General features: G+C 73.5%; 53 protein-coding genes (1 of these 53 running past the window's edge). 38 read left to right on the forward strand and 15 right to left on the reverse strand.

Annotation, left to right across the window (positions count from 1 at the left end; all coding sequences use genetic code 11):
- Positions 1–724 precede the first annotated feature (724 nt).
- The 14 genes from KZQ38_RS32995 (at position 725) to KZQ38_RS33060 (ending at position 15,099) form a co-directional block, all read left to right on the forward strand.
- The gene (locus tag KZQ38_RS32995; RefSeq protein ID WP_219447938.1) at positions 725–1,603 is read left to right on the forward strand and encodes a maleylpyruvate isomerase N-terminal domain-containing protein; all 879 of its coding nucleotides are present in this window, start codon (positions 725–727) and stop codon (positions 1,601–1,603) included.
- A 251-nt stretch (positions 1,604–1,854) separates the two neighbouring features.
- Positions 1,855–3,057 (forward strand): DUF6004 family protein, encoded by a 1,203-nt coding sequence (locus KZQ38_RS33000; RefSeq protein ID WP_219447939.1) that lies wholly within the window; start codon positions 1,855–1,857, stop codon positions 3,055–3,057.
- 115 nt (positions 3,058–3,172) lie between these two features.
- Positions 3,173–4,072 carry a class I SAM-dependent methyltransferase gene (locus KZQ38_RS33005; RefSeq protein WP_219447940.1) on the forward strand — a complete coding sequence of 300 codons (900 nt, stop codon included), beginning with the start codon at positions 3,173–3,175 and terminating at the stop codon, positions 4,070–4,072.
- The gene (locus KZQ38_RS33010) at positions 4,072–4,713 is read left to right on the forward strand and encodes an NHL repeat-containing protein (protein WP_219447941.1); all 642 of its coding nucleotides are present in this window, start codon (positions 4,072–4,074) and stop codon (positions 4,711–4,713) included. The genes KZQ38_RS33005 and KZQ38_RS33010 overlap by 1 nt, the downstream gene beginning before the upstream one ends.
- Positions 4,714–4,729: 16 nt before the next feature.
- Positions 4,730–6,034 carry an ABC1 kinase family protein gene (locus KZQ38_RS33015; RefSeq protein ID WP_219447942.1) on the forward strand — a complete coding sequence of 435 codons (1,305 nt, stop codon included), beginning with the start codon at positions 4,730–4,732 and terminating at the stop codon, positions 6,032–6,034.
- Positions 6,035–6,099: 65 nt separating this feature from the next.
- Positions 6,100–6,801, forward strand: coding sequence for a winged helix-turn-helix transcriptional regulator (locus KZQ38_RS33020; RefSeq protein WP_219447944.1), 702 nt, complete (start codon positions 6,100–6,102; stop codon positions 6,799–6,801).
- 40 nt (positions 6,802–6,841) lie between these two features.
- Positions 6,842–7,540, forward strand: a complete 699-nt coding sequence (locus tag KZQ38_RS33025; RefSeq protein WP_219447945.1) for a DUF899 family protein — start codon at positions 6,842–6,844, stop codon at positions 7,538–7,540.
- Between the two features lie 457 nt (positions 7,541–7,997).
- A complete protein-coding gene (locus KZQ38_RS33030) occupies positions 7,998–8,774 on the forward strand; it encodes a crotonobetainyl-CoA--carnitine CoA-transferase (RefSeq protein WP_219447946.1) in 777 nt (258 codons plus the stop codon).
- Entirely contained in the window at positions 8,771–10,024 is a 1,254-nt protein-coding gene (locus KZQ38_RS33035; RefSeq protein WP_219447947.1) for an aminotransferase class V-fold PLP-dependent enzyme, read from the forward strand. The genes KZQ38_RS33030 and KZQ38_RS33035 overlap by 4 nt, the downstream gene beginning before the upstream one ends.
- Positions 10,025–10,036: 12 nt before the next feature.
- Positions 10,037–10,882, forward strand: a complete 846-nt coding sequence (locus tag KZQ38_RS33040) for a class I SAM-dependent methyltransferase (protein ID WP_219447948.1) — start codon at positions 10,037–10,039, stop codon at positions 10,880–10,882.
- A complete protein-coding gene (locus KZQ38_RS33045; protein ID WP_219447949.1) occupies positions 10,879–12,024 on the forward strand; it encodes a trans-sulfuration enzyme family protein in 1,146 nt (381 codons plus the stop codon). Before KZQ38_RS33040 ends, KZQ38_RS33045 begins: the two co-directional genes overlap by 4 nt.
- Positions 12,012–12,902: a homocysteine S-methyltransferase family protein gene (locus KZQ38_RS33050; protein ID WP_219447950.1), complete on the forward strand. Its 891-nt coding sequence runs from the start codon at positions 12,012–12,014 to the stop codon at positions 12,900–12,902. The genes KZQ38_RS33045 and KZQ38_RS33050 overlap by 13 nt, the downstream gene beginning before the upstream one ends.
- A gap of 48 nt (positions 12,903–12,950) precedes the next feature.
- Positions 12,951–13,601: a winged helix-turn-helix transcriptional regulator gene (locus tag KZQ38_RS33055; protein ID WP_219447951.1), complete on the forward strand. Its 651-nt coding sequence runs from the start codon at positions 12,951–12,953 to the stop codon at positions 13,599–13,601.
- A gap of 22 nt (positions 13,602–13,623) precedes the next feature.
- Positions 13,624–15,099, forward strand: coding sequence for an NDP-hexose 2,3-dehydratase family protein (locus KZQ38_RS33060; protein ID WP_308258710.1), 1,476 nt, complete (start codon positions 13,624–13,626; stop codon positions 15,097–15,099).
- Here the strand turns inward: KZQ38_RS33060 and KZQ38_RS33065 are convergent.
- Positions 15,075–15,383 carry an ArsR/SmtB family transcription factor gene (locus tag KZQ38_RS33065; protein ID WP_219447952.1) on the reverse strand — a complete coding sequence of 103 codons (309 nt, stop codon included), beginning with the start codon at positions 15,381–15,383 and terminating at the stop codon, positions 15,075–15,077. The genes KZQ38_RS33060 and KZQ38_RS33065 overlap by 25 nt on opposite strands.
- A 151-nt stretch (positions 15,384–15,534) precedes the next feature.
- Between KZQ38_RS33065 and KZQ38_RS33070 the strand changes: the two genes are divergently transcribed.
- Together KZQ38_RS33070 and KZQ38_RS37365 are read left to right on the forward strand one after the other, a co-directional pair.
- Positions 15,535–17,292 carry a selenium-binding family protein gene (locus tag KZQ38_RS33070; RefSeq protein WP_257902838.1) on the forward strand — a complete coding sequence of 586 codons (1,758 nt, stop codon included), beginning with the start codon at positions 15,535–15,537 and terminating at the stop codon, positions 17,290–17,292.
- 27 nt (positions 17,293–17,319) lie between these two features.
- Complete coding sequence (locus tag KZQ38_RS37365) at positions 17,320–18,846, forward strand: DUF6239 family natural product biosynthesis protein (RefSeq protein WP_219447953.1); 1,527 nt, start codon at positions 17,320–17,322, stop codon at positions 18,844–18,846.
- On the opposite strand, the gene KZQ38_RS33080 is transcribed toward KZQ38_RS37365, so the two are convergent.
- Complete coding sequence (locus KZQ38_RS33080) at positions 18,821–20,209, reverse strand: aminotransferase class V-fold PLP-dependent enzyme (RefSeq protein WP_219447954.1); 1,389 nt, start codon at positions 20,207–20,209, stop codon at positions 18,821–18,823. The genes KZQ38_RS37365 and KZQ38_RS33080 overlap by 26 nt on opposite strands.
- A 206-nt stretch (positions 20,210–20,415) precedes the next feature.
- Between KZQ38_RS33080 and KZQ38_RS33085 the strand changes: the two genes are divergently transcribed.
- The gene (locus KZQ38_RS33085; RefSeq protein WP_219447955.1) at positions 20,416–22,137 is read left to right on the forward strand and encodes an ABC transporter substrate-binding protein; all 1,722 of its coding nucleotides are present in this window, start codon (positions 20,416–20,418) and stop codon (positions 22,135–22,137) included.
- A gap of 47 nt (positions 22,138–22,184) precedes the next feature.
- Here KZQ38_RS33085 and KZQ38_RS33090 read toward each other — a convergent pair whose 3' ends face one another.
- Complete coding sequence (locus KZQ38_RS33090; RefSeq protein ID WP_219447956.1) at positions 22,185–23,324, reverse strand: nucleotide disphospho-sugar-binding domain-containing protein; 1,140 nt, start codon at positions 23,322–23,324, stop codon at positions 22,185–22,187.
- Between the two features lie 69 nt (positions 23,325–23,393).
- Here KZQ38_RS33090 and KZQ38_RS33095 point away from each other — a divergent pair, with 69 nt between their 5' ends.
- The 4 genes from KZQ38_RS33095 to KZQ38_RS33110 all read left to right on the forward strand — a co-directional run bounded on the left by KZQ38_RS33095 (position 23,394) and on the right by KZQ38_RS33110 (position 27,332).
- Positions 23,394–24,542: a DegT/DnrJ/EryC1/StrS family aminotransferase gene (locus KZQ38_RS33095; RefSeq protein WP_219447957.1), complete on the forward strand. Its 1,149-nt coding sequence runs from the start codon at positions 23,394–23,396 to the stop codon at positions 24,540–24,542.
- A gap of 92 nt (positions 24,543–24,634) precedes the next feature.
- Positions 24,635–25,612, forward strand: a complete 978-nt coding sequence (locus KZQ38_RS33100) for an ATP-binding cassette domain-containing protein (RefSeq protein WP_308258711.1) — start codon at positions 24,635–24,637, stop codon at positions 25,610–25,612.
- Complete coding sequence (locus tag KZQ38_RS33105; protein WP_219447958.1) at positions 25,609–26,448, forward strand: ABC transporter permease; 840 nt, start codon at positions 25,609–25,611, stop codon at positions 26,446–26,448. The genes KZQ38_RS33100 and KZQ38_RS33105 overlap by 4 nt, the downstream gene beginning before the upstream one ends.
- The gene (locus tag KZQ38_RS33110) at positions 26,445–27,332 is read left to right on the forward strand and encodes an aminotransferase class IV (RefSeq protein WP_308258712.1); all 888 of its coding nucleotides are present in this window, start codon (positions 26,445–26,447) and stop codon (positions 27,330–27,332) included. The genes KZQ38_RS33105 and KZQ38_RS33110 overlap by 4 nt, the downstream gene beginning before the upstream one ends.
- On the opposite strand, the gene rfbH is transcribed toward KZQ38_RS33110, so the two are convergent.
- Positions 27,287–28,603, reverse strand: a complete 1,317-nt coding sequence (gene rfbH, locus KZQ38_RS33115; protein ID WP_219447959.1) for a lipopolysaccharide biosynthesis protein RfbH — start codon at positions 28,601–28,603, stop codon at positions 27,287–27,289. The two genes, KZQ38_RS33110 and rfbH, sit on opposite strands and share 46 nt — an antisense overlap.
- 324 nt (positions 28,604–28,927) lie before the next feature.
- On the opposite strand from rfbH, the gene KZQ38_RS33120 reads away from it, so the two are divergent.
- Positions 28,928–29,767: a class I SAM-dependent methyltransferase gene (locus tag KZQ38_RS33120; protein WP_219447960.1), complete on the forward strand. Its 840-nt coding sequence runs from the start codon at positions 28,928–28,930 to the stop codon at positions 29,765–29,767.
- Between the two features lie 18 nt (positions 29,768–29,785).
- Here KZQ38_RS33120 and KZQ38_RS33125 read toward each other — a convergent pair whose 3' ends face one another.
- On the reverse strand, positions 29,786–30,502 hold the full coding sequence (locus tag KZQ38_RS33125) for a class I SAM-dependent DNA methyltransferase (protein ID WP_308258713.1): 717 nt from the start codon (positions 30,500–30,502) through the stop codon (positions 29,786–29,788).
- A gap of 82 nt (positions 30,503–30,584) precedes the next feature.
- On the opposite strand from KZQ38_RS33125, the gene KZQ38_RS33130 reads away from it, so the two are divergent.
- From KZQ38_RS33130 to KZQ38_RS33140, 3 genes are read left to right on the forward strand one after another with little or no spacing between them, the layout of a single operon-like run.
- Positions 30,585–31,736, forward strand: a complete 1,152-nt coding sequence (locus KZQ38_RS33130) for a nucleotide disphospho-sugar-binding domain-containing protein (protein ID WP_219447961.1) — start codon at positions 30,585–30,587, stop codon at positions 31,734–31,736.
- 4 nt (positions 31,737–31,740) lie between these two features.
- The gene (locus tag KZQ38_RS33135; RefSeq protein WP_219447962.1) at positions 31,741–32,097 is read left to right on the forward strand and encodes a hypothetical protein; all 357 of its coding nucleotides are present in this window, start codon (positions 31,741–31,743) and stop codon (positions 32,095–32,097) included.
- An 11-nt stretch (positions 32,098–32,108) separates the two neighbouring features.
- Entirely contained in the window at positions 32,109–32,972 is an 864-nt protein-coding gene (locus KZQ38_RS33140; protein ID WP_219447963.1) for an SRPBCC family protein, read from the forward strand.
- A gap of 10 nt (positions 32,973–32,982) precedes the next feature.
- Here the strand turns inward: KZQ38_RS33140 and KZQ38_RS33145 are convergent, their stop codons facing one another.
- Positions 32,983–34,182, reverse strand: a complete 1,200-nt coding sequence (locus tag KZQ38_RS33145) for a DUF885 domain-containing protein (protein ID WP_308258714.1) — start codon at positions 34,180–34,182, stop codon at positions 32,983–32,985.
- Between the two features lie 41 nt (positions 34,183–34,223).
- Here KZQ38_RS33145 and KZQ38_RS33150 point away from each other — a divergent pair, with 41 nt between their 5' ends.
- Together KZQ38_RS33150 and KZQ38_RS33155 are read left to right on the forward strand one after the other, a co-directional pair.
- Entirely contained in the window at positions 34,224–34,937 is a 714-nt protein-coding gene (locus tag KZQ38_RS33150) for a class I SAM-dependent methyltransferase (RefSeq protein WP_308258715.1), read from the forward strand.
- A 9-nt stretch (positions 34,938–34,946) separates the two neighbouring features.
- The gene (locus KZQ38_RS33155) at positions 34,947–36,386 is read left to right on the forward strand and encodes an ABC transporter substrate-binding protein (protein ID WP_219447965.1); all 1,440 of its coding nucleotides are present in this window, start codon (positions 34,947–34,949) and stop codon (positions 36,384–36,386) included.
- Here KZQ38_RS33155 and KZQ38_RS33160 read toward each other — a convergent pair.
- Complete coding sequence (locus KZQ38_RS33160; protein WP_219447966.1) at positions 36,379–36,930, reverse strand: isochorismatase family protein; 552 nt, start codon at positions 36,928–36,930, stop codon at positions 36,379–36,381. The two genes, KZQ38_RS33155 and KZQ38_RS33160, sit on opposite strands and share 8 nt — an antisense overlap.
- An 84-nt stretch (positions 36,931–37,014) precedes the next feature.
- On the opposite strand from KZQ38_RS33160, the gene KZQ38_RS33165 reads away from it, so the two are divergent.
- On the forward strand, positions 37,015–37,161 hold the full coding sequence (locus tag KZQ38_RS33165; protein ID WP_219447967.1) for a hypothetical protein: 147 nt from the start codon (positions 37,015–37,017) through the stop codon (positions 37,159–37,161).
- Between the two features lie 58 nt (positions 37,162–37,219).
- Here KZQ38_RS33165 and KZQ38_RS33170 read toward each other — a convergent pair whose 3' ends face one another.
- A complete protein-coding gene (locus KZQ38_RS33170; RefSeq protein ID WP_308258716.1) occupies positions 37,220–38,767 on the reverse strand; it encodes a helix-turn-helix domain-containing protein in 1,548 nt (515 codons plus the stop codon).
- 258 nt (positions 38,768–39,025) lie between these two features.
- Between KZQ38_RS33170 and KZQ38_RS33175 the strand changes: the two genes are divergently transcribed.
- The 3 genes from KZQ38_RS33175 (at position 39,026) to KZQ38_RS33185 (ending at position 42,658) form a co-directional block, all read left to right on the forward strand.
- A complete protein-coding gene (locus tag KZQ38_RS33175; protein ID WP_219447968.1) occupies positions 39,026–39,442 on the forward strand; it encodes a hypothetical protein in 417 nt (138 codons plus the stop codon).
- Between the two features lie 41 nt (positions 39,443–39,483).
- A complete protein-coding gene (locus tag KZQ38_RS33180; protein WP_257902857.1) occupies positions 39,484–39,753 on the forward strand; it encodes a MafI family immunity protein in 270 nt (89 codons plus the stop codon).
- Positions 39,754–39,898: 145 nt separating this feature from the next.
- Positions 39,899–42,658 (forward strand): nSTAND1 domain-containing NTPase, encoded by a 2,760-nt coding sequence (locus tag KZQ38_RS33185; RefSeq protein ID WP_219447970.1) that lies wholly within the window; start codon positions 39,899–39,901, stop codon positions 42,656–42,658.
- Between the two features lie 69 nt (positions 42,659–42,727).
- Here KZQ38_RS33185 and KZQ38_RS33190 read toward each other — a convergent pair whose 3' ends face one another.
- Together KZQ38_RS33190 and KZQ38_RS33195 are read right to left on the reverse strand one after the other, a co-directional pair.
- A complete protein-coding gene (locus KZQ38_RS33190) occupies positions 42,728–43,048 on the reverse strand; it encodes a hypothetical protein (protein WP_219447971.1) in 321 nt (106 codons plus the stop codon).
- Positions 43,049–43,231: 183 nt separating this feature from the next.
- Complete coding sequence (locus tag KZQ38_RS33195) at positions 43,232–43,375, reverse strand: hypothetical protein (RefSeq protein ID WP_219447972.1); 144 nt, start codon at positions 43,373–43,375, stop codon at positions 43,232–43,234.
- Between the two features lie 90 nt (positions 43,376–43,465).
- Between KZQ38_RS33195 and KZQ38_RS33200 the strand changes: the two genes are divergently transcribed.
- From KZQ38_RS33200 to KZQ38_RS33215, 4 genes are all read left to right on the forward strand, one after another.
- Entirely contained in the window at positions 43,466–43,699 is a 234-nt protein-coding gene (locus tag KZQ38_RS33200) for a hypothetical protein (RefSeq protein ID WP_219447973.1), read from the forward strand.
- A 404-nt stretch (positions 43,700–44,103) separates the two neighbouring features.
- Positions 44,104–45,252, forward strand: a complete 1,149-nt coding sequence (locus KZQ38_RS33205; protein WP_219447974.1) for an FAD-binding protein — start codon at positions 44,104–44,106, stop codon at positions 45,250–45,252.
- A gap of 418 nt (positions 45,253–45,670) precedes the next feature.
- Entirely contained in the window at positions 45,671–46,183 is a 513-nt protein-coding gene (locus KZQ38_RS33210) for an RICIN domain-containing protein (protein ID WP_219447975.1), read from the forward strand.
- A 600-nt stretch (positions 46,184–46,783) separates the two neighbouring features.
- Positions 46,784–48,454: a CARDB domain-containing protein gene (locus tag KZQ38_RS33215; protein ID WP_219447976.1), complete on the forward strand. Its 1,671-nt coding sequence runs from the start codon at positions 46,784–46,786 to the stop codon at positions 48,452–48,454.
- Between the two features lie 312 nt (positions 48,455–48,766).
- Here KZQ38_RS33215 and KZQ38_RS33220 read toward each other — a convergent pair whose 3' ends face one another.
- From KZQ38_RS33220 to ligD, 5 genes are all read right to left on the reverse strand, one after another.
- Entirely contained in the window at positions 48,767–49,036 is a 270-nt protein-coding gene (locus KZQ38_RS33220; protein ID WP_219447977.1) for a hypothetical protein, read from the reverse strand.
- 119 nt (positions 49,037–49,155) lie between these two features.
- Positions 49,156–49,365 (reverse strand): helix-turn-helix domain-containing protein, encoded by a 210-nt coding sequence (locus KZQ38_RS33225; RefSeq protein ID WP_219447978.1) that lies wholly within the window; start codon positions 49,363–49,365, stop codon positions 49,156–49,158.
- A gap of 518 nt (positions 49,366–49,883) precedes the next feature.
- A complete protein-coding gene (locus KZQ38_RS33230; RefSeq protein WP_257902839.1) occupies positions 49,884–51,416 on the reverse strand; it encodes a HEAT repeat domain-containing protein in 1,533 nt (510 codons plus the stop codon).
- A gap of 48 nt (positions 51,417–51,464) precedes the next feature.
- Entirely contained in the window at positions 51,465–52,376 is a 912-nt protein-coding gene (locus tag KZQ38_RS33235) for an alpha/beta hydrolase family protein (RefSeq protein WP_219447979.1), read from the reverse strand.
- A 23-nt stretch (positions 52,377–52,399) separates the two neighbouring features.
- Positions 52,400–53,341 (reverse strand): non-homologous end-joining DNA ligase, encoded by a 942-nt coding sequence (gene ligD, locus KZQ38_RS33240; RefSeq protein ID WP_219447980.1) that lies wholly within the window; start codon positions 53,339–53,341, stop codon positions 52,400–52,402.
- Positions 53,342–53,498: 157 nt separating this feature from the next.
- On the opposite strand from ligD, the gene KZQ38_RS33245 reads away from it, so the two are divergent.
- The 3 genes in view from KZQ38_RS33245 to KZQ38_RS33255 are tightly spaced (each overlapping or abutting the next) and all read left to right on the forward strand, a layout consistent with a single transcriptional unit that may run on beyond the window.
- Positions 53,499–54,584 (forward strand): hypothetical protein, encoded by a 1,086-nt coding sequence (locus tag KZQ38_RS33245; RefSeq protein WP_219448056.1) that lies wholly within the window; start codon positions 53,499–53,501, stop codon positions 54,582–54,584.
- The gene (locus KZQ38_RS33250) at positions 54,584–55,738 is read left to right on the forward strand and encodes a toxic anion resistance protein (protein WP_219447981.1); all 1,155 of its coding nucleotides are present in this window, start codon (positions 54,584–54,586) and stop codon (positions 55,736–55,738) included. Before KZQ38_RS33245 ends, KZQ38_RS33250 begins: the two co-directional genes overlap by 1 nt.
- Positions 55,735–56,981, forward strand: the 5' portion of a protein-coding gene (locus KZQ38_RS33255) for a substrate-binding domain-containing protein (RefSeq protein ID WP_219447982.1). Its footprint extends 373 nt past the window's final position; 1,247 of the gene's 1,620 nt are visible here — the first part of the coding sequence; its start codon is at positions 55,735–55,737; its stop codon lies beyond the right edge, outside the window. Before KZQ38_RS33250 ends, KZQ38_RS33255 begins: the two co-directional genes overlap by 4 nt.

A 56,981-nucleotide genomic window follows, 5' to 3' on the forward strand; every position in this document is an offset into this window, starting at 1 on the left:
TGAGCTGGAACCCGGTCGCACCGCGGTCGTCGACACGACGGGGGAGGGGGACGAGGAGCGCTTCACCTTCCACGCCGGAACACCGGCACCCACGCCCTGACCCCGCCGCGTGCTTGGACCACGCTCACCGGCCCGCTCGGCCGTGCCGCGCTACCGCCCGCCCACGCCGCTGCCGCCCACGCCGCGCCACACCGCGCCGCCCACGCCACACCGCGCCGCCCACGCCACACCGCGCCGCCCACGCCACACCGCGCCGCCCACGCCACACCGCGCCGCCCACGCCACACCGCGCCGCCCACGCCACACCGCGCCATACCGCGCCGCCCGCCCGCGCCGCCCGCCCGCGCCGCCCGCCCGCGCCGCCCGCCGACGCCGCGCCGCCCGCCCGCGCCGCCCGCCGACGCCGCGCTGCCCTCCCGCGGCACGCGCCCGCGCTGCCGCCTGCTTGGGTTGGCGCGGTGTTCTCGCGCTTGGCCCCCGCGCTCGCCGGCTCGCCGGCACGCGTCGTGCCGCTTGCTCAAACTGCCGCTGGCTCGGGCTGCCGCGATGTCCCGCGCCCGGACCGCGCGGAGTCGTCCGCTCGGCCACCGGATCGGCCGTCCGCGTTGCCGGCACTCGACCCCGGGTTACGGAGCGCTCACCACCCGTGTCATCGTCGTGCGTCGACGGCACGTCGCGCGCGTGGTGTCGGAGCGATGCGGGACTACTTGTAGTTCAAGTAACTATGGCTCTCGGTGAGGTGGGCGTGCAGCTCGAACTCAGTGAACAGCGGTGGCAGGGGCTGCGTGCCGCGTTGCGGTCGGCGAGCGACCGGTTCGCCGACCTCGCGCGTTCCGCGCCACCGCCGACCCGGCTCGCGGTGGGCAGCTGGACCGCCGCCGAAACCCTCGCGCACACCGCGATCGTGGCCCACCTCAACGCGGGCGTGCTGCGCGACCCGACCGCGCCGCTGGGGGTCCCCGACGTCGACCGGCTGGTCCCGGGCACGACGCTCGGCGACATCGCGCACCTCAACGAGGTGGCGTTGCGCGTGTTCCCCGACCGGACGCCCGCCGCGCTGGCCGACCACCTGCGGGACGGTGTCGCGGAACTGCTCGACCGCAGCGCGACCCTCGACCCCCGCGGTCCCGCGACCTGGCTGGGCGGCGCGCGCCTGCCCGTCGCGGCGGTGCTGGCCCACCAGCTCAACGAAATCCTGATCCACGGGCACGACATCGCGCGGGCACGCGGGTCGCGCTGGCGGATCTCGTCGGTCGACGCGGCGCTCGCGTTCGAGTTGTTCCTGGTGCGCTTACTGGGCACCGACGAGCCCGGTCGGCTGTTCGGGGGCGCGCCGGCCGCCGGCGGTGGCCGCCGGGTCGCGATCGAGTTCCGGTCCCGGCACACCGCGCCGGTGGTGCTCGCCGCCGGCGGCGGCCGGGCGTCCGCGCAGCCGCCGGACGGCCACGCGGACGCCCGCGTCCGGTTCGAGCCGGCCGCGCTGATGCTCATCGTCTTCCGCCGCAGGCGACTGGCCCGCGCGCTCGCCACCGGCGAACTGGTCGCCACCGGCCGCCGCCCCTGGGCCGCCGTCTCCTACCTGCGGGGAATGCGCACGCCCTGACCGCCGAAGCCGTCGCCCGGGGTTCGGCCGCCCACCGCCGCGGGTCATCCGTGCTCCCCCCACCGGCAGGGCGGGGAAGTCGGGCCTGCCGCACCCGTCGCCGAGGGGTCCGCGCCTGCCGTCCCGACCGCTTGACAATACTTAAGAAAGATATAGCGTTATGGGAGGTAGCTGAGTTTGACCGCCTCGCGTGCCCCCGGGGCAGCGCGCCACTCGCGGTCCCAACTCGACAGACGCTGGAGGTGTCTGGATTGAGTCTTTCCAAGGAGACCTACGAGTCCCTGAACCTGGAGCCCAAGCCGATCCGTCCGCACATCCTCGCCGCCGCCACGGTGGTCTTCGGCGACGACTACTACGCGGGACGGCGGGAGACCATCAACCTCTCCGGCTTCGTGCAGCTCAACAAGTGGCCGATGCCCGGCTTCGAGCACACGGTGGACGAGAAGGGCTACGCGTCCTTCGAGACCGAGCTGATCAGCGCACCCGAGGTCGGCATCAAGGGCTTCAGCTACGAACTGGACGACCGGCTCCAGGTGCTGTCCAACCCGTTCCTGCCCAACTCGGGCCACGTCCGGCAGATCGTGCCGGGCAAGAACTTCCCGGCGGAGTTCTACATCCGCCGGTTCGGCATCCTGGAGAGCAGCACGTTGCGGCTGGCGCACCGCAACGTCATCGACATCCACGGCGTCGTGGACAGCGTGCCGCCGTTCAAGAAGCCGCTGACCGGCCCGTACCTGGGCAACCCGCGTGGTGACGGCCCGTTCGAGGTCGTGCAGGCGCCGAACGTCGTGCGCGGCACCACGCTGCCCGAGGCGTGGTACCCGGCCAACGACGAGAACGAGCCGATCGGCATCACGCCCGAGGTGTTCTTCGCCCCGAGCGCGGGCCCGTGCATGTCGATGCTGGTGGACCCGTCGCTCATCATGCAGGTGACCCTGGAGGGGCAGCTGGAGCTGGAGGTCGGCGGCAAGACCGTGCGGGTGGACCTCGCGGGTGACTACCGCAAGGCCGCGGGCGCGGAAGTCCTGCTGTTCGGCCCGGAGAAGCACAGCGACGGACCGGGTGTGCTGGCGCAGCTCTCGCGGGTCGCCGTCAGCGGCCACTGCGCCGAGCTGGGCGGCCGGGTCATGCTGCGCGCGTCGTGGCCGCGCGTGTCGGGCGGCACGCTGGGCGAGGGCACCGAGGACAGCCTGAGCCGCGTGAGCTTCCCGAGCGACCTGCACATCGACACCAACTTCGAGCTGTGCACGCCGCAGGGCACCCTCTACGCCGACAACTCCGTCCACGTGGCGGGCAAGCTGCGCGACGTCGAGGCGACCGGCACCGAACTGCGCATGGACGGCGCGGACGCACCGCTGGTGACCACGGGCAACGAGGTGCGGGCGCGCCTGACCGGCGTGTCGCTGGCCATGCGCGACGCGCACGTGGGCGAGACGGCCGCGGTCAACATCTGACGCCGGTCCGCCCGGTTGCGGTCTTGGTTTAAAACCAAATAGCATTATTCGGTGTCGTCCGGCTCGCCGGACGACACCCCACCGCGCACCCGGTCGAGAAGAGGGAGGCCGCCGCGTGGATGCCCGGCTCCTCGCCATGCACCAGGTGATGCTCGGCGACCGCGTGCGCATCGACGCCTACGACCGGGCCCTGGCACGTGCCGTCCGGCCGGGTGACGTGGTGGTGGACGTGGGCGCGGGCACGCTGGTGCTGTCCGTGCTGGCGCTCAAGCACGGTGCGGGTCACGTGTACGCGGTCGAAGCCGACCCCCGGATGGCCGCGCTCGCCGAGCGGATCGCCGCCGACAACGACTTCGGCGACCGGGTCACCGTCGTGCAGGGCGACGCGCGCGTGGTGCGCCTGCCCCGCAAGGCGGACGTAGTGGTCGCCGAGCTGATGGGCAACCTCGGCCCGGAGGAGGAGATGGTCGAGCTGGTCGCGGCCGTCGCGCGGCGCAACCTCGCGCCCGGCGGTCGGGTCGTGCCGCGCCGCCTCACCACCCACCTGACCGCCATCGAGTTCGACGGCGAGGGGTGGGGCGTGTGGCGGGACGACCACCTCGGCTACCGGCTCGACGCGGTGCGCGCCGGCGCGCCGCCCGGCCCCCAGCTGCACTTCTTCCAGCGCGCACCCCGGTTGCTCAGCGCGCACGTCCCGGTGGTGGACGCCGCCGTCGGCACGACCCGCGGCGGCCGGCCCACCCGCGCCGCGCCGCTGCCGATCGACCGGTCCGGCGAGCTGCACGCCGTGATGGGCCACTTCACCGCCGAGCTGGCCGACGGCGTCGCGCTGTCGAACTTCCCGTCCTACCCGGGCTGCAACTGGGCGGTGTGGACGTGGCCGGTCCGGCACACGCCCGTGCGGCCGGGTGACGACGTGGTCGCCGAGCTGCTGCCGCCGCCGCGCTCCGCCGCCGTGCGCGACGTCCTCGGGTGGCGGCTGGACTGCGCCATCTCCCGCCGAAGGAGCGCCTGATGCCCATGTCCGTCGGCACCGTCCGCGACATCCCGGTCCGCGCGCTGAAGCTGTGCGGCCTGACCTGGTCGGGCGAGTTCCTGTGGTTCTCCGAGGCGGTGTCCAATCAGATCATGGCCCTCGACCCGGTCAGCGGGGCCGTCGAGCGCCGCGTCGCGTGTCCCGGCGTGCGGACCGACCTGACCACCGTGGCCGGCAACCTGGTCCAGGTCGTCGGCGCGGAGCGGGCGCTGCGGCTGATCGACCCCGACACCGGCGCCACCGTCGTGGAGCTGCCCAACCCGCGCCCCGGCAACGTGCTGTGCGGATTGGAGGCCACCCACGAGGGGATCTGGTTCGGCTACGAGGACCTGCGCGTCCTCGACCTGCGCCGCCCCGACACCGGCGAGCTGGTCGACTCCATCCCGGTCGGCCGCCCGGTCGCGGGCCTCACCGCGTCGGACCGGTTCGTCGCCTACGCCGACCACCGGGCGGGCACCATCAACCTGGTCGACCTCGGCCTGCGGCGGGAGGTCGCCAGCTACGACGTCGCGGGCAACCCCACCGGCATCGCCTGGGACGGCAGCCGGATCTGGTACTGCGACCACACCACGCTGCAACTGCGGGCCATCGCCGTGCCCGGCATCAGCGGGGACGCCTGAACCGGGGGAGCGACCGATGCCCGACCGCGCCACCCCGTCACGCCTCGCGCTGGCCCTGCGTGCCGCGCGGGTGGCCGCCGTGCTGCTGGTCGTGCTCGCGCCCGCCCTCGTCGGCGGGTTGGTCAGGGGCGCGTTCTCCGGTCGGGAAGCCGCGCTGCGCCACCTGTGCCGGCGTGCCACGACCCTGCTGATCCGCCTCGGCCCGACGTTCGTCAAGGCCGGGCAGGTGCTCGGCACCCGCCGCGACGTGCTGCCGCCCGTGTTGTGCGACGAGCTGGCCGTGCTCCAGGACGACGTGCCGCCGATGGACCACGCCGAGACCGCGCGGGCGCTCGTCGAGGCGTTCGGCGACGACCTGGACGGCCTGTTCCGGGAGGTGGACCGGACACCGGTGGCGAGCGGCAGCGTGGCGTGCGTCTACCGCGCCCGGTTGCGGACCGGGCGGCGGGCGGCGTTGAAGCTGCGGCGGCCCGGCGTGGAGCGCGTGATGACGCTGGACCTGGTGCTGATGCGGCGGGGCGCGGCGCTCGTGGCGAAGCTGCCGGTGTTCCGGGGCGTGCCGGTGGTCGAGGTCGTGGCGCACGTGACCGGCGCGGTGTTCGACCAGCTCGACTTCGAGCGCGAGGCGGCGGCGCTGCGGCGGTTGCGGCGCAACCTCGCCGCCGTGCCGCGGGTGTGGGTGCCGGAGGTGTACGGCGAGGCGACCCGACCGCGCTGCATCGTCATGGAGTTCATCGGCGGCCTGGAGACCGGCGCCGCCGACCGGTGCTCGCCCGCCACCCGCCGGCGGTTCGCCGCGTCCGGGCTCGCCGCGATCTACCACATGCTGTTCGTGGACGGGTTCGTGCACTGCGACATGCACCCCGGCAACCTGTACTTCACCAGCTCGGCGCACGTGGTGGTGCTGGACGCGGGGTTCAGCGTGCAGCTCTCGGACGAGCTGCGCCGCCTGTTCGCGGAGTTCTTCATGAGCATGGCCACCGGGCGGGGCGACCGGGCCGCCGAGATCGTGGTGGAGAGCGCCACCGGGCTCTCGCCGGACGCCGACGTGGCGGGCTTCCTGCCGCGGATGGCGGAGCTGGTGGTGCGCAGCCACGGCCGGTCCGCCGAGGAGTTCAGCCTCGTCTCGTTCGCCGCGGAGATGTTCGACCTCCAGCGCGGCCACGGCGTGCACGCCGCGCCCGAGCTGATCTTCCCGTTGCTGTCGCTACTGGTCATCGAAGGAACCATCCGGGACCTCGACCCCGGCGCGGACTTCCAGGAGGCGGCGAAGCCCGTGCTGGTCAAGGGCCTGTTCGGGGCCCGCCCGGCGGGTCGCTGACGGAAACCACGAGCCGGCGATCCGCTTTAGGTCACAATAGTGGTGGAAGCGGAAAGGGGCGGGCCATGTCGACCAAGCGTACCTACCAGCAGTATTGCGGCCTCGCGTCGGGACTCGACGTCGTGGGCGAGCGGTGGACGTTGCTGATCGTGCGCGAGCTGCTGATGGGCCCGGCCCGTTACAGCGACATCCTGGCGAACCTGCCCGGTCTGGGCACGAACCTGCTGGCGGAGCGGCTGAAGTTCCTCGTGGAGCGCGGCGTGGTGGAGCAGGTCGACGTCCGCGGCACCGGCGCGCAGCTGGCGTACGCGTTGACGCCGGTCGGCGAGCAGCTGCGCCCGGTGGTCCTGGGCCTCGCCCGGTGGGGCATGGAGTTCGTCGGCGACCTGCGCCCGGAGGACGCCGTCCGCCCGCACTGGGGTTTCCTGGCGGTGGAGGCGATGCTCGACCCGGCGAAGGTGTCCGATGTGGACGAGCGGTACGAGTTCCGGGTGGACGACCAGGTGTTCCACATCGACGTGTCCGGCGGGCGGGCCCGCGCGGTGAAGGGCCCGGTCGAGGACCCCGCGATGGTGGCGAAGACCGACGCCGCCACGTTCGTGCAGATCGGCGCCGGCCGCCTGACGCCGCTGCTGGCCATGGTGACCGGCAGGCTGGCGCTGGAAGGCGACATGGACGCCGTGGTCCGGTGCTGCGAGGTGCTGGGGCTGGAGACCGGGATGGCGGCCCGGTCGCCGAAGCGGTCGACGCCCGTCGAGGCGGTCTGAACCCGACGAACACCCGACAACCGTTTGGAGGTGCGCCCCGGTGACGACACCCGAGGGCCTGTGGCCGGTGGACGCCGATGAGGAGTACCGACGGGCGCGGGCGGAGCTGTGGCACGCCGAACGGGACCTGCGCGACGCCGTGGAGGCCGTCGCCCGCGCCCGGCGTGCGCTGCCGTCCGGCGCCCGGCTGGGCGACTACGAGCTGGCGGAGGGCCCGGCGGACCCGGGACTGGACGAACCGGTGGTGACCCGCGGCCTGCCGGACCTGTTCGGCGACCACGCGACGCTGGTGGTGTACCACCTGATGTTCGGGCCGGGTCAGCGCGAAGCCTGCCGGATGTGCTCGATGTGGGTGGACGGCTTGCACGGCGTGTCCCACCACCTGGCTCGCCACACGGCCTTCGCGGTCGTGGCGGAGGCGTCCGTGCCGGAGTTGCGGGCGTGGGGCAGGCGGCGCGGCTGGGACGGGCTGCGGTTGGTGTCCGCGGGTGGGACGTCGTTCGGGCGGGACCTGGGCGCGGTCCGACCGGACGGGACGCTGCGGCCGGGCATCTCGGTGTTCCGCCGGGTGGACGGCGGTGTGCGGCACTTCTACACGATGTTCGCCGACTGGAGCGACGAGGAGCGCGAGCGCGGCATCGACCTGTACTCCCCGGTGTGGCAGGTGCTCGACCTGCTGCCGCAGGGGCGTGGCGACTGGTACGCGAGCAACCACTACGCGGGCCGGCTGCGCGGCTGACACCGGTTCGCGGCGGGGCCGCGCGGGTTGACGCCGGTTCCCGGTCGGCTGCGCGGGCCGGCAGCGGGTCGCGGCCGGCGCGCGGTTGGCAGCGTTCCCGGTCGGCTGCGCGGGCAGGCAGCGGTTCCCGGTCGGCTGCGCGGGGTTGGCACCGGTTCCCGGTCGGCCGCGCGGGTTGACACCGGTTCCGGGCGGGCCGTGCGGTCATCCGGGCGGCCGGCCCGGGGCGTTCCCGCGCTGCTGTGCGGTGGGGCCGCCCGCCTGAGCCGAGGTGGCCGGTCGTCGCGGGGTGAGCCGCCCGCGCGTCCGGTGGCGTCGACCGGTCCGCCGCGGGTTCCGCGGTCGGTCGGCGTCGACCGGTTGCCCCCGCACGGTTCCGGGCGGCTGGCCGGCGCACCGGATCGTGCTACGGTTTACTTGAAAAAAGAATCGTAACCCTGGTGCGCGGGGAGGGAACGTGGGGCGTGCGCGCGGTACCGCCGCGGACTTCGTCGCCGTGGCCCGGTCGTACGTGGACGCCCACCCCGACCTGTCGTCCGGGTCGGTGGACGAGGTGCCGGGGCTGGAACTCGACCTGGACGAGCGGTTCTGCCTGGAGGTCGCCGACGTGTACGACCGCGCGCCGCGGCTCTACTGGGACGACGAGATCGCCGGTCGCTATGCGTTATTCAAGCAGGCCAACCTGGTGCAGTACCAGGCGATCCGCGCGGCTGGCCTGGACGTGCGGCCGTGGGCCGACCGGCGCAACCCGTACCGCGACTCCCGCGACCTGGCGCGGCGGGTGCGGGAGTCCGGCGTGCTGCACGTGTTCCTCACCGCCGTCGGCCACGGGCCCGGGGAACCGGTCGGCTTCCACCCGCTGCGCGAACCCTCCGGGGTGGTGGAGCACGGGGTCGCGCTGACCCACAACGACGTCTTCCGCGTGGTCCACGACGTGTTCGGCCACGTCATGCACGGCCACTCCTTCGGCCCGAGCGGCGAGTTCCGGGCGACCCGCACCCACCTGCCGATGTACCCGGTGGAGGTGCACCCGGTGCTGCTCACCGAACAGGTAGGCCAGGTCTGCTGGTTCTTCTTCGGCCCGCACCTGCGCACCGCGGGCCGCGTGCCGAACCGCGGCGAACCCGGCCACACGCCGCCCGACCGGCGGCCCTACCCGGAGCAGAAGGTCTTCCCGCTGTCGCCGGACCACGTGGCCCGGTTCACGAGCCTGTTCAAGGAGGGGCACGGATGACGCGCGCCGCCGCCCTGCCCGCCGCGGTGCGGGCGGACTTCCCGATCCTCGCCCACCGCGGCGGCACGTACCTGGACAACGCCGCCACCACCCACAAGCCGCGAGCCGTCCTGGACGCCCTCACGTCCTACTACACCACCACCAACAGCAACGTCGGCCGCGGCTACCACGAACTCGGCAGGCTCTCCACCGACGCGTACGAGCAGGCCCGCGGCGACGTGCGGGCCGCCCTGGGCGCGCGGCACCCGGACGAGGTGGTGTTCACCGCCGGCACCACCGACGCGGTGAACACCGTGGCCGACGGGCTCGGCCGCCGCCTGGTCGGGCCGGGTGACGCGGTGCTGGTGAGCGGGCTGGAGCACAACTCGAACCTGCTGCCGTGGCGCAGGCTCGCCGAGGAGACCGGGGCCGACCTGCTCGTCGCGCCGGTCGACGAGCGCGGCCGGATCGACGTCGCCGGGTTCGCCGCCCTGCTCGGCCCGCGCGTGCGCCTGGTCGCGATCTCGCACGTGTCCAACGTGCTGGGCACCGTCAACCCGGTCGCCGAACTCGTCGCGCTGGCGCACCGGCACGGCGCGGTGGTCCTGGTGGACGGCGCGCAGGCCGTGCCGCACCGGCCCGTCGACGTGCGTGCCCTGGACGCCGACTTCTACTGCTTCTCCGCGCACAAGGTGTACGGCCCGATGGGCGTCGGCGTGCTGTACGGCAAGCGGGAGCTGCTGGCCGAGCTGCGCCCGGTGCGGGTCGGCGGCGGCACGGTCAAGGGTGTCAGCGCGACCGAGCCGGTGCGGTACGTGCCGGTCCCCGCGCGGCTGGAGGCGGGCACGCCGGACGTGGCGGGCGCCGTGGCGCTGGCCGCCGCGCTGGCCTACCTCGGCGGGCTGGGCCACGACGCGGTGCGCGTCCACGACGAGCACCTGGTCCGGTACGCCGTGCGGCGGCTGTCCGAACTGCCCGGCGTGCGCGTGGTGGGCGCGCCGGAGGAGACGCCGAGCGGCATCGTGTCGTTCGTCGTGGACGGCATCCACCCCTACGACGTGGGTTCGCACCTGGACGGGCGGGGCATCGCGGTGCGCTGCGGCGTGCACTGCGCCAGCACGTTCCTGGACCGGCTCGGCCTCGTCGGCACGGTCCGCGCGTCCTTCGCCGTCTACAACACCGAGTCCGATGTGGACGCCGCGGTGGACGCGCTCGGCTCGGTGCGCCCGGGTTTCTGGACCACCGAGCACCCCGACACCCGTTTCCTGTGACCGGGAGGCCCCGTGACCGCGACGAGTGACGCGGACCCGATCCGCGCCGAGCAGACCGCCACCTGGGACGCGGTCAGCGCCGGCTGGCTGGCGTGGACCGGGGAGTTCGAACGGGCGGCGGGTGCGGTGTCCGCCGAGCTGGTCCGGCTCGGCGGGGTGCGGCCGGGGCAGTCGGTGCTGGACTTCGGCACCGGCCTCGGCGAACCCGCGCTGACCGCCGCCGACGTCGTCGGCCCGACCGGTGAGGTGGTGGGCGTCGACCTGTCGCCGCGGATGGTGGCGCGGGCGCGGGAGCGCGCGGCCGGCCGGGCGAACACGCGGTTCCTGGTGGGCGGTGCGGAGGCCGCGCCCGGCGGGCACGACGTGGTGCTCAGCCGCTGGGCGCTGCCGTTCGCGGGCGACGTCCCGGCGACGTTGCGCGCGTTGCGGTCGGCGCTGCGGCCCGGCGGTGTCCTGGCGGCGGCCGTGTGGGGTCCGCCGGCCGAGGTGCCGATGATCGCGCTGGGCTTCGGCGCGCTGTCCCGGCTGCTCGCCCTGGACCCGCCGCCGCACGGGCCGGGGCCGTTCGCGCTGGCCGACCCGGAGCGCGTGCGCGCCGGGTTCGCCGCCGCCGGGTTCCGGGACGTCGTGGTGACCGGGATGGTGGTGGACTTCCGGCTGGCCGGGCCGGAGGCGTTCGCCGGGTTCACCCTCGACGTGCTGCCGCCGCGGCTGCGCGGCCTGCTGCGCGACCGGTTCGGCGACGAGCGGCACCCGAGCGTGCGGCAGGCGCTCGCCGAGGCGGCCGACGGGTTCCGCGTCGACGGCGGGGTGCGGCTGCCCTCGCGGTGCCTGCTGGTCCGCGGTGCCCGCCCATGAGGTTCGACACGAAGCTGGTGCACGTCGGCCAGGAGCCGCCCGCCGGGACCGGCGACCTGGTGCCGCCGCTGCACCTGGCGTCGACCTACGAGCGGGACGTGCAGGACCCCGTGCGCTGGTTCTACGCCAGGGGCGAGAACCCGACCCGGGAGGACCTGGAACGGGTGCTCGCGGCGCTGGAGGACGTGCGGTTCGCGACCGCGTTCGCCTCCGGGCAGGCCGCCGGCGCGACCGCGCTGGCCGTCCTCGCCCGGCGGCTGGTCATCGTGTCGGACGACGTGTACGGCGGCACGCACGCGTTGATGGGCACCGTCGCCGACCGCGGCGTGGAGGTCCGGTACGCGGACCTGGCCGACCCCGGGGTGGCGGACCGCGTCCTGGCCGCCGCGCCGCCGGGCGCGCTGGTGTGGGTGGAGACCCCGACCAACCCGCTGCTCAAGGTGGTGGACGTGGCGCGGGTGGCGCGGCAGGCCCACGAGGCGGGCGCGGTCGTGCTGGTGGACAACACGGTGGCCGGGCCGGCCCTCCAACGCCCGCTCGCGCTCGGCGCGGACGTGTCGCTCTACAGCACCACGAAGTCCGTCGCCGGGCACCTCGACGTGCTGGGCGGCGCGTTGGTGCACGACCGGGAAGACCTGCACGAGGCGTTCACCGCGCACCGCACCGCGGTGGGCAGCGTGCCGGGCCCGTTCGACTGCTTCCTGGTGCACCGGGGCCTGAAGACGTTGTCGTTGCGCGCGGAGCGCCAGGTGGCCACCACCGGGAAGCTGGTGGCGGAGCTGTGCGCCTCGCCCGCCGTGGCCGAGGTGCGCTACCCGGGCCTGCCGGGGCACCCCGGCCACGAGGTCGCGGCGCGGCAGATGTCCGGCGGCGGTTCGCTGGTGTCGTTCCGGTACCGGGGCGACGTCGGCGCGTTCCTGCGCCGCCTGCGCCTGTTCGGCAACGCCGTGAGCCTCGGTGGCGTGCGCTCGCTCGCGAGCCGCCCCGCCACCACCACGCACCGGCCGGTGCCGCCGGACCTGCGTGCCCGGCTGGGCATCACCGAGGACCTGGTGCGGATGTCGATCGGCATCGAGGACCCCGAGGACCTGCTCGACGACCTGAGGAACGCGCTGGGCGGAGGAGCGGCATGGCGGAGCTGACCCTGCTCGACGGCGCGGTGGCGACCGAACTCCAGCGGCGCGGCGTGCCCGTGGCCGCCCCGTGGTGGACGACCCGGGCCGTGCTCAACGGGCGGAACCGGGACGTGCTGCGCGCGGTGCACGAGGAGTACGCGACCGCCGGGGCCCGCGTGATCACGGCGAACACGTTCCGCTGCAACCTGCGTGCCTTGGCGCGCAACGGGTTGGCCGACGCCGGTCTCGCCTGGATGGTGCACGCGGCGGTGGGTGTCGCGGAAGCCGCGCGCGACTCGGCAGGCGGCCGGGTCCGGGTGGCCGGCTCGGTCGCGCCCGTGGAGGACTGCTACCGCCCGGACCTGGTGCCGCCGGACGACGAGCTGCGTGCCGAGCACCGCTGGCTGGTGGTGGAGCTGCTGCGGGCGGGTGTGGACCTGGTGCTGGTGGAGACCATGAACACGGTGCGGGAGGCGCGGATCGCGGTGGGCGAGGCGGTCGCGGCGGGTGCGCCGACGTGGGTCTCGTTCGCGTGCGGGCCGGGCGCGCGGCTGCTGTCCGGCGAGCCCCTGGCCGGGGCGGCGCGTGCGGCGGAGGCCGCGGGCGCGTCGGCCGTGCTGGTGAACTGCACGCGCCCGGAGCACGTCGAGGCGTGCCTGGTCGCGCTCGGCGACGCGTGTGCCGGACCGTTCGGCGCCTACCCCAACGTGGAGGACCGCGCGGGCCTGCCCGAGCGCGGGCACGTGGACCGGCACGTGCCGGCCGACGTCGGGCCGGCGGAGTTCGGGTCGCTCGTCGCGCGTTGGCACGCGGATCTCGGCGCGTCCCTGCTCGGCGGGTGTTGCGGCACCACACCGGAGCACATCGCGGCGGCGCGGGCGGCGACCGCCGTGCCGGCACCGTGATCACGGGCGCGACTACCATGGGCCACCCGGGAGCGAGGTGGGTCTGTGGTGTCGTCGAAACGCGACTACGGCCAGTTCTGCGGCCTGGCGGGCGCGCTGAACGTGATCGGCGAGCGGTGGACGCTGCTGGTCGTCCGCGAGCTGCTGATCGGGCCGGCGCGGTTCACCGAGCTGATCGACGACCTGCCCGGTATCGGGCCGAACCTGCTCACCGAGCGGCTGCGCGGCCTGGTGGAGCGCGGTGTGGTGACGCAGCAGCCGGTGCCGGGCGACGGCCGCGCGCGGCAGTACGCGCTGACCCCGGTGGGGGAGGAGCTGGCCGGGCCGGTGCTGGCCCTGGCCCGCTGGGGCCTGCGGTTCCTGGACGAGGAGGACTCGACCGGCGCGACCCGCGCGAAGTGGGGTTTCCTCGCCGTGCAGGCGATGGTGCGCGAGGACCGCGTGCCGGACGTGGACGAGGTCTACGAGTTCCGGGTGGCGGGGCAGGTGTTCACCATCGCCGTGACGGCGGGCGCGGTGGCGTTCGGGCGTGGACCGCGGACCGCGCCGGACCTGGCGGTGGAGTGCGACGCGGACACCTTCGTGCGGATCGGCGCGCGGATGCTCTCGCCGCTGCGGGCGATCGCGACCGGCGCGGTGAAGATCAGCGGCTCGCCCGCCGCCGCCGAGCGCTGCACGCGGATGCTCGGGCTGACCTGATCGACGGCGCCGGGGCGCGGCCGTGACGCGCCGGGGCGCGGGGGTGGCCGCCGGTGAGCGCGCCGCGCCCGTGCGGCTGGCGCGTTCCGCGCTCACGCCACGCGCGTCGGCCGGTCCCGACGCCGACCGGTGGTTCGCCGAACGCGCCGCCGGTGTCGAGTTCGCGGTCCGGGACGTGCCGCTGGACGGCCTGCCCGGCTGGCGCACCGACCCGGGGACCGGCGACCTGACGCACCGCAGCGGTCGCTTCTTCGCCGTGCGCGGCATCGACGTGCACCTGCCCGGCCACGAGGTGCCGCGCTGGGACCAGCCGATCATCCACCAGCCCGAGGTGGGCGTGCTGGGCATCCTGGTCCGCGAGTTCGGCGGCGTGCCGCACCTGCTGATGCAGGCGAAGGTGGAGCCGGGCAACGTCAACGGCGTCCAGCTCTCGCCGACCGTGCAGGCCACCCGCAGCAACTACACCGGCGTGCACCGGGGCCGCGCGGTGCCCTACCTCAGCCATTTCCTGGACGTGCCGGAGGACCGGGTCCTGGTGGACGTGCGGCACTCCGAGCAGGGCGCCTGGTTCTACCGCAAGCGCAACCGGAACGTCGTGGTGGAGGTCGCCGAGGACCTGGAGGTGCTGGACGGCTTCCGCTGGCACACGCTCGGCGAGGTGCACCGGGCGCTCGCCCGGGACGACGTGGTCAACATGGACGCCCGCACCGTGCTGGCGTGCCTGCCGTTCGCGGGCGGCGGCGCGGCGGCGCTGCTGGGCGCCGGTCCGGGCGACGGGTTCCGGGCGGCGCTGGCGCGCTCGTGCGACCCGGCCGCGGGCAGCACGCACACCACCGGCGAGCTGCTGCGCTGGATCAGCGAGATCCGCACCCGCGTCGACCTGCGCACCGCGACCGCGCCGCTGGCCGGCCTGGCGGACTGGCGGCGGACCCCGGACCGGATCTCGCACCGCACCGGCGCGTTCTTCGACGTGGTGGGCGTGTCGGTGCACGCGCCGGACCGCGAGGTGGCGAGCTGGTCGCAGCCCATGGTGCGGCCGTGCGGCGTCGGCCTGGTGGCGTTCCTGGCGACTTCGATCGGCGGGGTGCTGCACGTCCTGGTGCACGCGCGCGCGGAGGCGGGCTGCGTGGACGTGGTGGAACTCGCGCCGACCGTGCAGTGCACCCCGGACAACTACCGCCACCTGCCCGCGCGTGCCCGGCCACGCCACCTGGACGCGGTGCTGGGCGCACCGCCGGAGCAGGTGCGGCTCGCGGTCACGCAGTCCGAGGAGGGCGGCCGGTTCTTCCACGCGCGGACCCGGCACGTGGTGGTGGAGGTGGACTCGCCGGACGACGCCGAGACGCCGGGCTACCGCTGGGTGGCCCTGCACCAGCTGGTGGACCTGCTCCGGCACAGCCACTACGTGAACATCCAGGCGCGGAGCCTGGTGGCGTGCCTGTACGGGGTGGCGGCCGGTGGGGCGCGAGGCGTTCAGTCGGACATCGCGTCGAGGTAGCGCTCCAGGTCGTCCAACCGGCTGGACCACAACCTGCGGTAGGGCTCCAGCCAGCGGTCGAGTTCCATCAGCGGTTCCGGGCACAGCTCGTAGACGCGGCGCTGGGCCTCCTTGCGCGCGCGGACGATACCGGCGTCGCGCAGCACCTTCAGGTGCTTGGAGGTACCGGGCTGCGAGATGCCCAGTTGCTCGACCAGCTCTCCGACCGGTCGGGGCCGTTCGAGCAGAAGCTCGACGATGCGCCGACGGGCCGGATCGGCCAGTACGGCGAACACGGCGGCCATGACCCGAACAATACTTGCACTGTGTATGCCTGGCAAGTTATGGACGGGTGGCCGTCCGACTGCTGGGAGCAGGGGTTGGCGGGTTGCTCCGTGTGGGACCGTATCGCTACTCTTTTTTAAAGTGTTCGCTCGCGGCTAACTGGGAGTCCCCATGCGCGGATACGCATCGACCCGACCGTGGAGCACGAGGGGGTTGGTCGTGGCCGGCGTGCTCCTGGCGGTGGTGGGGCTGCTCACCGCCGCCGTGCCCGCCGGTCACGCCCGGGTCGAGGTGACGTCGTCCAGCGTCGTCGGCACGGACGGTCGCACCTACCGGGCCACGAACCACCTCGTGCCGCTGCCCGACCGCCACCGGCCCCGCGAGTGGCTGCTCGCGTGGGCGGGCGACGCCGACAACAGCCGGGGCACCGACCCGGACTTCCTCGCCGTCATCGACGCCACCAAGGGTTCGCCGACGTACGGCAGGGTGGTGAACACCGCCGTGCTCAGCCCCCAGGTCGGCAGCGAGCCGCACCACATGCAGTACGTCTGGCACGCGGGCGACCGCGTCTACGCCGGCGCGATGTTCACCGACACCACGTTCGTGCTGGACGTGTCGAGGCTGCCCGAGGTCCGGCTGACCGGGATCAACCTCGGCGCGGACACGCCCTGCGCCTCCGTGCCCGACGCCTACTGGGTGCTGCGCGACGGCACCGCGTACGGGTCGTACATGGGCGGTCCCGACGTCTCGGGACCGTGCACCTACAGCAACGGCGAAACGCGCGTCGGCAACGGTTTCGCCGGTTCGCCGGGCGGCATCGTGCGCATCGGCGAGGACGGCAGGACCCTCAGCGAGACGCCGGCCTCCACCCCGGACGCCGAACTGCCCGAGCTGTGCGGCAACGTGCCGCCGCTGCCCCGGCCGAGCTGCGCGAACCCGCACGGCGTCCAGGCCCGCGAGGACCTGGACCGGTTGCTGGTCAGCGACTTCGCCGAGGTGCGCAACTACCTCGACCCGGACACCGTGCAGCTCGACCCCAAGCTGCTGCGGACCACCGTGCGGATCTTCGACATCGCCGACCGCGACAACCCGAAGCTGGTGTCGGTGACCCCGCTGCCCGTCGGCCCGCGCCAGGACGAGGCGGTGTTCGAGGAGAACCAGATGGTCATGGAGACGACCGTGACCAACCGCAGGCACAACAAGGGCGCGTTCGCGGGCACGATGGCGGGCGGCGCGATCTACTACACACCCGACATCACCGATCCCACGCCCGAGTGGCGGCAGGTGTTCGACAACACCGCCGCCTACCGCGAGTTCGACCCGACCGGTGTGCTCAGCGGTCGGCTCAGCGGCGGGAGCTGGCTCCAGACCAGTCCCGACGACCGGTACCTGTTCAACGCCGTGATGGGCTCCGACCCGCGGCTCAAGCCCGAGCAGAACAGCGGCATGGTGTACGTGCTGGACATCCGGCGGCTGCTCGCGGCCGGCGACGACCCGCGCTGCCGGGTGGACACCCCCGACGAGGTGACCGGCGGCGGTGTGGAAGCGGACTGCCCGGCGCTGGTGGACGTGCTGCCGATCAAGGGCGGTGTCGGCGGGCCGAAGGGCCGGGTCGCGGTCGGTCCCCACTGGGGCGCGATGGACAACTTCGAGCGCGGGCGGGACGGCCGGTACCGGGAGACCGGTGACATCAAGCGGCTCGCCACCGCGAACTACTTCGTCGCGCAGACCGGTATCGACGGCGACCACCGGGTGTGCGTGATCGAGTTCGACGGCCGGGACGGGCTCCGGCTGGACGAGTCGTTCCGCGACGAGAACGACCAGGCACCGTGCGTCGACTTCGAACGGGCGAGCTGGCCGCACGGCGACCACGGTGGGGCGCGACCGCACGGCGTGCTGTTCGCGGTCGCCGCGAAACACGTGCGCTGATCCGGCCGGGCGATCACCGTGTCGTCGGTGGTGGTCGACGCGCTCGCCCCGCACGCGCACCCGTCCGCAGCCGGCGACGGGATCGCCGGACTGCGCCTGCTGGTCGTGGTTTCGCTGGTGGTCCTCACCGGCACGGCCCTGCTGCGACCGGTCGCCGGGGCGGGTCGGGTGGTGCGGTGGGCGGCGGTCGTGGCCGGGGTGGTGGTCGTGGCGGGTGAGTGGGCGCTGACCGCGCTCGCCCCACGGCCGCAGCACGTCCTCGCCTCGGTCGTCCCCCTGGCGCTCGCGGTGGCCGCCGTCGTGGTGCCGTGGCGGCGGTTCGCGCCGGTCGTGGCCGTGGGCGTGACGGCGTTGGCGTTGGCGGAGTTCGCGGTGGCGTGGTCGGAGGCGGAGTTCCGCGACGCCGCGCTGCGGACCGGCGTGGCGGCGCTGGCGTGGTTCGGTGTCGCCCGTCCGCGCCGGTCGCTGCACGCGACGGCGGCGGTGCTGGCGGTGGCGGTGCTGGCCGGAGCCGCGCACCTGACGGCGGTGGATCCCCGGCGGCCGGTCCCGGGTGTGCTCCAGTCGCGTGAGGTCGCACTCGGGGGAGAGGCGGTGCGGGTGCTCGTCGCGCCCCAGCGGCCGGGCTGGAACCTGGTCCGCGTCACGCGGGGCGGTATCGCCGCGGGCGCCGCGCCGGAACGGCTCACCGCCACCGCGCCGAGGCCCGGGACCGGCGGGTGGTGGGCGCTGGTCGACCTGCCGCCGGGGCGCGGCTCCCTGTGGTTGCGGCGGGGTGGCGAGCTGGTCGCGCTGCCCGTGGACACCGGCTCCCGCCGGGGCCCGGACGTGTCGGGGCCGGACGGCCCGGAGTGCGCGGACGCGGTGCTGGGCGCGTGGCTGGCCGAGCGGGTCGCCGGTGGGTGCCCCGCCGATCAGCTCACCGGGGGTGACGCGGAGGCGTTGCGCGCGACCGTGGGCTTCCTGGCGGCGCGTGGGCGGCGGTCCGTGACGCTGGTCGCCGACCACTCGCCGAGGGCGTCCGCCGCCGCGGCTGTCGTGCACGACGCCTTGCGCCGCAACGGGATGACCGACTCCGGTGGTCCGGTGCTGGTCGTCGCCGGCTGGGCGGCGGCGGACCGGGCGCTGCGTGACGTCGCGGCGGGGCGGCTGCCGGGTGGCGGCAGCTACCTCGCGCCGTGGCTGCTGACCGCGCCGCTGCTGGCGATACCGGCGGCCCAGGTGATCCCGCTGCGGCAGAGCCCGCGGGAGCCCGCGGCGCTGGCGTACGTGGCGGCGCTGAACGACCGCGTGCCGGGTGCCGTCGCCACACCGGCCGGGTACGCGGCGTGGCGCGGTGAGCCGGACACCGGGCCGTTGCGCCTGTACGCCGCGTCGCTGGTCACCATGGGGCTCGGCACCTCGCGCCACGCGCACGGCGGCGTGACGTGGTTCCCCGGTGGAGGCATCACGCCCGTGTCGGACGGGCTCACCGGGGACGGGGTCGGTCGGCGCTGGGGAACGTCCCGCGCCGCGGCGCGGTCACCGCTCAGGAAAGCTCCGCGGAGACCTTGATCATCGCGTCGACGGTGTGGTCGAGTTCGGCGACGGAGTTGTAGAGGTGCGGCGCGACGCGCACCGCGAACCGCTCACCCTCCACACCGCGGACGGGGAAGAACGTGAAGCGCAGGTTCACCCCGTGCTGCTCCTCCATGCGCTTCTCGAACTCGAAGAACTTCGACACGTCAACGGCGTGCGACGGGTCCGCGAACGGCTGGAACGCCACCATCCCGCTGTGCAGGCGCTCGTCGTCGAGCGGGCTGAAGAGGGCGTCCCTGCCCCAGTGGTCCACGATGCGCTCCTTCAGGTAGGAGCACAGGCCCAGCACGTAGCGCTGGATGTTCGCGCGCCCGATCCGGTCCCAGATCTCGGACGCGGCCTGGAGCGCCGGGCCGCGGGAGAGGTCGGCGGAACCGGTCTTCTGGAGGTAGGTGCCGATGTCGTAGGTCGGCTCCCGGCCGGTGGTGCGTGGTGGCAGCGCGCCGTCGATCGGGTACCACAGCGTGATCACCGGCCAGAACTCCGGCAGCGGCAGGGGGTTGTGCTCGGGCAGGACCTTGTTGCGGGCGTAGACGATGCCGGTGCCCATCGGACCGCACTGGTACTTCGCGCCCGAGCCGCTGAGGAAGTCGATGCCCAGCCCGTGCAGGTCGAAGTCGAACTGGCCCGGCAGGTGCGCGCCGTCGACCATGGTGATCAGCCCGTGCTCGTGGGCCAGTTCGGCGAGCATCCGGGTCGGCATGGCGGTGCCGACGGTGAACGTGACGCCGGCCCACTGGAGCACCTTGGTGCGGGGCGTGATGGCGTCGGCGAACATCCGCACGATCTCCTCGGCGGACTGGTCCGGCCCGAGCCGGGGGGTGAGCTTCTTGACCACGACGCCGCGTCGGTTGCGCAGGATGTTCAACGGGGCCTGCGCGGTGTAGCACTCGTGGGTCGTGGTGATCACCTCGTCGCCTTCACCCAGGTCGAGGCCGTTGAGGATGCGCGCGTTGCCGTCCGCGGCGCCCTGCACGACCGCCAGTTCGTCCGGGTCGCACCCGTAGGCGGCGGCGAGGGCGGCGCGGGCCTCGGCGAACGTCGTCGGCGGGTACGGGTCGCGCGGCCGGCGGGCGAAGTCGACGTCGGCGCTGCGCAGGAGGGCGAGGACGGGTGCGGGCACCGAGCCGATGGTGCCGACGTTGAGGTGGACCAGTTCGGGGTCGATCGTGAACAGGGAGCGGACCCGGGCCCAGGTGGCGGGGTCCTCCAGCGGCCCGGACGGGATGTCCGCCAGGACGGACGCGGGCAGGGCGGTGTCGGACGAGCGCACGGCCGCGTTCGCGCGGGCCATCCGCACGACGGCGGATTCGGTGTCGTGCGCGGTGGTGGTCTCCACGGGACTGCCCCTCTCCTCGGCCGGGTCCCACCCGACCACGGTCCACTATGCAAATAGAAACTCGTTGCGGACTATCTCCCGCTATATGACAGAGCGACTTCACTATCATATAGCGCCTGGCGGGTGCGCTCCACTACAGTCGGCCGTACGGGGCGGCCCGGCTCCGCGCTCTGCTCGACACGCGGCTGGAGGAGGTCGACAAGAGGATGTCCAGCACTCCCCGCTTCGGCGGGACCTTGCGACTCGTGGGCCCCGGCGGGGTCGACCACATCGACACGGCGAGCGCCTACTACGCCACGTCCGCGCAGATCCTGCGCGCGCTCACCCGGCAGCTGTTCGCCTACCCGGCGTCCGCCGACCTGTCCGACCCGGCGGCGGCGTTCACGCCGGCCCCGGACCTGGCCGCCGAGGTCCCGACCGCGGAGAACGGCGGCATCAGCGCCGACCGGCGCACCTACACGATCCGCCTGCGCGACGGCGTGCGGTGGAACTCCACGCCGCCACGCGAGGTGACCGCGCAGGACGTGGTCCGCGGGCTCAAGCGCCTGCCGAACCCGGTGTCCGGCGCGGGCGCGCTGCACTACTTCACCAGCACCATCGTCGGGTTCCGCGAGTTCTGCGACGCCTACCGCGCCGCGTTCGAAGGACGTGCCGCGACCCCGGCGGCGATGGCGGAGTTCCAGGACTCGCACGACATCGCGGGCCTCACCGCGGTCGACGACAAGACGCTGGTGTTCCGGCTCCTCCAGCCCGCCAACGACTTCCTGAACATCCTGGCCACCGGGTTCACCACGCCCGCGCCCGCCGAGTACGACGCGCACGTCCCGGACAGCCCGGAGTTCCGCCGCAACACCCTCTCCTGCGGGCCCTACCGGCTCGCCGAGCACGCCGACGACGGGTCGCGGCTCCTGCTGGAGCGCAACCCCGAGTGGCGCGCGGACACGGACCCGATCCGCAACCAGTACGTGGCGCGGATCGCCATCACCGTCGGCCGGGAGCCGGTGGCCGTGACGCAGCGGAAGATGGACGCCGGCGAGATCGACCTCGCCTGGTCCTACACGGCGGTGTCGTGGGCGCGACCCAAGGCGGGGCAGGACGCCGCGCCACGCAGCTACCCGGGTTTCGCGCTCAACCCGTACCTGGTCTTCAACCTCCGCAGCCCCAACCAACGCGGTGCGGTCGGCAAGATCGGGGTGCGCAAGGCGATCGCGCACGCGGTCGACAAGGTCGCCATCGGCGAGATCCTGGACGACCTGGACGCGCCGAACACGCCGCTGCGCTCGGTCATCCCGGTGGGCAGCATCGGGCACCGGGACTTCAACCCCTACCCGACGCCGGACGACCGGGGCGACCCGGCGAAGGCGCGGGCCTTCCTGGAAGAGGCGGGTTACGGCGACGGCCTGTCGCTGATCGCGGCGGTGCGCGACATCGGCATCCACCTGAAGGTCATGGAATCCGTCGCCGCCGACCTGGCCGCGATCGGCATCGGGCTGGAGTGGCGCAAGTTCACCCAGGCCGAGTATTACGGCTCGGCGTTGTCCGACCCGGAGGCCGGGCGGCGCGGCGACTGGGACATCGCGGAGCCCGGCTTCACCCCGGACTGGTTCGGCAACAACGGCCGCGTCATCGTGCAACCGCTGTTCCAGACCAACGACGCGCCGGGCACGACCAACTACGGCGGCTACAGCAGCCCCGTGGTGGACGCGTTGATCGAGCAGGCGCTCCAGGAGCCCGAGCCCGCCAAGGCCGAGGAGCTGTGGCACCAGGTCGACGTCGAGGTGATGAAGGACCTGCCGATCGTGCCGATCCTGAACTTCGCCGCGATGACGTCGCGGTACCACGGCAAGCGCGTGCGCAACGCGGTGCACGTGCCGCAGATCGAGTTCTTCGACATGACGAACCTCTGGCTCGACCCGCCCGAGGACTGAGCCACCGCCCGCGCCACCGCCACCCGCGGCGGTGGCGCGGCACCCGGTCAGCGGACCAACTCCTCCAGGCGGTGCACGAGGTCGGCCGGGCTGGGCAGCGTCGCCATCTCCTCCCGCACGGCCTTGGTGTTGGCGCGCAGCGACTCGTCCTCCAGCATCCGGTTGACGGTCGCGGCGTCGATGGCGTCCTCGTCGACCACGATCCCGACGCCGCCCTCCCGCACCGCCGGTGCGAGCGTCTCGTTCCCGGGGTAGAGCGGGTGCACGCCGACGACCTGCGGGATGCCCGCCTCGATAGCCGCCATCGTCGTGGTGCCGCCACCGTGGTGCACCACGCCGTCGCACGTGCGGAACAACGCCTCCAACGACGTCCACCCGACCGACCGGACGTTCGCCGGCAGGTCGCCGAGCGGGGTCAGGTCGGTCTCGCCCAGCGCCAGCACGAGTTCGGCGTCCAGCGCCGACGCGGAGGCGAGCAGGCCCTTGAGCGGGCCGAAGCCGTCGGTGCCGGGTCGGTCGGTGCCGAGGGTGACGGCGACGCGGGGCCGGTCGCCGCGCTCGGGCAGGCGGTCGCCGATCACCGTGCCGCCGGTGAACACCACGTCGCGCACGAACTCGCCCTCCGGCCGCTCGAACGGGAACATGCTCGGCGGCACGGCCTCCAGCACGAGCGCGGGATCGGCGAGCGCGGGCACGCCGTACCGCTCGAACACGTCCGGCAGCAGGGCGGCGATGGCCCGGTGCAGGCCGCCGGTGCGCACGATGCCCAGGTTGCGCTGCACGGCGGGCACGCCCAGCCGGCTCGCCACGATCAACCCGTACGCGGCGGTCTGCTCGTACACCACGACGTCGGGTCGCCACTGCTCGGCCAGCGCGAACGCGCGCTCGAAGAACGGCCGGTTCAGCTCGGCCGGCATCAACGCGAACCGGGACGGGTCGTCGCCCAGCGTCTCGTTCCACCACATGCGGGCGAACTCCGGGTTGTCCGCCAGCGTCCGGTCGAAGATCGCCATCCCGTCGAAGCCGGGCGCGACGTCGACGATGGGCAGGCCGGACGCGACGGCCTGGTCGGTGTGCTCGGCGAACGCCACCAGCACCTCGTGGCCGGCGGCGCGCATCGCCCACGCCAGCGGGACCATGGGGAACAAGTGGCTCACGCCGTCGGTCGAGCAGAACAGTGCGCGCATGGGTTCAAGCCTCCTGTCGGGGCCGGACATGGCTACTATCTGTTATTCAAGCATAGGGGAGGTGGATCGGTGATCAACGTCTTCCAGCCGTCCCTGGGCGAGGAGGAGCTGGCCGCCGTCCGCGAGGTCTTCGCCGGCAACTGGATCGGCAGGGGACCGCGGGTGGCCGCGTTCGAAACCGCGTTCGCCGACCACCTCGGCGTCGGCCGTGAGCACGTGACGTCGATGAACTCCTGCACCGAGGCCACCTTCACCGCGTTGCGCCTGGCGGGCGTCGGGCCGGGCGACGACGTGGTGCTGCCCAGCGTGAGCTTCGTCGGCGCGGCCAACGCCGTCGCCGCGCACGGCGCGCGCCCGGTCTTCTGCGACGTGGACCCGCGCACGCTCAACCCGGCCGTGGCGGACGTCGCCCGCGCCGCCACCCCCGCCACGCGGGCGGTCGTGGTGCTGCACTACGGCGGCTACCCCGGTGAGGTCGCCGGCATCGCGCGGTGGTGCGCCGACCGGGGCATCCCGCTGGTGGAGGACGCCGCCAACGCGCCGGCCTCCACCGTGGACGGTCGCGCGTGCGGCCTGTTCGGTGATTTCGGCGTGTGGAGCTTCGACCACGGCAAGATCGCCACCGCGGTCGACGGCGGCATGTTCTACGCGCGCGACCCGGAACTCGTGCGCCGCGCGCGCAAGCTCGCCTACCTGGGGCTGGAGGAGGTCAGCGGGCACGAGCGCGCCGCGCGGGCCGCCGACCGGTGGTGGGAGGTCGAGGTGACGTCGTTCTCCCGGCGCTCCGTGCTCAACGACGTGCTGGCGGCGATCGGGGCGGTGCAGCTCCGGCGGTTGCCGGAGTTCCTGGCCCGGCGGGCGGAGGTGGTGGACCGCTACGACGCGGCCCTCGCGGGCGTGCCGGGCGTGGTGACGCCGCCCGCGCTGCCGCCGGGTCACCGGACCTCGTACTACTTCTACTGGGTGCAGTTCGACTCGGGCGTGCGTGATGCCGTGGCCGCCGACCTGTACCGGGCGGGTGTCTACACGACCTTCCGCTACCCGCCGTTGCACCGCGTGCCCCGGTACGGGTCCGCCGCCGTGCTGCCGGGCGCGGAACGGGCGGCGGAGCACACGCTGAACCTGCCGTTGCACCAGGGTTTGTCCGACGAGGACGTGGACCGGGTGGTCCGCGAGCTGCGGGCCGCGCTGGAGCGGCACGTCGACCCGATGGGGTGACCGGGGCCCGTATGTGCCTTGATGGCTACATAACCAGTGCGGTATGTTCGGGCCGTGATCGAGCCATCCCGGACAGTGGGGAGGTGGGCGTCGTGACGGCGGTCGAACCGGCTATCGAGGCTTCCGGCCTGGTCAAGGTGTTCGGGGAGACGCGGGCCGTCGACGGCGTCGACCTGGTCGTGCCCACCGGTGGCGTGTACGGCTTCCTCGGTCCCAACGGGGCGGGGAAGACGACCACCGTGCGGATGCTCGCCACGCTGCTGCACCCGGACGGTGGCAGCGCGCGCGTCCTGGGTCGCGACGTGGTCCGGGAGGCCGACGACATCCGCGCCCGGATGAGCCTCACCGGCCAGTACGCGTCGGTCGACGAGCAGCTCACCGGTGGCGAGAACCTGGTGCTGCTGGGCAGGTTGCTCGGTTTCACCAAGGCGGTGGCGGCCGAGCGCGGCGAGGAGCTGCTCGCGGTGTTCGACCTGGCCGACGCCGCGGGCAGGCAGGTCAAGACCTATTCCGGCGGTATGCGCCGCCGGCTGGACATCGCGGCGAGCCTCATCGTCACACCCGAGCTGGTGTTCCTGGACGAGCCGACCACGGGCCTGGACCCGCGCTCGCGCAACCAGGTCTGGGACGTCATCCGGTCGCTGGTCGACGTGGGCACGACGGTCCTGCTCACCACCCAGTACCTGGAGGAGGCGGACCGCCTCGCCGACCGGGTCGCGGTGATCGACCGGGGTCGGATCGTCGCCGAGGGCACGCCGGGCGAGCTGAAGGCGTCGGTGGGTGCGGGCGCGGTGCACGTCCGGCTGGTGGAGGCGGACCGCCGACCGGAGGCCGAACGCATCCTCGCCCGCGTCATCGGCGGCCAGGTGCGGCTCGCGCCGGAGCCGGACGCGTTGTCCGTGCCCGCCTCCGACCCGGAGCGGGTCGGCGCGGCGCTCGTGGAGCTGAGCCGCGCGGGCGTCGCGGTCAGCGGCTACCGGCTCGCCGAGCCCAGCCTGGACGAGGTGTTCCTCGCGCTCACCGGGCACGCGGCGGACGTCGACGAGAAGGCCGAGGAGGACGCGGCATGACCACACCGGCGACCACCGGCGACGTCGAGCGCCCCGCGAACCGGGTGCTGGGCACGCGTGCCCGCCCGGAGCGGCCCGGTCCGCTCGCGACGTCCCGGGCCTTCGCGTGGCGGGCGCTGCTCAAGATCAAGCACGACCCGGACCAGCTGTACTCCTCGTTCATCCTGCCGATCATGTTCACCCTGGTCTTCACCTACCTGTTCGGCGGCGCGCTGGCCGGGTCGACCGGCGACTACCTCCAGTTCCTGATGCCGGGCATCCTGGTGATGACCGTGATCATGATCAACATGTACACGGGGATCTCGCTGAACACCGACATCACCAAGGGCATCTTCGACCGGTTCCGCGGCCTGTCCATCTGGCGGCCCGGCATCCTCGCGGGCGCGCTGCTCGGCGACGCGCTGCGTTACGCCATCGCCCTGGTCGTGGTGACCGCACTCGGCCTGCTGCTCGGCTTCCGGCCCGGCGGCGGCGTGCTCGGCGTGCTGGGCGCGTTCCTGTACCTCCAGCTGTTCGCGTTCTGCCTGGGCTGGCTGTGGAACGCGGCGGGCCTGGTGCTCAAGTCGCCCGAGTCGGTCAACCAGCTCAGCTCGGTGGTGTTGTTCCCGCTGGTGTTCGCGAGCAACATCTTCGTCGTGCCGGACACCATGCCGGGCTGGCTGCGGGTGGTCGTCGGCGTCAACCCGATCACGCACGCGGTGACCGCCGTCCGCGGGCTCACCGCCGGCACCCTGACCGGTGACCAGCTGCTGTGGGCGCTGGTCGCGTGCGCGGCGCTGCTGGTCGTCTTCGCGCCGCTGGCGATGTACCTGTTCCGGGCGAAGAGCCTGCGGTGACCGACCGGGTGCTGGCCCTGCTCGACGGCACCCTGGCCGACCCGGCCGCACCGCTGGTGCGTGCGGGCGACCTCGGCCTGATGCGTGGCGACGGCGTGTTCGAGACCGTCCTAGTGGAGGACGCCGCGCCACGCGAGCTGACCGCCCACCTCGCCCGGCTCGTCCGCTCCGCCGGTGCGCTGGGCCTGCCCGCGCCCCATCCGGCGGCCTGGCGGCGTTGCGTGGCCGCGGCGGTCGCCGGGTGGGGCCGCCCGGATGAGCTGTCGCTGACCCTCGTGCACGCCCGCGGCACCGCGCCGGACGGCTCCGCGCCGACGTCGTTCGCGTTCGGGATGCCGGTGTCGCCGAAGCGGCGACGGCTGCGCGGGACCGGGGTGGCGGTGCTGTCGCTGGCCCGCGGGGTCGACCCCGACCTGGTGGGCCGGGCGCCGTGGCTGCTGCACGGCGTCAAGTCGTTGTCCTACGCGGTGAACATGGCCGCCACGCGGTACGCCGAGAGCCAGGGCGCGGACGACGCGGTGTTCACCGCGCCGGACGGGACCGTCCTGGAAGGACCGACGTCGACCGTCGTCGTCGCGCACGACGGGGTCCTGAGCACCACGCCACCCGACCTCGGGGTGCTGCCCGGCACCACCCAGGCCGCGTTGTTCGAAGCGGCGGAGGCCGCCGGGTGGCGCGTGGCGGCCCGACGCCTCGCGCTCGCCGACCTGTGGTCCGCCGACGGGGTCTTCCTCACCTCCGCGGGGCACAAGGTCACCCGCGTGCGCAGCCTGGACGGCACGCCGCTGCGTGACTCGTCCGCGCTCGCCGCGGAGCTGTCGGGACTGCTGGAGGCGCGTTACGCGAACCGCGCCGTCCACTCGTGGAACGAGGCCACCACGTAGTCCACCATCTCGGCGGTGATGCCGGGGAAGACCCCGACCCAGAAGCTGCGCTCGGTCACCGCGTCGGAGTTCGCCAGGCTGCCCGCCACCCGGAACTCCCGGCCCGCGTAGGCGGGCTGCCGCACCAGGTTGCCCGCGAACAGCATCCGGGTCGCGATCCGCCGCGACTCCAGGAACCGCACCAGGTCGCCACGCCGGTACGGCGCGTCGGCGGTCGGCGTCACCGCGAACCCGAACCAGCTCGGCTCGCTGTCCGGCGTCGGCGTCGGGAGCAGCAACCACGGCAGGTCCGCCAGCCCGGCACGCAGCCGCCGCCAGTTCTCGCGCCGCGCGGCGGCGAACTCGCCGAGCCTGCCGAGCTGGTTGAGCGCCAGCGCCGCCTGGAGGTCGGTGGTCTTCAGGTTGTAGCCCACGTGCGAGAACGTGTACTTGTGGTCGTAGCCCGGCGGCAGGTCGCCCAGCCGGTACGCGAACCGCTTGCGGCACGCGTCGTCCTCGCCCGGCTCGCACCAGCAGTCCCGGCCCCAGTCCCGCAGCGACGCCACGATCCGCGCCAGCACCGGGTTGCCGGTGGCCACGCAACCGCCCTCGCCGGAGGTGATGTGGTGGGCGGGGTAGAAGCTCGCCGTGCTCAGGTCGCCGAACCCGCCGGTCGGCCTGCCCCGGTACCGGGAGCCGACCGCGTCGCAGTTGTCCTCCACCAGGTACAGCCCGCGGGCACGCGCCAGGTCGGCCATCTCCTCGGCCGCGAACGGGTTGCCCAGGGTGTGCGCCAAGACGATCGCGCGGGTGCGTGGACCGATGGCCGCGGCCACCCGGTCGGGCGTCGTGTTGTAGGTGCCCAGCTCCACGTCCACGAACACCGGCACCAGGCCGTTCTGGAGGATCGGGTTGACCGTGGTGGGGAAGCCCGCCGCGACCGTGATCACCTCGTCGCCCGGTTTCAGCGCGTCGGCGCCCAACTGCGGCGAGGTGAGCGCGGTGATCGCGAGCAGGTTCGCCGACGAGCCGGAGTTCGCCAGGTGCGCCTTGCGCACGCCGAGTTCGCGGGCGAAGGCCCGTTCGAACTGCCGCGCCGTGACGCCGGACGCGATCCGCAGCTCCAACGCCGCTTCCACGAGGGCCACGCGGTCCTCCGCGGTGAGCACCGCGCCGGAGGTGGGCACCGGCGTCACGCCCGGCCGGAACACGGCGTCCGGTGCGGTCTGCTTGTCGTAATCACGCACCAGGTCGAGGACGCGCTGCTTGGTCTCGGCGCTCTCCGTGGTCATACCGCCTCCTTCGCCGCCGCCACGAGTTCCGGGCCGCGCGGCGAGGCCCGAACCGGATGCCTGGCACGGGGGCGCGCCGACCTCGACGTCGGGGGCACGGCGGACACCGCCACCTGCCCGACCGCTTCGGCCCCGGTCCGGCACCGTCGGCTCGCCACGGGGACGTGCCCGCCGAGGCGCGGGGCACCGCCGCGCGCGGAGCCGCGTGTCGGGGAGGGCGGTCCACGGCTCCGGTCATCCATCCGCCTGACGTCGACCTGCGCGGCACACTCGAAAAGTAGCTATATTTTATGTTAGCAGATGCCGATGATCCGGGGAGTGTCGATGATCGACGCGGACACCGCTCGCGACCAGCAGCGCCGGGAGTGGGCGCTCTCCGCGCCGGGCTGGCTGGTGTTCCGGGACAACCTCGCCGCGCGGTCCGGCACGATGACCACGCGCATCCTGGCCGCCGCCGCGCCGCGCCGGGGTGACCGGGTGCTGGACCTCGCCTGCGGTGTGGGCAACCCGACCGGCGCGCTGGTCGCCGCGGTCCGGCCGGGTGGATCGGTGCTCGGCCTCGACCTCTCGCCGGAGATGATCGCGGGCGCGCGGGAGTGGGCGGCAGCCGCCGGCGTGGCCGACGCGGAGTTCCGGGTCGTGCCCGACGAACGCCGGCTCGGCCTGTCACCGGGTGAGTTCGACGTCGCGGTGTGCCGGGTCGGCCTCCAGTACATGCCGGAGCCCGCCGCCGCGTTGCGCGCCGTGCGCGAGGGCCTCAAACCCGGCGGCCGGATGGTCGCCACCACGCTCGGCGACCCGGGGCGCTGCACGGCGTTCCGGATCAGCTCCCGGGTGATCGCGGACCACGTGCCACCGGACGGGCCGGGCCCGGTGGCGCTCTCCGACCCCGCCCGGCTGCGGGAGTTGTTCGCCGAGGCGGGTTTCGCAGATGTCGTGGTGGAGCGGTTCGAGACACCGCTGATCGAGATCGACGGGGCCGAGGCGTGCTGGGACATGTTCGAGCGGACCATGGGCCCGTTGATCGCGCTGCTCGCCGCGATGCCGCCCGACCGGGCGCGGGCGCTGCGCGTGGACGGCGTGGCGGCGCTGCGCGCGGAGTTCGGCGACGGACCCGTGGTGCTGACCGGCGAGGCGCTGCTGGCCTCGGGGGTGAAGCGCTGACCGGAGAAGAGGCGCCGCTCAATCGCGGGTGGCGATGAACAGGCCGCGGCCGTTGGGCTCGTCCGGTCGGAAGCGCGGGGTGCACCCGGCGGCCCGGAACGCGGTCAGGTACTCGTCCGGGGTGAACAGCGAGACCACCTCGAACTCGGTGAACCCGCGGACACCGGACGGCTCGGCGACGACGATCCGGACCTCCATGCGCGTGACCCGGCCGTCCCTCACCGAGCGCGTGACCCGGGAGACGACGCGGTCCGGCTCCCGCAGCACGTGGCCTGCCACGTGGGTGTCGAGGGCGCGCTCGGGGAACCACCACGGCTCCACCACCAGCACCCCGCCGGGGCGGACGTGTGCCGCCATCCGCCCGATCGCCCGCTCCAGCTCCGCCGTCCCGGGCATGTAGGCGATCGCGAAGCACAGGCAGGTCGCCACGTCGAACGTCCGGCCGAGCGTGAAATCACGCATGTCGCCCACCGCCAGGGGTACGCCCGGCAGGCGTGCCGCGGCCCGGCCCAGCATGGCGTGCGAGGCGTCGACGCCCGCCACGTCACCGAACTCCGCGCGGAACGACGCCAGGTGCGCACCCGTGCCGCAGGCGACGTCCAGCAGCGACGCGGCGTCCGGGCACACCTCGCGGACCAGCCGGGCGACCAGCGCGGCCTCGGCCGCCCAGTCCTTGCCGCGGTCGGTCAGGACGTCCTCGTAGACCTCGGCGTGCCGTTCGCTGTAGCCACCCACGGCGTTCCCCCCGATTGCGGGTCCCGAGCTGTCGACTATAGGGTTTTACAGCAAAGAGGAACACCTTCCGCGGAGCGTGGACATGCGCGTGCTCTTCCTCTCGACGCCCCAGGCCAAGGACCTCCTGCCCATGGTTCCGCTCGCGTGGGCGTTGCGCGCGAACGGCCACGACGTGCGGATCGCGACGTCCGGACCCGCCCTCGCGGTGACCGGCGACCTGCCGGCCGTGGACTTCGGGCCCGCCGACCCCGGTTCGGCCGAGGCGATGCCGGAACTGGCCCCGGACCACCGGCGGATGCTGTGGTCGCGGCTGCACGCGGTGGAGGAGGGGTGGCCCGTCCTCGGGTACGTGGCGAGCACGTTCGTCGAACCGATGACGCGTGCCGCGCGTGACTTCCGGCCCGACCTGGTCGTGCACTCCCAGTTGCAGGGCGCGGGGCTCGTCACCGCCGCGCTGCTCGGCGTGCCCGCGGTCGAGCACGGTTTCGGGCTGCTGCGCACCGGGCGGTTCTACGACGAGCTGGCGGGCCTGATGCCCGCGACGCTGGAGCGGCTGGGGCTGACCGCCGCCGACCTCGCCGCCGTGCCGCGGGCCGCGATCGACATCGCGCCACCGTCCATGGTGGAGCCCCAGGAAGGCGCCTGGCTGTCGCGGCACGTCCCGTACAACGGCGGCGGGGTCGTGCCGGAGGACCTGCGGGCGCGGCCGGAGGGCCGGGCGCGGGTGGCGGTGACCCTCGGCTCGATGGGGCTCATCGGCCCGGACGTGGACGCGGAGGCGTTCCTGGGCCGGTTCCTGCCGCTGCTCGCCGACCTGTCCCGGCGGTCGGCCGCGGAGTTCGTGCTGATCGGCGTCGACCCGCGGCACCCGGGTACCGGCACGTTGCCGCCCGGTGTGCGGTACCTGCGCGAGTGGGTCCCGCTGCGCGCGTTGCTCGACGGCTGCACGGCCATCCTGCACCAGGGCGGCGCGGGGACCATGCTCAACGCGTTGGACGCCGGTCTGCCGCAGCTCACCGTGCCGGCGGTCGCGCCGAACTTCATGCACTCGGAGCGGCTGCGGGTCAGGGGAGCGGGCTGGTGGGTGACGCCGGAGGGGTTGGACGCCGAGGCGGTGGAACGGCTGCTGACCGACGAGCGGGCGCGGACGGCGGCGGAGGAGGTGCGGGCGGAGATCGCGGCCATGCCCACGCCGCTCTCGCTGGTCGGGCGGGTGGAGGCGCTGGTGGGCTGACCGCGTGGCCGACCGGGTGGCCTGCCTCGTGCCTGACCGGGTCGCCCACCGCGTGGTCGGCCGGGGCGACCGCGTGCCAGGCGGGGGGCCTGACCGGGTCGCCGACCGCGTGCCTGACCGGGTCGCCGACCGCGTGTCGGGCCGGGTGTCGGGCCGGGTGCCAGGCTGGGTCGCCGACCGCGTGCCGGGCCGCGTGCTGGGCCGGATCGCCGACCGCGTGGCCGGCGGCATCGCTGACCGCGTCCACCATCGCGTCACTCGAACGGATGAGCACGCTATATGCTGTTGTTGGTATATGCGTGCCCTGGTATGTTCTGATCGATCGTCGAGCGCTTCCGTTCCCGTGATCGAAGACGACTAAGGAGCAGTCCCGTGAAGGACATCGCGCTGCTGACCGTGGACGGCCGGTCCCAACTGCGCATCGAACGCCGTCTGGCGCACCCGCCGGAGAAGGTGTGGAGCGCGCTCACCGAGCCCTCGCACATCAGCAAGTGGTACCCCTTCCCGGTCGCCGAGCTGGAGCTGAAGGAGGGCGGCAAGGTCAGCTTCGACGCCGGCGACGGCTCGACGTTCGAGGGCGTCATCACCGAGGTCGACCCGCCGAAGGTCTTCGCGTTCCGGGAGGAGGAGGACCTGCTGCGCTTCGAGATCACGCCGGTCGACGGCGGTTCTCGGCTCGTCTTCTCGCACACCTTCGACGACCGCCCGGCGGCGGCCAGCAACGCCTCCGGCTGGACGGACTGCCTGGACGCGCTGGAGCAGGTCGTGGGCGGCGCGGAGGAGACGGCCGTGGACAGCGACCCGGTCGCCCTGCACGAGCGCCTGGTCAAGGAGTTCGGCCTGGACCAGGGCGAGGTGAAGGCCGGCGACGACGGCTGGACCGTGCGGTACGAGCGCCAGCTCCGCGAGCCCGCCGACCGGGTGTGGGCGGAGCTGACCGGTGGCGGCGAGGTCGCCGCGAGCGGCCCGGTGCCGGCCGGGTTCGCGCACCCCGGTCTGTCCACCGGTGACGTGCGGTCGGTCGAAGCGGCCGAGCACGTCGAGTTCGACTGGCTCAGCGACGGCGTGCCGGCGGGCACGGTGCGCTACGAGTTCCGGCCGGGCAACGGCGGCGCCCGGCTGACCCTGGTGCAGCGGGGCGAGAACGGCTCCGCGGCGTTGCGCGACTCGGAGCTGCGCGCGTGGCGCGACCACGTGGAGGGCTTGGCGGCGGAGCTGTTGGAGGCGCGCGGCTGACGGGCCGGGCTCACCCCGACGCCGCGAGGTCCGCCGGGGTCAGCGGCTCGTCCAGCAGCACCCGGTAGCGGTCGGCCGCGGACTGGTCGTCCGGCCGGGCGTCGAGCCACGCCCGCACCCGGCGCGCGCCTTCGACGTAGGTGGTCGTGTAGGCACGCCACAGGGGATCGGTGAGGAACCGGACCGCGTGACGCGCGCGCTGCTCGTCCACCAGCATCCACCGCCGCAGGTAGGCGACGACGTCGTCCGGGTCCGCGCCGCGGTCGTGCAGCATGATCGCCGCGTCCTGGCGTGCCGCCATGAGCGGCATCGTCCGGCGCAGCAGGAGTTCGGACAGCTCGCCGTCCAGCACCAGTCCCAGTTCCGCCAGCACGTCCTGCGTCCACCGTCCCCAGCCGGCGCCGAGCAGGGCGGGCAACGCCGTCTCCGCGATGCCCTCGGCCATCAGGCACCGGGGTGTGTTCACCAGGGCGATGGCGTGCTCCGCCTCGCCCCGTTCGCGCACCAGCCGGAGTTCCTTGCGGCAGTGCTCGGCGTGGTGGCCGGGGTACGCCTCGTGCGTGACCAGCAGCGGCAGTGCGGCCATCCGGTGCCGCACCTCGGCGTTGAGCGTGATCGTCGACCGGTAGCCGCCGTGGTAGCGGTTGAACGCGTTCCACGGCCGGTCGGTGACGGCTTCGTACGCGACCTCCTCGTCCGCCGGCAGGTCGAACAGCTCGTGGGCGCGGACGCGCAGCCGGTCGGACACCGCGCGGGCGGCGGGCACGAGCCGCCCGGCGGGCACCCGGTCGTGCTCCTGGAACCGGGTGACGCGGTCCGCCAGCGGCCCGGGTCCGGGCAGCAGTTCGGCGATCTCGTCGTGGAGTGCCGCGTACTCCTCGACGTCGGTCGGGCGGATCTCCACGCCGAAGTACGCGTGGATCTCGGCCAGGAACGGCGTCTCCACGCCCGCGAGCCGGTCCCCGACGCAGGCCAGCGCGCCGAGTTGGCCGTCCAGGAACCGCCGACGTCGTGGTGGCAGGCCGCTGGAGGCGAGATCGGCGCGCAACGCCCGCGCGTGGGCGGCCAGGGCGGCGGGCTCGGCGGGCGGCTCGTCGTCGACCTCGTGGGACAGGTCCGGGTCGCCGAACCAGCAGTCCACGAGACCGGGGGCCAGCCGGCCGAGCCGCAGCCCGAGCAGCAGGTACTCCCGCACCACGGGTTCGTCCACGACGCCTCCCAGATTTGCTATTCAATAGTAAAGTAGCCGGGGTGGGCTACGGGAGGAAGCACGCCGAGTTGTACGACGCGGTGTTCACCAGCCGCGGCAAGGACTGGTCCGCCGAGGCCGCCACCGTCGCCGGAATCGCGCTGGCCCGCCGGCCCGGCGCGCAGTCGCTGCTGGACGTCGCGTGCGGCACCGGCGCGCACCTCGCCGCGTTCGCCGGGCACTTCGCGCACGTCGAGGGCGTCGAACCCGCCGCAGCCATGCGGGAGATCGCCGAGCGCCGGGTCCCCGGGCTGGTGGTGCACCCGCACGACATGCGGGAGATCGCCGTCGACCGGGAGTTCGACGTCGTCACCTGCCTCTTCTACGCCATCACCTACATGCCGACACCGGCCGACCTGACGGCCGCCGTGGCGGCGATGGCGCGGTGCCTCGCGCCCGGCGGTGTGCTGGTGATCGAGCCGTGGTGGACGCCCGACCGGTTCATCGACGGGTACGTGGGCGGTCACCTGGTCGAGGAGCGCGACCGCGTGGTCTCCCGCGTCACGCACTCGGTGCGCGAGGGCGACCGCGTGCGGATGACCATCGACTTCACCATCGCCGACCACACCGGCGTCGACGCGTTCCGCGAGACCGAGGTGGTCTCGCTGTTCGGCCCGGACGACTACCGGCGGGCGTTCGAGCACGCGGGCCTGGTCGGCGAACACCTGCCCGGCTGGGCCGCGGGCACCGGTCTGCACGTGGCGCGACGGGCATGAGGAGGAGCTGTGAGCACGACCGCCGCACCCGGGGACACCCGGACGCTGACGTTCCTCGGCCCCGGCGACCCCGACCACCTCGACCCGCACAGCGGCCACCACGTGCGGCCCGGCCAGCTCCTGCGGGTGGTGTCCCGGCAGCTGTTCGCGGTGCCCGCCGTGGTCGACGTGGCGGAGCCGGACCAGGTGTTCGTGCCGGTGCCCGACGTGGCGGAGGCCGTGCCGACCCAGGACAACGGCGGCCTGAGCGCGGACCTGCTGACGTGCGTGGTGCGGCTGCGCCCCGGCGTGCGCTGGGACACCGAGCCGCCGCGTGAGGTCACCGCGCACGACTTCGCCCGCGGCCTGGCCCGGATGGCGGACCCGGCGTACGCGGGGGACGTGGGGCGCTTTTACACCGACGTCGTGCGGGAGGTCCGCGTGGTCGACGACCGGACGCTGGTGTTCCACCTCCACCGGCCCGCGAACGACCTGGTGAACGTGCTGGCCACCGGGTACGCCACCGCCCTGCCCGAGCCGCACGAGGGTGAGCGCGCCAACGGCCCGTTCCGGGTGGCCTCCCGGACCGCCGACGAACTGGTGCTGACCCGCAACCCGGTGTGGGACCCGGCGACCGACCCCGTGCGCCGGGCCGAGGTGGACCGGGTCGTCGTGCGTCGCCACGGGCCGCCCGCCGACCCCGCGTGGCAGTTCGGCGTCGTGACGTGGTCCGGCACGGCCGACCGGACCTGCCCCGGCTACACCCTCAACCCGTACCTGGCGTTGAACCTCCGCCCCGGGCCACTGGCCGACCCGCGCGTCCGGCGGGCGATCGGTTACGCCGTGGACAAGGTGGCGGTGCGCGACATCTTCGCCGCGTTGCCGGGCGTGACGGCCGTGCCCGCGCACTCCGTGGTGCCGCCGGGTTCGGTGGGCTACTCGAAGTACGACCCGTACCCGACGCCCGGCGATCGCGGCGACCCCGCGAAGTCCCGTGCGCTGCTGGGCGAAGCGGGATACCCGGACGGCCTGCGGCTGGTGATGCGCGTGCGCGACACACCACTGCACCGCTCGGTGTTCGACGCGGTCGCGGCGGGCCTGGCGCGAGCGGGGCTGTCACTCGTGGCCGAACACGTGCCCACCGCTCGCTTCTACGCCGACCTGACGCCCGAGGGTGACTGGGACCTGGCCGCGCCCGGTTGGACGCCCGACTGGCACGGCAACAACAACCGGGCGGTGATGGCACAGGTCCTGCGCGGCGCGGGCAACTACGGCGGTTACCGGAACCCCCGGCTGGACGCGTTGGTGGAACGCGCCCTCGGCGCGGTGAGCCTGCCCCGGGCCGCGCTGCTGTGGCACCAGGCGAACATCATGGCGATGACCGACCTGCCGGTGATCCCGCTGGTCGCCTTCGCGTGCCGCTGCTGCGCGGCCCGTACCGGCGCGGCGGGCCGCCTGCCGGTCAGGTGAAGTCCACGTCCTTCGCCGCCACCGCGCCCGCCGTGCGGCCCGGCGCCTTCTGGTACTGCCAGTAGAGGTTGGTGTGCGCGATCACCTGGGCGGCCGGCGGCATGCCCCACGCGCTGCGGTCGTCCGTGGTGTGCGCGTCGGCGACCAGCGTCGCGTCGTAGCCGCGCGTGAACGCGCCGTGCAGCGTCGAGCGGATGCACGCGTCGGTCTGCGCACCGGCCACCACCAGCCGCCCGACGCCCAGTCCGGACAGGACGGACTCCAGGGTGGTGTCCTCGAACGAGTCGCCGTACAGCTTGTGCACCACGGCCTCGCCCTCGGCCGGCACCAGCTCCGGCACGATCCGCCACCCGTCACTGCCCTCCGGCATGTCCTCGTCGGAGTGCTGGACCCACACCACCGGCACCCGCTCCCGCCGCGCGCGGTCCACCAGGCCGGCGACGGCACCCACCACCGCGTCCCGCTCGTGCGCCTCGGCCACGACGTCGTTCTGCACGTCGATCACGAGGAGTGCCGTGTTCGGCCGGTTCGCCAAGGTGGTCATCAATTCTCCCGTCGACTGACCCGTGTGGACACGACCGTAACCGCACCCACCGACAATCCGGGGTGGGTCGAACAGCCGGCGGCGATGAGGGACGCACCGGTCCGCCAGTGGTCGAGCACCGCCGCGGAGGGGTTGGACGCGTTCGCGACGGCCGTGTCCGACACCGCCACCGCCTACCGCGAGCAGGAGGCGCGCAACAGCGCCGACTTCACCCGGGCGTACCAGGTCTGACGTGGACGTCGCGGGATTCCTGGCAGGCCGCGACCACGGCGGCGGCGGGCCGACGGCGTCAGATGTCGCGGAACGAGCTGATCTCCGCGCCGATCAGGTTGAGCCGCTCGGCGAGTTGCTCGTAGCCGCGGTTGATCACGTACACGTTGCGCAGCACCGACGTGCCCTTCGCGGCGAGCATGGCCAGCAGCACCACCACGGCCGGGCGCAGCGCGGGCGGGCAGATGACCTCCGCGCCGGACCACCGGGTGGGTCCCTCGACGTACACCCGGTGCGGGTCCAGGAGGGTGACCTTCGCACCGAGCTTGGTCAGCTCGGTCAAGTAGAGCGCGCGGTTCTCGTACACCCAGTCGTGGATCAGCGTGGAGCCCTGCGCGGTGGCGGCGATGAGCGCGAAGAACGGCAGGTTGTCGATGTTCAGACCGGGGAACGGCATCGGGTGGATCTTGTCGATCGGCGCGCGCAGCTGCGACGGCCGCACCGTCACGTCCACCAGCCGGGTGCGCCCGTTCGCGGCGGCGTACTCGGGGGAGCGGTCGTGGTCCAGGCCCATCTCCTCCAGCAGCGCCAGCTCGATCTCCATGAACTCGATCGGCACGCGCCGCACGGTCAGCTCCGACGACGTGACGATCGCCGCCGAGATCAGGCTCATCGCCTCGATCGGGTCCTCGGACGGCGCGTAGTCGATGTCCCGGTCGATCTCGCCGACGCCGTGCACGGTGAGCGTGGTGGTGCCGACGCCCTCGATCCGCACGCCCAGCGCATCGAGGAAGAAGCACAGGTCCTGCACCATGTAGTTGGGGCTGGCGTTGCGGATGACCGTGACGCCGTCCCGCCGCGCGGCGGCCATCAGGGCGTTCTCGGTCACGGTGTCGCCGCGCTCGGTGAGCACGATGGGCCGGGTCGGGGTCACGCCGCGGTCGACCTCCACGCGGTACCGCCCGGCGGACGCCTTCACCTCCAACCCGAACGGCCGCAGCGCCACCATGTGCGGCTCGACCGTGCGGGTGCCCAGCGCGCAGCCGCCGGCGTAGGGCAGCTCGAAGGTGTCCTCGTGGTGCAGCAGGGGGCCGAGCAGCATGATGATGCTGCGGGTGCGGCGGGCGGCTTCGTCGTCGATGCCCGCCAGGTCCAGCCGCCGGGGCGGGATGATCTCCAGGTCGTTGTCGTCGTTGAGCCACCGGACGCGGACGCCGATGCTGGTCAGCACCTCCAGGATGCGGTTGACCTCCTCGATCCGCGCCACCTTGCGCAGGGTGGTGCGACCGGCGTTGAGCAGGGCGGCGCAGAGCAGCGCCACACCGGCGTTCTTGCTGGTCTTGACCGTGATCTCGCCGGACAGCGTGCACCCGCCGATGACCCGCAGGTGCATGGGCGCGGGGTGGCCGATGGACACGATGCCGGAGTCGAGCGCCTCGCTGATGCGGGAGAGCATCTCCATGCTCAGGTTCTGGTTGCCGTGCTCGATCCGGTTGATCGCGCTCTGGCTCGTGGACAGGGCGGCGGCGAGCTGCGCCTGCGTCCAGCCCCGGTGCCGGCGGGAGTCGCGGATGAGCGCGCCGATACGGGACAGGTACGGCTTTCCGGTGGCAAGATCATCAATCACCGCACGACCTTATCTCACATGTGACGTAGCGGCGCGCACGGGACCAGGTGTGCTCCCTCGCGGGGGTGGGATTGACACCATGGGGCGGGTTCAACCTCTTTCGGCTTCACATCCACCGATGGAGTGACGCGGCGACCTCGGCGTGCCGATGTCCTCGCCGCGCGGGTCGAGGTGCCCCGGGCTGCTGAAATCGCGACGGTCCGCGGCGTGCGTCCGGCAGACTGCCCTGCATCGTCGACGGCTGGGACAGGGGGACCCGTGGGGGTCAGGCGCATCGTGCTCGGTGTGGTGCTGGGTCTCGTGCTGGCGGGCTGCGGCGAAGGGGCGCGCACGAACGCCGAACTCTCCGCCGCGGTGCGCGACCACATCGCGGCCAACCCCGTTGGCGAGCGGCCGTTCGCGGACTTCACGGACTGGGAGTGGGACCGGCTGTACCTGTTCGACCTGACCGAGGTGGACGGCGACCGGATCGACGAGATCACCGGGTCGTCGGTCTCGCCGGGGTGGGTGAGCGGCGGGGGGTTGTTCGTGTACTTCAAGGACGACGAGGTGGTGCGGAGCGAGGTCGTGGACCACGGCGGGTACTGCTCGGGCATCTACACGCGTGCGGCCGTCGTGTCCTCGCAGTTCTCGTGCTGGCTGCGCGATCCGGCCTTCGCCCGCTTCGAGCGGTAGGGCTGTCGTTGATGATCGGAGGTGGATGAGCGGTGGACCCGATGTGGTACCGGCCCTTGTTGGACGGCCTGTTGGCGGATTCCCCGCTGACCGATCCCGCCGTGCTCCAGGACGTGCGGGATTTCTTGGTGGCGGGGGAGTACGCGCTTGCCTTCGACACCATGTGCTCCTGGATCCACGAGGACGATCTGCACATCGACGCCGCCTACTACGACCGGCTGCTGGAGATGTCGGAGGAGATGGGCTCGGAGGAACTCGTGGCGGCTATCCGCGAGCTGGTGTCCGGCCGGCCCGCCGGCTCCGGGGAGTAGGCGGTGGGCGGCGGGGCGGGCACAATCCCGCGCAGAGGCCGGGTGTGCGGGGGCGCACGGGTCGGCCATCGCTGGACCACTCGACTCAAAGGGGAGACGGGCTGTGCCGCGTTCGGAGACACCGCTGCAACCCGATGGATCGCCCTTGACCGAATTCGCCGCCGAGTTGCGGCGGTTGCGGGCCGGGGCGGGGGCGCCGCCCTACCGGGCGCTCGCCCGCGCGGCGCACTACTCGCCCTCCACGCTGGCCGACGCCGCCGGTGGTCGGCGGTTGCCGAGCCTGCCGGTGACTCTGGCCTACGTCGGTGCGTGCGGCGGGGACGTGGCCGAGTGGGAACGCCGGTGGCGCGCGGTGAGCGCCGAACTGGCGGCGGGCCCGCCGACCGCCGAGGAGGGTGAGCGCGCGCCGTACCCGGGACTGGCCGCGTTCCAGGCCGCCGACGCGGAGTGGTTCTGCGGGCGGGACGCGTTGGTCGACGAGTTGCACGCCAAGGTGGGCGCGCGGCCGTTCGTGGCGGTGTTCGGCCCGTCGGGCACGGGGAAGTCGTCACTGCTGCGCGCGGGCCTCGTGCCGCGGGTGACGGCGGCGGGCGGGGTGCCTGTGGTGTTCACGCCGGGCGTCGACCCGATGGGGGAGTGCGTGGCCCGGCTGGCGCGGGTGCTCGGCACGCGACCGGACGACGTGCGTGCCGCGCTGGCGGCGGGCCGGGTGGCGCCCGCCGGTTCCGACGAGGACGTCGTGCTGGTGGTCGACCAGTTCGAGGAGCTGTTCACGCTGTGCCCGGACCCGGCGACCCGGTCGGCGTTCGTCCACGCGCTGCTGAGCGCCGCCCGCGGCCGGTGCCGGGTGGTGGTGGGCGTGCGTGCCGACTTCTACCAGCACTGCCTGCTGGAACCCGAGCTGGCGGAGGCGTTGTGCGACGCCCAGGTCAACGTCGGGCCCATGACGGCCGAGCAGCTGTACGCGGCGATCGTGCACCCGGCCCGCCGTGCCGGGTGCGCCGTCGAAGCGGCCCTGGTGACGACGTTGGTCGCCGAAGCGCACGGGAAGGTCGGTGTGCTGCCGCTGCTGTCGCACGCGTTGCTGGAGACGTGGCGCAGGCGTCGCGGCAACACGCTCACCCTGACCGGTTTCCGGCGGACCGGCGGGATCGACGGCGCGCTCGCCAAGTCCGCCGAGTCCGTGTACGGCGCGTTGGACGGGCCGGGGCGGGCCGCGGTCCGGGGTCTGCTGCTGCGGCTGGTCGCGCTCGGCGACCAGGACACCGCGCGGCGGGTCGAGCGTGCCGAGCTGGCCGGCGCGGAGACCGTCCTGGCCGAGTTGGCCGCCGCGCGCCTGGTGGTGTTGTCCGACGAGCACGTGGAGATCAGCCACGAGGCGTTGATCGGGGCCTGGCCCCGATTACGCGACTGGCTCGCGGAGGACCGCGAGGGTCAGCGGCTGCACCGCTCCCTCACCCTCGCCGCCGCCGCGTGGCGGCAGCACGACCGCGACCCGGACCTGCTGCTGCGGGGCACGCCGCTGGCCGCCGCGGTGGAGTGGTCGGGCCGCGCCCGCGACGTCAACCACGCGGAACGCGAGTTCCTGGACGCGTGCCTGGTCGCCCGACGCGGGCAACGCCGCCGCGCCCGCCTCGTGCGTGCCCTGGTGGCGTTGGTGGCGGGGCTGCTCGTGGTGACGGCGTCCGCCGTCATCTACGCGGCCCGGACCACCGTCCCGCCCCGGCACCGCGCCTCGATGGCGTTGGACGTCACCACGGCGGCCGACGCGTTGACCGCCACCGACCCGGCGCCGGCCGCGCGGCTGCTGCTGGCGGCGCACCGGCTGAACCCGTCCGACGCGACCGCGGACCGCCTGGTCGTCGCGTCCGGCCTGGTCGACCGGGTGCCGCTGGGTGGGGAGACGCGGTCGAGACCGGTGCTGGCGCGGGGCGGCGGCCTGGCCGCGGTGTCCGAGCCGGCCACCGACACCACGAGCATCCGGGTCCTGGCGGACGGGCGCGCCACACCCGCCGCCACCGTGCCGGGCGGTCGGCTGCCCGCCCACTTCAGCGCCGACCGGCGACTCCTGATCACGCACGACGCCGAACAACGCCTGCGGCTCACCGATATCGGCGACCCGTCCCGCGTGCGGGCGTTGAGCACCGTCGACGGCCCGTTCAGCGCGGCGTGGACGACCCCGGACGGCGACCTGCTGATCGCCGTGGACACCGCCGGCGTCGCCCGGCTGCTGGACATCTCCGACCCCGCCCACCCCCGGCCGCGGGGTGCGTTGCCCGACGTCAGCACCGTGCTCGCGCTCAGCCCGGACGGGAAGCTGCTGGTGACCCTGAACCTGCGGATGGCGCCGGGCGCGCCGTACGACGAGGACCTGGAGGTCTGGGACATCTCCTCGTCGGCGTCGCCCCGGCTGCTGGGGCGGGTCGCGTCGTTCGGCGCGCCGTTCAGCTCGGCGGCGTTCGTCGGCGACGGGCGGCTGCTGACCGGCGACCTCAACGGCGGTGTGACGTTGTGGGACCTCACCGACGTCGCCGCGCCGCGCGTCCTGGGGTTGCTGCCGGTGCACCGCGGTGGGGTGGCGGCGGTGGCGGTGAGCGGTGACCGGAAGGCGGCGGTCACCGCGGGCACGACCGGTGACCTGGTGCTGTGGGAGCTGCCGGACTCGCGGGAACTGCACCGCCGGGCCGTGGTGCCGCACAGCGGCGCGGCGGTGACCGAACTCGGGTTCGCGCCGGACGACCTGAGCGTGGTCGCCGTCGGCGGGGGTGACCACGTCCACGCCGTCCGCTGGCAGCTCGACCCGGCGCGTGCGGCGGCGGTCATCTGCGCCGCCGACGGGCCGCCGCTGACGCCGGAGGTGTGGGCGCGGTACCTGCCCGACGTGCCCTACCAGCAGCCGTGCTGACGCGGTGGCCACGACCGGCGACGCGTGGGGGCGCACCGGACCGATCCGCCCGGTGCGCCCCGTGCTCGGTCAGGCGTACTCGATGGTTCCGAGGCGCAGTGACGAGTTGACGCTCGTGCAGTAGGCGTAGGACTTCTTCCAGTTGTTCTTCCACGGGCCGTAGACGATGCGCCCGTTCCGACAGAGCGCCTTCGCGCGGTACTTGTGGCTGCCACCGCAAGCAGCGCCGAAGGTGTTCTCGTCGTGCCAGGTCTCGCACGCCGCGGCGGATGACGTGCCGGGAGCGGCTGCGCCGGTCGCGGTGGCCGTACCCGCGGCGATCGGCAGCGTCAGCGCGGCGACTGCGGCGACCGCGCCCGAGGCGAGTTTCGTGGTCAGCTTGACGGACATGGTGAGTCCCCCTTTCCGAGACCGATCCTCCGGTGCGCCGACGAGCGTGTCCTTAACAACGGGCGCACTGTTCTGCGCATTGAGCGCCTATTGTCGTCGGGTGTCGGCCAGCCGCTCCCCAGGAGGCCGTGGCGCGATCGGAGGGGTTGTGAGAAACGTTTTCGACAGTGCTGACGTACCTGGTCACGAGCGTGTGGAAGCCTGGCGGCACGCTGCCGGGGACGCATTGGTGCCGACGGAATTCCACATCGCCGAACCTTCCGCGTTCACCGCGCGAATCGACGCCATGTCATTGGGAATCGCCCAGATCACCGCGATGTCGTACACGTCGCTTTCCTCGCTGCGGACGCACGGGTTGATTCGGCGATCGGACCCGGAGCTGTACCAGGTGGGTCTCGTCCGCTGCCCGAGGCGCGGGTGGCCCGGCTGATCGCGGCGCCGTTCCCGGCCACCAGCGGCATCGGTCGCCTGCCGACCCAATTCATGCTCACGTTGGCCGACCCCGACCTGCACCATCTGGGCATCGCCGCCATCGCCGCGCGCCGGGGCTTCCCGCGACCCGCCGACTTCAGCCGCGTCTTCCGGCGCGAGACGGGCGTGCCGCCCCGCGACTTCCGCTTCGCGAGCCACGTCCGCCCGGACGTCGGCTGACCGGGGTGGTCAGCCGACGTGGAAGCGAGCGCGGTGGTGGTGTGGGGGTATGGACAGGGGTCGCCCGGGCCATCGGGTCGGCGTGTCTCGCCGGTTGGGGTGATTCCTCAAGCGGGCGTGATCGGAGGTGGCGTGGAGAACGTTTTCGACAGTGCCTGGTGAGAGCGTGTGGCAGCCTGGCGGAACGCCGCCGGGGCCCCATTGGTGCCGACGGAGTTCCACGAGGTTCCGTCGCCCAGGCGAGCGGGCTGACCGGAAAGGGGAATCTGGTGTCGGAACCGGTGCAGCCCGTGCCCGCTGTTCTCCGTTCTCTCTGCGGCTCAGGCCCGCTTCCCGCGCTGGAGGGTTGCTGGGCGACGTCGGAGGTCGACCTGGACTGGGCGGCTGGTGATTTCGGTGGGGTGGTGCACGATCGGCCGAGGGCCGTAGCTCGTGTCCGTTCGGCCGGGGATGTGGTGGCGGTGCACCGGTTCGCCGTTCGCCACGGGATTCCCGTGGTGCCGAGAGCGGAGGGTCATTCCACCGGTGGGCAGGCTCAGGTCCGTGGCGGCATCGTCCTGGACGTGACCGGTCTCGCCGGGGTGTACGGGATCGAGGACGATCGCGTCGTGGTCGGGGCGGGCACGCGGTGGAGTGAGGTGGTGTCCGCGTCGCTGGCGGTCGGCAGGACGCCGCCGGTGTTGACCGACTACCTGGACCTGTCGGTCGGTGGCACGTTGTCGGTCGGCGGGCTCGGCGGCGCCACCCACCGCCACGGAGCGCAGACCGACAATGTCCTGGAACTGGACGTCGTGACACCCGACGGACGTCATGTGACCTGCTCGCCCGCCACGGCTCTGTTCGACGCGGTCCGTGCCGGCCGCGGGCGGGCGGGCACCATCCTGCGCGCCACGTTGCGCCTGGCCCCGGCCCGGCCCCATGCCGTGACCTACCGGCTGCGCTACGACTCGCTCGCGGACCTGGTTGCCGACCAACTCCTGGTGATGGCCGAGAAACGGTTCGACCACCTCGAAGGCCAGGCCAAACCCGACGGCGACCGCTGGACGTACTGCCTCGACGGCACGCGCTACGCCACCGACACGCAGCCGGACCCGGCGGTGCTCCACGGCCTGCGCCACCACGCCGAGGAGATCACCACGATCCCCTACGCCGACTTCCTCGACCGCATGGCCGACGACGTCGCCCTGCTGCGCACCCTGGGCCCGTGGCAGCACCCACACCCGTGGACCAACGTGCTGCTCCCGGCCCACGCCACCGCGGACGTCGTGTCCCAAGCCCTCAACCGACTCCGACCGGACGACATCGGCGACACCGGCGTGATCCTGCTTTACCCGTTCCCCCGCGCTCAGGTCACCACGCCACGACTGCACCTTCCCACCGCGACCACGGCCTTCCTGTTCGCAGTCCTCACAACCGCGCCACCCGACAACCCGCGCGCCCTCCACGAGATGCTGGAAGACAACCAGCAACTCCAGCACAGTGCGGTCGCCGCCGGCGGTGCCGTCTACCTGGGCAACATCCCGGGCGGCGGGCTGTCGGCCAGGACGACCTGATGCGCCTGGCCTGCGGCGAGCGCTGCCCCCGGCGGGAACGCCCGGACGTCGCGGTATCCGCCGGCGCAGATGACCGGGTCGCGGGCCGGTCGCCCGGCGGCCGAACAGTCCGCAAAAATCGTTTCCGGCCGCCCCGTTGGCGGACCGACACGGAATCACCACGGCAGTGGACAGTTTGTTCGGTTGATCGCCTGCGATGACAGGATATTCGCAAACCAATGGAATTCTGTCTCCTCACTGCTCGCGCACCCACCTTTGGCCGACACCGCCCGCCCATTCAGCCGATGCGACCGCAGAGCCATTTGCGGCAGTATCTGAGCCGTTCGGTTCAGTTCGGGTAGCCGTAAAGAGCAATCAGCGAGAGAGGGGCCTTGTCATGAAATCGGCAAACGGGTGGGTTCGACGGTTCGGCGCCGCCATGTCCGGCGTGGCACTGGTGGCCGGGTTGTCCGGTCTGGCCGTCGCGAGCGCGTCCCCGGACGTGTCCACGCGGGGTGTGGACACCCGGCAGGCCAGCCTGCGGCTGGCCGCCAACCCGGGGCTGGTCGCCAACGTCGCGAACTCGGCGACCAACAACGGCGCGCCGCTGGTGCTGTGGGGCTGGGACGGCGGGAACAACGCGCGGTGGGAGCCGGACGCGAGCCTGGACGGCTTCTACCGGTTCAGGTCGATCAACAGCGGGAGATGCCTGAACGTGCAGTACGCCTCCACCGCCGACGGTGCCCAGATCATCCAGTACGACTGCGGGGGCTCCCCGAACGAACTGTGGAAGCTGGTGCCCAAAGCGATCGGCTACCAGGTGGTCAACAAGAACAGCGGCAAGTGCCTGAACGTCGAAGGCGGCGTCGCCCAGGGGCGCAACCTGATCCAGTACACCTGTAGCCAGGGCGGCGCGACCAACGACGTGTGGCTGGTGGTGTGGGAGGCGTAGTAGCGATCCTCGCGGGCGGGATCGTCGACCAGCGCGCCACGCAGGCGTTCGGCGATCCCGCCCGACCCGCGCATGGAATCGGACGCTTAGGGAGTTGCCAGTCGCGGAGGCCGCATTTTGCGGTCACAACAGGTCGATCGGGTGATCGTGGGCGCGGCATTCCGTGAATCGGAACGCGGTAGGTGTTGCACTGGCCAATCGTGTCGACGGGAAGAGTGCTTCTCCGACGACTTCCGCTTACGAGCGCTGCTCGGGTGGCCGAGACCGGCCGAGGCGTTGAATGCGCGGTGCCGGGCGATGGATGTCGTTGGACTGATCGGTCCTGTTACGCAGCCCTCTACCGGAGGTGAGAAAGAGGCTTCCGGCCTGCGCGTCGTGGGTCTTTCGGCCTCTGTCGCCGCGCCCGTTCAGGGCAAAGCATGGATGACCGGTCGGTAACCGGCCCGGTGCCGGAGCCCGACCGGGGCAGCAGGCGTCCCTCGTTCCCGATCCGGCCTCACCCTCGATCCGGGCACGGGGGACGCGATCCGCAACGGCGGGTGGCACGGCGACGGTGGAGCACCGCGGTGCCGCACGCCCCGTCGAAACCGAGGTTACCGCATGTTCACCACGGCAGACAGACCTCACACCACATCCGGGCGGCGCTTAGCGACCCTCGGCTACGCCGCGTCCCTGGCACTGGCCCTCGCGGTGGCCGGCACCGCCCCGGCCCAGGCCGCGTTCCCCGGCGACAACGCCGAGATCTACTTCGACAACAACGACCAGATCCACTCGGTCAACCCGGACGGCACCGGCCTGACCCCGCTGACCACCTCCGACTTCGGCCCCAAGAGCCCGCGGGTCAACGCCACCGGCACCAAGGTCGCCTACCTGCGGGGCAGCGCCGACTTCGGCAACCAGGTCCACACGATGAACCCGGACGGCACCGGGCAGACCCGGATCACCACCGGTGCCGGCGCCTTCTCCTCCTCGCTGGCCTGGTCGCCCGCCGGCGACCGACTCGTCTACAGCCCCGGCGGGACGCTGACGCTGATCAACCCCGACGGCACGAACCCGACCTCCCTGGGGGTCGGCGGCGTGAACGCGTCGTGGTCCCCGAGCGGCGCCAAGATCGTCTACGCGTCCGGTGGCGACCTCTACACCATCAACCCCGACGGCACCGGGCAGGCGCTGCTGGCCGACTCGCCGTCGGGCACCTTCTACGGCATGCCGGACTGGTCCCCCGACAGCACCAAGCTCGTCTTCGGCGCGTCCACCGAGGACGGGGAGTCGTTCATCAACAGGATCTACACGATCAACGCCGACGGCACCGGCCTGACCAGCATCTCCGGTGCCAACACCAGGGACGGCGTGCCGGTCTGGTCCCCCGACGGCACCAGGATCGCCTTCGGCGACGGCACCGGACTGGCGCTGATGGACCCCGACGGCACCGACCGGACCCACCTGTTCAACCAGTTCATCAACAACCTGGATTGGGCGGCGGACCCGCCCGCGGGTGCGGACGTGTCGGTGTCGGTGGCCGATTCGGCCGACCCGGTCGCGCTGGGCGGCGACCCGTACACCTACACCGTGACCGTGGCCAACGCCGGACCCGCCGCCGCGACCGGCGTCACCGCCACCACCACCCTGTCCGGTGCCACGGGCAGCAGCATCACCGCCACGTCCTCGCAGGGCTCCTGCACGGTCTCCGCGCCGACCGTGAACTGCTCGCTCGGTTCGCTCGCGGCCTCCGCTTCGGCCACGGTGACGATCACCGTGACCCCCGCCGCGACCGGCACCGTCACCGCGACCTCCGCGGTGACCGCCACCGAGGACGACCCCGACGCCGGGAACAACACCGACGCGGAGTCGACCACGGTGAACAACGCGCTGGGATGCACGATCGTGGGCACCAACGGCAACGACACGATCACCGGCACCAACGGCGCGGACGTGATCTGCGCGCTGGGCGGCAACGACCTGATCAACGGCCGCAACGGCAACGACATCATCTACGCCGGTCCCGGTGACGATTCCAGCTACGGCGAGGACCTGCTGGGCCTGTTCGACAACGGCGCGGACACGATCTACGGCGGACCCGGCAACGACACCCTCGACGGCCAGAACGGCAACGACACCCTCATCGACCACGACGGCACCGACACCCTCTCCGGCGGTCTGGGCAACGACAGCGTCGACGTCCAGGACGGCGTCGGCGGCGACACCGCCCACGGCGGCCTGGGCACCGACACCTGCACCGTCGACACCGGCGACACCACCACCGGCTGCTGACCCCACCCCATCCGCACACCCCGCCCCTGGCCACGCCGGGGGCGGACCCGCACCAACCTCCGCTGGCCCGCGCCCGGGACCACCACCGTCGCCGGACAGGCCGCACACCCTCTCGCCGAGCCGTGCCCGGACACCCGGTCGTCACCGGCGAAGCGCGGACGTCGACCAACGCCGCCACAGGTACTGGGGTCTGCGACCCGGTGACGTCACGGATCGTGCGCACCGGCCACGTGGGCGACACTCATCGTCGGGCGCGCGGACTGCTCGTCCGCCTGCGCGCCGACGATCACCTCCGGTCGGGTACGAGGGTGGTCAGGCGGGCTGTGGCTGGATGGCCACCCGGGTGAGCGCGACGGTCAGCCGGAGCACGGCGTCGAGCTTGCCGTCGCCGTCCTCGTCGGTGTCCAGTAGTTCGTACTCCGTGCCGAGCAACGTGGCGGTGTCGCCACGCTCGCTGAGCCAACGGGCGGCCGAGGCGAACACCGCGGCGGTGTTCGGGCCGGAGATGGTCACCAGAGTGGCCGGCTCGACCTCCACTTCCACAGCGCCGGCCCGCACGTCGGTGTTCGCGGTCACCGTCATCAGAGATCAGCCTTCCTCACTTGTCTTGATGCTGACACCACAGCCGGGGCCGGGTGGGGTGGGCCTTCCGCCACGCGGAGACATGCGAGGACCCCTCCCGCCCGTCGCAACGAGGGACCTTATGCCGATTCCACTCCCACGAAGCTTTCCCGGAGGTAGTCGTGGACTGCCTGTTCAGGCACCCGGAAGGACCGGCCGACCCTGATCGCCGGCAGGTGGCCGGAGTGGACCAGTCGGTAGACCGTCATCTTGCTCACCCGCATCACCGCCGCGACCTCGGGCACGGTCAGAAAGACCACCTCACCGCGAGGGCGTCCTTCAGCAGTCATCAACGTCACCTGTCTCTTGTCAGCGTGGGCAGGTGTCTTCCTCGCACCACCTGCCCTCGACCGCCGTTCAGGCTACCGAATGTGAACGAGCGGTCGCTATATGTGTACGCCAAACGGGGTCCTGTCTGCCGCCGGTGACCAGCAGCGACCGCCTCAAGCGATCCGGCTCTGTCCAGTGCCGGGGTCGGCCGGCTGTCCGAGGCCGTCGCACCTATGGGGCTGACCGGGAGATCGAGCCGCGAGTGGAGGCGGGAGCCGACGGGTGGGAGCGCCTGCGCTGAACTCGCGCACGTGCGTCGAGTTCACCCCCGCCCGGCCATGACGAACAGAGTCGGGCCAGGAGCGCCGGGCCGTGGCGGTGGCCAGGCGGGTGAGTCGGCAGGCCACGTGGCCGCGAGCAAGCGGGGCGCGGTGCGCAGAGCCGCGTGGTACATCCCGGCGGTAGGCGGCGACCGCGTCGAGTCGCTCGCCGGTGACGTCGTTGTAGGCGGGAATGCCGCGGCATCCGCTGGGGGTGGTCAGCCGATGTGGAAGCGGAGCGCGGTGGTGGTGCGCGGGTCCAGGACGGGGGCCGCCCGGGTCAGCAGGTCCAGCAGTTCGGCGCGTCTCGCCGGGTTCGGCTGGGAGTAGGTCGTCGCGGCGGTGGAGAGCCAGGACCCGATGTCGGTCCGGGCGTGGCCGCGTAGTTCGACGTCCTGGTCGTCGACCAGGCGCAGGTCGTGCGCCAGGCGGCACCACGGGTCGTGCTCGCGGAGCAGGAGGACGGCGGCCCGGCGCACGTGGGCGGGGTGGGTCGGGGCGAGCAGGTCGCGCAGCAGGGACTCGTCCAGCGTGGCGGCGCGGGGGCGTTGGTGGGTCACGACCTGGCGGACCACGGCGGGGGACGGGTCGGTGAGCAGGTAAGCCAGGTCGGACTCGTCGCCCAGCCTGCGCAGCGCCCGCACGGCCTCGAACCGCACGCGGGCGGTGGGGTCGGCCAGCAGGGGCCGCAGCAGGGCGCGGTCGGCGGCGGTTCCGGTCTCGCCCAGGCCGGCCACCGCGGTGGGCCGATCGGCGAGGGCGGCGCGGTACCGGGTGGCCGGGTCGGTGCCCGCCCGGCGCTCGGCGGCCTGCGCGGTGGCCCGGACCAGGGGGCTGCGGTCCAGCAGGGCGCTCGGCTCGCGGTCGCCGGCGAGCGCGAGCGTGTGCACGGCGGCGGCGCGGATGGCGGCGGTGCGGGAGGCACGCAGGCGGCGCACCGGGCCGAGGTCGCCCGCGTCGCGGGCCCGGCGGATGACCTCGTCCGCGCACGCCACGCGGGTCGGCAGGTCGGGATCGCGCAACGCGGCCTCCAGCAGCCGGCGCGGACCCAGCCGCCCCGTCTCCCGGCCCGCCTGGTGGGCGATCCGGCGCGTGCGGTGGTCGGGCGCGGTCAGCCCGGCGAGCAGGAACTCGCGCGGCCCGTCCCGCAGCAGCGCACGCAGCTCGTCGGCGAGCCACCGGCCGCCCTCGCGCTCCTCCAGCGTGAACGCGACCCGCCCCAGCTCGGGCAGCGCCGCGGGCGCGGCCAACCGGTGTCGGCACGCCAGCCGGGCCCGGTCGCGGACCTGCGGCACCCAGTCCGCCGCGCGCAGCGCGAGCACCGGCGCGAACAACGCGTCCGGCAGCTCGCCCACCCGCGCCACCGCGGCCTCCCGCACGTGGCCGTCCGGGTGGCACCCGGCCAGCACCAGGGCCAGCCGCGCCGGCGGACCCTGGGCCAGCAGCTCGACGGTCTCCCGCGTCCAGCGCGGCGTGCTGCCCCAGTGGCTGCGGGTGGCGGCGTCCAGCGCACGCCACACCCGCGGCCCGGCGCCGGTCAGCAGCCGCTCGGCCGACCCGACCAGCTCCGCGTCGCCCGACCGCGCGGTGGACAGCAGGAGCATGGCGAACGCGTGGAGCCGGCCGGCGCGCAACGCGGCGACCAGGTCGTCGACGGCGGGCACGACCGGCGGGCGGTGGTCCCGCGAGGTCGGCGGCGGCGCGGGTCGGCGGCGCAACCGCCGCAGCAGGTGCTCACCGAGCGACGCCATCGGGACTTCCCTCCGCTGTGGACCGGCGTAGAGCGTACGGACCCGGGATCACCGGTCGGTGTGGGCACGCAGCCACCGGGTCAGGGCCTCGGGGTAGCCGGGCGCGAGGCGGGTGCCGTCGTCCACCCGGACGCGGTGGTCGGCGTGCGGGAACACGTGCACCATCAGCGACGCCGCGTGGTGCCGGTCGGGGTGGCACGCGGCGGCGGTGTAGGCGCGGACGCTGTCGGCGACCGGCACCAGCGGGTCGGCCCCGCCGAAGACCGCCAGCAGCGGGCAGCGCAGGCCCAGCAGGTCGGGCACCGGGTCGTGGTCCTGCTTGCGCTTGGTGAACGTCCACAGCCGCTCGTCCACGCCCTCCCAGTAGTCGTCGAAGATCGCCGGCATGGGCGTGGCCCGCAGCACGCGGGTCGCCGAGGCCAGGTCGAGGTCGCGGCGGCCGACCTCCACCACGCGGTCGTAGGCGGCCAGGGTGGCGGCGACGGCCGCCGGTTCGCCGCCACGCAGCGACGTGGCCAGGGCGTGCCGGTCCTGGACGGCCGGGCGCACGCCGGGGCAGCCGCTGGTGACCACCCACGGCACGTCGTCGCGACCGGTCGCGGCACGCAGCACCACCCAGCCGCCCTCGCTGTGGCCGAGCAGCCCCGACGCCTCGGCCCGCACCCCGGGTCGGGACCGCAGGAAGTCCAGGGCGGCGGACGCGTCGCCCGCCAGGCCGTCGATCGTGGTGTCCCGCCAGTCGCCGGAGGAACCGCCGACACCGCGCTTGTCGTAGGACAGCACGGCGAACCCGGCGTCCACCAGGTGCCGGTGCAGCGCCGGGAAGTGCGTGTCGTTGTGCCGGTCCGCCGAACCCGGCCCGCTCACCGTGACGACACCCGGCGCGGGCCCGCCGCCCGGCACGGTGAGGGTGCCCGCGAGGACCACCGACCCGTTGCTGAACGTGATCTCCTCGCCCATGCCGGCCAGTCTGGCAGGGCCACTCAGTCCTCGGGCGGCTCCACGCCGTTCCGGTCCGCCCACGCCAGCAACGGTTCCAGGGAGAACACCGCGTCGTCGATACCGGCGTGCAGGTCGCCCAGTTCGGAGAACCGCACGGGCACCGTGGCGATGGTCAGGTCACGCGGGTCGACGTCCGGGATCTCGTCCCACCGCACGGGCGCGGACACGGTGGCCTCCGGCACGCCCCGCACCGAGTAGGCCGCGGCGATCGTGTGGTCACGCGTGTTCTGGTTGTAGTCCAGGAACAGCTTGGCCGGGTCGCGGTCGCGCCGCCACCACGTCGTGGTCACGTCGTCCGGCGCACGCCGCTCCACCTCCCGCGCGAACGCCAGCGCCGCCCGCCGCACGTCCGCGAACCCCCACTCCGGCTTGATCCGCACGTACACGTGCAGGCCGCGCCCGCCGGAGGTCTTCGGCCACCCGACCGCGCCCAGCTCGGCCAGCACCTCGCGCACCACGCCGGCGACCCGCCGCACCCGGGAGAACGGGCAGTCCGGCATGGGGTCGAGGTCGATGCGCCACTCGTCGGGCCGCTCGGTGTCGGCGGCACGCGAGTTCCACGGGTGGAACTCCACGGTGGACATCTGCACCGCCCACACGACGTCGGCGATGTCGGTCACGCACAGCTCGTCGGCGTACCGGTGGTAACGCGGGAAGTGCACCCGCACGGTCCGCACCCACGGCGGCGCGCCCGCGGGCAGCCGCTTCTGGTGCACCTTCTCGCCGGTCACCCCGGACGGGAACCGGTGCATCATGCAGGGCCGGTCGCGCAGGGCGCGCACGACGCCGTCCGCGACGGACAGGTAGTAGCGGGCGAGGTCGAGCTTGGTCTCGCCGCGTGCCGGGAAGTACACGCGGTCCGGGTGGGAGATCCGCACGACGCGGTCGCCGACCTCCAGCTCCACCGCAGGCGACTGGCCCATGCCGGAAACCTAACCCGGATCGCGCCCGCGCGCGGGTCGCCGCCCGCCGCCCGCCGTTCACCAAGGGTTCACGTCGTGCTGTCCCGTTCGCGCGTCAAACGAGGCGGGACCACTGCAAGATCGCTCTCGAACGCGTGACGGAGGTCAGGTGAGCGGTGTGAAGCGCCGGGTGTCCATCGGCTCGGCGGTGGTGTTGGTGCTCGCCGTCGCGGCGGTGGTCGTGTGGGGCCGGGGTGGCGACACCCCGGCCGGCGAGGGGTTGACGAAGGTCCGCGGCGTGATCGGCTCGGAGAAGCAGGCGTTCTTCACCGACCCGCGGGTCGTGGCCGCGTTCGCCCGGCACGGCCTCGACGTGGAGGTCGACACCGCCGGGTCGCGGCAGATCGCCACCACCGTCGACCTCGACCGGTACGAGTTCGCGTTCCCGTCGTCCTCGCCCGCCGCGCAGCGGATCCAGCGCGACCGCGGGATCACCACCGCCCACACGCCGTTCCAGTCGCCGATGGCGGTGGCCACGTTCGAGCCGATCGCCGCGCTGCTGGCCGACGCGGGCGTGGTGCGCGCGGGCGCGGGCGGGTACCAGGTGCTCGACATCGCCCGGTACCTGGAGCTGACGGCCGCGGGCACCCGGTGGGACCAACTGCCCGGCAACACCGCCTACCCGGCGCGCAAGAACGTCCTGATCACCACGACCGACCCGCGCGAGTCGAACTCGGCCGCCATGTACCTGGCGATCACCTCGTTCGTGGCCAACGGTGACGCCGTGGTCAGCGGCCCCGAGCAGGAGGCGCGGGTGCTGCCCGCCGTCACGAAGTTGTTCCTGGACCAGGGTTACACGCAGAACAGCACCGAGGGCCCGTTCGAGGACTACCTCGCCGCGGGCATGGGCAAGACGCCGCTGGCGCTGGTCTACGAGTCGCAGTACGTGGGCCGCCGGCTGCGGGGCGACGGCTCGATCCGCCCCGACATGCGGATGCTCTACACCGCGCCGACCGTGTACTCCAAGCACACGCTGGTCCCGTTGTCCGGCAACGGGGACCGGGTCGGGCAGCTGCTGACCACCGACCCCGAGCTGGGCGGGCTCGCCGCGTCCTTCGGCTTCCGCACCAACGACCCGCGGGTGTTCGCCGACGTGCTGGCGCGGGCGGGCGAGTCCGCGCCCGCGGAGCTGGTGGACGCGGTGGAGCCGCCGTCGTTCGAGACGCTGGAGCGGATGCTCGACGAGGTCGGGAAGCGCTACTGATGGACGATTTCGCGTTGCACCCGCCGGAGCCGGTGGCGGCCGTCCCCGCGGACCGCGCCGCGGGCCTGATCGCGTTGAGCCAGGACACCCGGGACGCCATCGGGCGTCGCGCCGAGCGGTTCGCCGCCCGCCTGGGCGAGCTGGACGTGCGCTCGCCCGGGTTCACCGACGCGTTGGACGAGCTGCTGGCGGTGGGCGAGGCGGACATGCGCGCGGCTGCGGGGGTGGCGGGCGCGTTGCTGGACCGCTCGGTCCGCGCGCTGCGTGACGCGTCCTCGCCGCGGGAGCACGTCACGGTCAGCCTCGCCGAGCTGCGCCGCACGGTCGCCGTGCTGGACCCGGCGAAGCTGCCGCTGACCGGGCGCAAGCTGCTGGGCCTGTTCCCCGCGGCGAACGCCGCGAAGCGGGCGCTGGACCGGTACCGCGCCGCGAACGAGCCGGTGCACGCGCTGGTGGTGGACCTGCGTGCCCGGCAGGACGTGCTGCGCCGCGACAACGCCGCGATCAAGGGCGAGCGGGAGCGGCTGTGGCGGACCATGGGCGGCCTCGCCGAAGCCGCCGCGTTCGCCGAGGCGGTGGACGCGGCCGTGGAGCGGCAGGCGGGTGTGCTCGACGTGGCCGACCCGCTGCGGGCGCGTGCGTTGCGCGCCGACGCCCAGTACCCGATCCGGCAGCGCCACCAGGACCTGCTGACCCAGCTCGCGGTCAGCGCGCAGGGCTACCTGGCGCTGGACCTGGTGCGGCGCAACAACGACGAGCTGATCCGCGGCGTGGAGCGGGCGGCGACCACCACCGTGTCGGCGTTGCGGGTGGCGGTGCTGGTCAGCGGCGCGCTGGCGAGCCGCCGCGACGTGCTGGACGAGGTCGCCGCGCTCCGGGCCACCACCGACGGCCTGATCCGCGCCAACGCCGACCTGCTGGACCTGGAGGCCGCCGAGGTCCACCGCGCGAGCGCCGACCCGGCGGTGGCCGCGGCGACGATCCGGTCCTCGTTCGACCGGATCTACGCGGCGCTGGACGCCGTCGACGGCTACCGCGCCGACGCGGTGCGCGGCATGTCCGCGACCGTCGAGGCGCTGTCCGCGGAGATCCACCGCGCCGAAGCACACCTGCGCCGCTCGCACGACGTGACGGCCGCCGAGGGGGACCGATGAGGAAGGCGCTCGCGTTCGCGCTGGCCGCCGCGCTGCTGGCCGGGTGCTCCACCGACGCCGGAGGTCCGGCGGACCCGGCGCGCCCGCCGGAGCCGGCCGTGCTGCGGGTGCTGGCGGGCAGCGAACTCGCCGACATGGCGCCGCTGCTGGACGAGGCGGCGAAGGCGACCGGGGTGACCGTGGAGTTCACCTTCACCGGCACGCTGGAGGGCGTGGAGACGCTGGCGACCGGTGGCGCGGACGGCCGGTACGACGCGGTGTGGTTCTCCTCCAACCGCTACCCGGCCGGTGTGCCGGAGGCGGCGCGGCGGCTGGGCAACCAGGTCAAGGTCATGGCCTCGCCGGTGGTGCTGGGCCTGGCGGAGTCGACCGCGCGGCGGCTGGGCTGGGCGGACCGGCGGGTCGGGTGGGGCGAGATCGCCGAGCAGGCGGGCCGGCGGGCGTTCACCTACGGCATGACCGACCCGTCCGCGTCGAACTCCGGTTTCTCCGCGCTGGTCGGCGTGGCGTCGGCGCTCGCGGGCGCGGGCCGGGCGGTGGACGCGGGCCAGATCGCCGCCGTGACGCCGGAGCTGACCGCGTTCTTCGGCGCGCAGGCGTTGTCGGCCGGGTCGTCGGGCTGGCTGTCCGACGCCTACCAGCGGCGCGCCACCGGCCAGGACCCCGGCCCGAAGATCGACGGGCTGGTCAACTACGAGTCGGTGCTGCTGTCCCTCAACGCCGCCGGCGGGCTGCCCGAACCGCTCACCCTGATCCACCCGGTCGACGGCGTGGTGACCGCCGACTACCCGCTGACCCTGCTCGCCGGCTCCGGCGACGCCGCGCGTGCGGCCCACCAGCGGCTGACCGACCACCTGCGCACGCCGGAGGTGCAGCGGCGCATCGCGGACACCACCCACCGCCGGCCGGTCGTGCCCGGTGTCGACCTCGGCACGCCGTTCGCACCCGCGGACCTGGTGGAGCTGCCGTTCCCGGCGACGCGGGAGGCGGTGGACGCGTTGCTGTCGGCGTACTTCAACAAGCTGCGGCGGCCCTCGCGCACGCTGTACGTGGTGGACGTGTCCGGCTCGATGGCGGGTGACCGGATCGCGTCGCTGCGTTCCGCGCTGGTGGGCCTGACCGGCGCGGACGACTCGCTCACCGGCCGGTTCCGGCAGTTCCGCAACCGGGAGGAGGTCACCGTCCTGCCGTTCAGCTCCACGCCGGGGGCGCCGGAGGTGTTCACCGTGCCCGAGGAGCACCC

The sequence above is a fragment of the Saccharothrix obliqua genome (genome assembly GCF_019375475.1).
In the GTDB taxonomy this organism is placed as follows: domain Bacteria; phylum Actinomycetota; class Actinomycetes; order Mycobacteriales; family Pseudonocardiaceae; genus Actinosynnema; species Actinosynnema obliqua.

Excerpts from the sequence above, each read along its gene's own strand:
- KZQ38_RS32995 (WP_219447938.1), top strand. The coding sequence starts at position 725 with ATGGCTCTCGGTGAGGTGGGCGTGCAGCTCGAACTCAGTGAACAGCGG.
- KZQ38_RS33010 (WP_219447941.1), top strand. The coding sequence starts at position 4,072 with ATGCCCATGTCCGTCGGCACCGTCCGCGACATCCCGGTCCGCGCGCTG.
- KZQ38_RS33015 (WP_219447942.1), top strand. The coding sequence starts at position 4,730 with ATGCCCGACCGCGCCACCCCGTCACGCCTCGCGCTGGCCCTGCGTGCC.
- KZQ38_RS33020 (WP_219447944.1), top strand. The coding sequence starts at position 6,100 with ATGTCGACCAAGCGTACCTACCAGCAGTATTGCGGCCTCGCGTCGGGA.
- KZQ38_RS33035 (WP_219447947.1), top strand. The coding sequence starts at position 8,771 with ATGACGCGCGCCGCCGCCCTGCCCGCCGCGGTGCGGGCGGACTTCCCG.
- KZQ38_RS33045 (WP_219447949.1), top strand. The coding sequence starts at position 10,879 with ATGAGGTTCGACACGAAGCTGGTGCACGTCGGCCAGGAGCCGCCCGCC.
- KZQ38_RS33050 (WP_219447950.1), top strand. The coding sequence starts at position 12,012 with ATGGCGGAGCTGACCCTGCTCGACGGCGCGGTGGCGACCGAACTCCAG.
- KZQ38_RS33065 (WP_219447952.1), bottom strand. The coding sequence starts at position 15,383 with ATGGCCGCCGTGTTCGCCGTACTGGCCGATCCGGCCCGTCGGCGCATC.
- KZQ38_RS33070 (WP_257902838.1), top strand. The coding sequence starts at position 15,535 with ATGCGCGGATACGCATCGACCCGACCGTGGAGCACGAGGGGGTTGGTC.
- KZQ38_RS33085 (WP_219447955.1), top strand. The coding sequence starts at position 20,416 with ATGTCCAGCACTCCCCGCTTCGGCGGGACCTTGCGACTCGTGGGCCCC.
- KZQ38_RS33090 (WP_219447956.1), bottom strand. The coding sequence starts at position 23,324 with ATGCGCGCACTGTTCTGCTCGACCGACGGCGTGAGCCACTTGTTCCCC.
- KZQ38_RS33105 (WP_219447958.1), top strand. The coding sequence starts at position 25,609 with ATGACCACACCGGCGACCACCGGCGACGTCGAGCGCCCCGCGAACCGG.
- rfbH (WP_219447959.1), bottom strand. The coding sequence starts at position 28,603 with ATGACCACGGAGAGCGCCGAGACCAAGCAGCGCGTCCTCGACCTGGTG.
- KZQ38_RS33120 (WP_219447960.1), top strand. The coding sequence starts at position 28,928 with ATGATCGACGCGGACACCGCTCGCGACCAGCAGCGCCGGGAGTGGGCG.
- KZQ38_RS33130 (WP_219447961.1), top strand. The coding sequence starts at position 30,585 with ATGCGCGTGCTCTTCCTCTCGACGCCCCAGGCCAAGGACCTCCTGCCC.
- KZQ38_RS33160 (WP_219447966.1), bottom strand. The coding sequence starts at position 36,930 with ATGACCACCTTGGCGAACCGGCCGAACACGGCACTCCTCGTGATCGAC.
- KZQ38_RS33165 (WP_219447967.1), top strand. The coding sequence starts at position 37,015 with ATGAGGGACGCACCGGTCCGCCAGTGGTCGAGCACCGCCGCGGAGGGG.
- KZQ38_RS33180 (WP_257902857.1), top strand. The coding sequence starts at position 39,484 with ATGTGGTACCGGCCCTTGTTGGACGGCCTGTTGGCGGATTCCCCGCTG.
- KZQ38_RS33190 (WP_219447971.1), bottom strand. The coding sequence starts at position 43,048 with ATGTCCGTCAAGCTGACCACGAAACTCGCCTCGGGCGCGGTCGCCGCA.
- KZQ38_RS33210 (WP_219447975.1), top strand. The coding sequence starts at position 45,671 with ATGTCCGGCGTGGCACTGGTGGCCGGGTTGTCCGGTCTGGCCGTCGCG.
- KZQ38_RS33215 (WP_219447976.1), top strand. The coding sequence starts at position 46,784 with ATGTTCACCACGGCAGACAGACCTCACACCACATCCGGGCGGCGCTTA.
- KZQ38_RS33220 (WP_219447977.1), bottom strand. The coding sequence starts at position 49,036 with ATGACGGTGACCGCGAACACCGACGTGCGGGCCGGCGCTGTGGAAGTG.
- KZQ38_RS33225 (WP_219447978.1), bottom strand. The coding sequence starts at position 49,365 with ATGACTGCTGAAGGACGCCCTCGCGGTGAGGTGGTCTTTCTGACCGTG.
- KZQ38_RS33230 (WP_257902839.1), bottom strand. The coding sequence starts at position 51,416 with ATGGCGTCGCTCGGTGAGCACCTGCTGCGGCGGTTGCGCCGCCGACCC.
- KZQ38_RS33235 (WP_219447979.1), bottom strand. The coding sequence starts at position 52,376 with ATGGGCGAGGAGATCACGTTCAGCAACGGGTCGGTGGTCCTCGCGGGC.
- ligD (WP_219447980.1), bottom strand. The coding sequence starts at position 53,341 with ATGGGCCAGTCGCCTGCGGTGGAGCTGGAGGTCGGCGACCGCGTCGTG.
- KZQ38_RS33250 (WP_219447981.1), top strand. The coding sequence starts at position 54,584 with ATGGACGATTTCGCGTTGCACCCGCCGGAGCCGGTGGCGGCCGTCCCC.